This window comes from Proteus hauseri ATCC 700826 (assembly GCF_001654965.1).
Classification (GTDB): Bacteria; Pseudomonadota; Gammaproteobacteria; order Enterobacterales; family Enterobacteriaceae; genus Proteus; species Proteus hauseri.
On sequence record NZ_LXEV01000021.1, the window covers coordinates 115,344 to 173,014 of the forward strand.

Consider the following 57,671-nt stretch of genomic DNA (forward strand, 5'->3'; position numbering starts at 1 on the left):
AAATACTGCAGCAATGGGGTTCTTGGATGGTAAGTAATAATGAGGAAATTCAATGTGATATTGAAAAATATAAATATATTATTCCTGAGCGTATAAAGTCGAGGGCTAGCTCTAGTGGAGAACAAGTTCTATTAGTAACTGAACTTATGAGTAATTTATTGAAAAATAATAAAGAAGACTATGAATTACTGATTAATTATTATATTTTTGGTAAAACATTTATTCAGTTAGCAAAAATTCATCAGTGTTCAGATACCTATATTGGGAAAAAACTTAAGAAAGCAGAAGGGATAGTAGAAGGTATGTTAATTATGAGTCAAATTTAATTGAAAATAAATTTTAGATAATGCTTTACGATCTTAAATTATAGGATAGTCTAGCATTGCTAATAGCAAACATTGAATGAAGAAGAGATCTATTATTTTTTGTAATTTCATTCGATATAAATTGTTGTTAGTTATTGCTAACAGGAAGTTTAGCAATATAAACAATTTATGTTAAACCCAAGGAGTGGAAATTATGTCAACACAATACCCTATTATTTTAGTTCATGGCTTATCTGGTTTCGATGATATTGTCGGTTATCCCTATTTTTATGGTATCGCAGATGCATTGAAAAAAGAGGGGCATCAAGTATTTACTGCCTCACTGTCAGCATTTAATTCTAATGAAATTCGCGGAGAACAACTTTGGGAATTTGTTCAAAAAATTCTTAAAGAGACTAAGGCCAAAAAAGTGAATTTAATTGGCCATAGCCAAGGGCCGTTAGCTTGTCGCTATGTCGCCGCTATGCATTCGAATAAAATAGCCTCTGTAACCTCGGTGAATGGTGTAAACCATGGCTCAGAAATTGCGGATTTGGTACGACGTATTGTTAGAAAAGACAGTGTTCCCGAATATATTGCAGATGCTGTAATGAAAGCGATTGGCGTTATTATTTCTGTATTTTCAGGTAATAAAGGAAATCCGCAAAATGCAATTGCGGCACTAGAAGCATTAACTACTGAAAGTGTCAGTGAATTTAATAAAAAATATCCTCAAGGCTTACCTAAGAAATGGGGCGGAGAAGGTCGGGAGGTTGTAAATGGTGTTCACTATTATTCATTTGGTAGCTATATTCAGGGGAGAATTATAGGTGAAAAAGATAATCTACGGGATCTTACTCATGCACCAATGAGAGTACTTAGTGCCTTTTTTACTGAAAAAGAAAATGATGGTTTAGTTAGTCGTAAAAGTATGCGATTAGGTAAATTGATTAAAGATGATTACCCTGAGGATCATCTTGATATGGTGAATCAAGTTGCTGGTTTAGTTGGACGCAAAGAAGATATTATTGCAATTTATACTAATCATGCAAAATTCTTAGCTAATAAAAAACTTTAGTCTTAATAAAATTAATTCTTATTACTATAAAAGTGAGATAAAGAAATAAAATAAGTAGCTTTAATATTTATTAGAGCTACTTTTATTTATTAGTATAAGAGTACTTAAAAATAAAAATATTATTTTTCTTTATTAACAGATAAAGAAATACCATAGCCAAGTAAGTAAAGTGCTTGTTCTAAACTATCTGCTTTTGACGTTTGGTTAATATCAATTAAGCGCTCAATTTGAGCACTTGTTAAATTCATTTTTCTTGCTAAATCTGATTTTTTTGTATTAGTTTCTAAAATGGCATTATGTAGTGCAATTTTTAAACAGCTTAAAAGTGGTAAGTAAACAATAAAATCACCAGGCTCAGCTTCTGATGGTTCAGGTATGGGCATTTTTGCAGAAATAAACTCTTCAAGACCAACATGCAAAATATCCGAAGCTTCAAGTTCGACATCGTCCTTTGTATAGGCCACCGCGTGTATATTCTCAAAATCACGATAGGTAATTTCATAAGTTTCACTTTCTTCATCAAAACTTGCTACTGCTGGATACTTAAACATAAATCGCCTTTTATTTTTGAACAGTAATTGAGCATAAGTTATCTTATTGATGCTAAATATTATGTTTATGATTAAAGCATACTTTGGCAGTTTTATCCTTACTTCTCTATTTTATCTTATTGTTTGATTATCAATGTAAATTAAGTATTAGATAAAAAAGAACAAATAACGGCTGTTATAATTTTAAACAAGTGTTATCTGGTTAAGAAAAAGGCTATCTTATAACTTGTTATTAAGGTTTTTAGAAAGGGGTTATTATGTATCCAGTTGATTTACATGCGCATACCATTGCTAGCACTCATGCTTATAGTACGGTGAGTGAATATTTCCAACAAGCTAAAAAGAAGGGAATAAAGCTATTTGCTATTACTGATCATGGCCCTGATATGGCAGATGCTCCTCACGAATGGCATTTTTCTAATTTACCAGTGATCCCAAGGATTATTGATGGTGTTGGTATTTTATATGGGATAGAAGCAAACATTAAAAATATTAAAGGTGAAATAGATTGCAGTGAGAAAATGAGTAAAAAACTGGATATTGTTTTAGCCGGTTTCCATGATCCTGTTATGGCATCTTTAGGATTGGTTGATAACACCAAAGCGTTAATTGCAACGATAACTAGTGGCGCTGTTCAGATGATAACCCATCCTGGAAATCCTAAATATCCTATAGATATTATGGAAGTGGCAAAAGCAGCGGCATCTAGCAATGTTGCATTAGAAATGAATAACTCATCGTTTATACATTCGCGAGTTGGTAGTGAAAAAAATTGTATTGCAATTGCAAAAGCGGTACGTGATGCAGGCGGATTAATAGCGCTTGGCTCAGATTCTCATATTGCATTGTCACTGGGTAATTTTGATCAAGTATTAAGTATATTAGCGCAAATTGATTTTCCAGAAGAGCGCATATTAAATACAACACCTAGAAAAGTTCTCGACTTTTTGCAATCTCACGGTAAAAAAGAGATCCCCGAATTTAAAGATTTTTAATCATCACTCATTTTAAAATAAGAAGCTATCATGATAATTTGATAGCTTCTTATTTATTTCAATTCTTGCCTTAATCTATAACAGTAAAGAAGGGTGATTTTAAAGTAAATCAGATTGTGTTTAGTTTATTATCATTGATGAAATATAGTGAGTTCATTTTTTAATCTATTGGATTGTGTTTGAAGTAAGTCTAATGAATTAACCAAATCTCTTGTCATTACGGAGTTAGCTTGCGTTGTTTGGTCTAGCTGATTAATAGCATCTTCTATTTGCGCTATGCCATTGCTTTGTTCATCGGTTGATATTGATATATCATGAATCATTTCATTAACATTCGCTGTGTGTTTTGATATATCGACCATGTTATCGTTTGCATCTGCAGCAAGCTGAAAACATTGATTAATTTTTTTGCTAGAATTGGCTACTAATACTTTTATTTCTTTTGAAGCCAAATTACAGCTGTTCGACAGCTCTCTTACTTCTTTGGCTACAACAGCAAAGCCTCTGCCGTATTCTCCCACTCTAGCTGCTTCAACAGCAGCATTTAGCGCTAATAAGTTTGTTTGAAAGGCGATATTATCAATAGTCGTTGTTATATCATTGATTTGCTCTGAAAAGGTGACAACTTCATTCATATTCTCAACCACATTTGCAAGCATCTCATTACTTTGGTTGATCATGGAATCAGCCTTCATTACTAATTCGCAAGAAGTGTGTGTATTTTCTGAATGTTGTTTAGCGGTCACACTTAATTGTCTTATTCCCGCTGAGGTTTCTAATACCGCGGCTGATTGCTGTTCTACACGAATAGCAAGATTATTGTTCATTACTGTAATATCATTTAATTCTAAATTTATGCTATTAGCACTCTGGTTGATATTATTGATTATTTTTTTTATTTGCTCTTTCATTTTTTCAATATGAAATGTGAGATTATTAATTTCAAAAAGTCCTTTAGTTGTCAGTGATGAGGTTAATTCTCCATTACTAATGTCTTCTATGCTATGCATAATTTTATTTAGTGGAGAAATAAAGTATTTTTTCAAGGTAATTTGTACTAAGAATGAAAAAATTATAATCAGAACTGAAATAACGATGAGGCTATAAATAATCTTATCATAGAGTAACTCGCCTTCATTTAAGGCTGTAGTGTAATGATTCTGTAATTGTTGATGATAAGTATTATATTCTTTTTCAAAATTATCTTGATATGTTTGAGTTGGCTGATTTAGGTATTCATATGTCTTTCCTTGCTCTAAGAAACCAAGAAATTCAATTAAAGCCGCATGAAGTTCAACATACTTATTTTCTAATTTTGTCAAGTATTCTTCATTTTCTACTTGGTGTTGCTTATTTTTAAATATATTCCAATTATTTTCTACTTGGACCAATTTCTCTTTTGTTTGTTGAAAAAGTGATGAAATATCGGTATTTGCTGTCGCCATTTTGTTAATAATTAATAAGTGGCGAGAGCTGGCTCTATTTAGAGTATTACGTGTTTGAAGTAAACTTTCCCATGTGTTGTTTAAAATAGATTGTTCATCATAGATACTATCTAGTTTGTTTAAATTTCTTTTGTAATCATTTACTGATGAAAGGAATAGTAAGCAAGCTAAAGAGAATAATAAAATAAGAGAACCTGTTATTAGCCAAACTAAGGTTGTTGTTTTTAAACTAGATACATTCAGAGAAATGCTTGGCAAATAACGTTGTTTGAAGATCTTAAACATAAATAGTTATTTCCTTTTATGATAAAAATATAACTGTGTAATTTATTGATTTTTGAGTTTTATTTTTACTTCCTGTAATAAGGAGTGAAGCAAAGAAAAGAGAAATGAATGAGTGTGATTTTTTGCTCCGTTCTTTGATTTAACGCCACAGATCCTTTTGAAAATAGTTAAATACTAAAAATAGTATCGGCATTTTATAAATATTCTTTATGGTTATTTCTTGTTCATATTGATTAAATTTATGAATAGATTAAATATTGAAATAACCAATTGATTTAAAATGGTTTTATTTTTCTCTGTCTATTGATTAAATTTAATCAATTGTTAAAAAAATAATATTAAATTTCAAAAAAAATTAATGTGTTGATAAATAAAAAGTAAATTGTTTAATTGTTATTATTATTATGTAAATGAATACCTTTATAAAAATAAAACAGCTTTTTATGGCGAGGGAGCATTGTAAAGTGAAATTAAAAATTATAAATAAATTGGAGTGTAGTATATTAATTTGTCTTTATTTGAAAAGTTAGATTGTTTTAAATTTATTTTAGATTGATAACTACTGTGATTGATGAAAATTACAATATTAGATTATATGGTATTTAAATCAATATTATTGAAGTTAGCGGTAAGCAAAATTTAAAACGGAAGAGATAAATCTTCCGTTTAATTTTGCATTTATTATTCGTAGAGATAACAGGTTTTATTTCTGACTAGAAAAATATTATTAAAATAAAGCTAAAAAATAGTTATTTTTAAAGTGAAATACCAGAAAATGACATGAATCCAAGTGACATTAAGCCAACAGTCACAAACGTAATACCTAGGCCTCTTAATCCTCTCGGGATATCAGAATACTTCATTCTTTCTCGTAAGCCGGATAAAGCGACAATAGCTAATAACCAACCAATACCACAGCCTGCACCATAAGTAATCGACTCTGTAAACGTATAATCCCGTTCTACCATAAATATGGTGGCACCAAAGATAGCACAATGAATAGTCAATAAAGGTAAAAAAATTCCTAATGAATGGTAAAGCGAAGGAATAAATTTATCTAAAAACATTTCTAGTATTTGAACTAATGCAGCTAAAACACCAATAAAGGTAATATATCTTAAAAAACCAAGATCAATACCTTCAACAATGACATTTTTCTTTAATATAAAATGATAAATTAAGTTATTGATTGGTGTAGCAATAATAAGTAATGCTGTTACGGTCAAACCTAGTTTTAATGAGGTTTTTACTTCTTTAGATACAGCAAGAAAAGTACACATTCCTAGAAAAAAACTAAGTGCCATATTCTCAATAAAAGTTGCCCTAATAAAAATATTAAGGTGATTTTCAAGCATAAAACCTCCTATTAGTATGTTTTCTTTATTTATTCTAATAAAAACATTGCGTTAATATAAGGGGTATTTAAAAAATATCTTTGCTTTTAGGTGTAAATGGCATTTTTAGCATAATAAAAAGTAACAATAAGTAGAAATTTAAAGAATTATCTTAGTTAGCTCATATAAATGTAGCTTTTGTCTTATATTGTTTTTTAGAATGAAATTTTTAAATTTATCTTTTAATTTTATAAAATAATCCAAATACTTAGTTTATATTGATATATTTAACCAGTTTTAATCTCAATGGTGGTTTTTAATTTCGTGATAAGTCTTAATTAAGTGAAATGGTTAAACTATAAAATAATAGAACCATTTATTTTTATAATAAAAATAGGTTTATAAGGGAATTAACTGAGAAAGTGAGCTTTTATAGCACTTTTAAAAAGTACGTATAGATAGAAAAACTTTTATAAATATGCTTTCTACTCTCTTAATATTGATAGAAATTGATCTTCTTTATACAATAATCCTGTTGGTAAGTTTTATGATTATGGGTGTAGCTCAAGCATAAGTGTTTTATAATTTTTATTTTCTCGCATTGTTTCATTAAAGCCAAATTTAGCTGCTAATTTCTGTAGTTGAGCAGTATAGAAGGGGAGTTTAGTCTGATCATCAGTCATAATAGCAAACTCAGCATAAGAACCCAGTTCATCTATTTTATCGATGGTGAGATGAAACTCGTTTAGAAAATAGATCTGTCTTGATTTTGTGTAGTTTAAATAACAGTCATAACCGAGAGTTTTAAACATAGAAACTGTTTTTTCAGCATCCTCAATACGTACGGCTTCACATTGTGATGAATCTGGTCCTTTTACAATAAGTAGATTTATTCCTGATGGCGACATTTTTCGTACACATAAGCTTATTGTAGAAGCCGAGGGAGCAATTCTATGATGCTCCATATACCAGTCTGTTTCTTGATTATCTTGGGCAAACACAGTTGCACCAGCATTTTTTAGTGCTGTAGCAAATTGAAGTGGGTTTTTTAGGTGATATTTTAGTTCAGCTTCAAATTTACCTTGGAAATGGTCAGACATTTAATGTTTCCTTTTTTAAAAGTAAAGTGAGTATATCATCAATAAAGAGAGTAAATACTAAAGTATCTAAATTGGGAAATAAATAATAATTCTTTAATTTAATTGCATATTTCATTGAAAGATAAGTTATAACTTTAAATAGAAACTAAAGTGTAAACATTAGTTTCTAATTCTGTTGTTTATAATAAATAAGAATAAAGAGAATGTGGAGTATATTGGAGATTAGATGCTGCTACTTATTTTTTGAATGGTTTTATTAAAATAGATAAGAAAGCATTATTAATTAAAGAAAATACTCACATTTGATGTGAGAGATTTAGATAAATAAAAAGGGGCTTAGCCCCTTTTTATTTGAAATCAGAAAATGCCAGCAAATGGATTCCAACCTTGATCATTTTTCTTTTCTTTCAAGTAGTAAGCATAGTTAGCTGTTGCTGCCCACAAGAAGTTTAATGCAATACTTACTGCATTCATAAATGAAGGATTGATAGATAATGCATCAACAATAATGCTGATAACAATAATAATAGCAATGTTTACTGCTAATAAAGTCAATGCTTTACGCCATAAACCGAGGATTAGAAAATAAATAAAACCAAAGAAGAATGCCCAGATGTTCATCCCAATAAGAATACGTTTACCAAAGGCTAATCCTTTATAAGCGGCTTTGTATTCAGGTGATTTAGGCGAACCATATTGCTCGATAAATGCAAAACGCTCTTCCCATTTTGCAGAATATTCTTTATTCATGATAATTCCTTTTAAATAGATAAAAAGTTCTTGTCTAAATGTAAAGAAAAGTATTTTTACATAAATTCACATGGCAAACAATATAAATTTCTTAAGAAGTTATTAATATAGGTTTTAGCATAATATATATAAGTGGATAAAGTTTATGTTGATTTTTTCATAATAATCTTATTGCTAAAATATTCGATTTTAAATCGTTTCATAAAGTGAGAACTATAAAAGAAAATTTTACTTTATAAGCATCAGACAGACAAAAAGATAAGAAATCTGGTTTTTCTAGATGCCAGATTTCTTATATCAATACAAATAGGGTTGGGTTATCGAACAACTAGTACAGAAGATTCTGCATAGCTTACTACTGAAGAGGCTGTAGAACCGAGTAAGTATGTTTTCATACCAGGATTACGTGAGCCAATAACAATAAGATCAGCTTGGATTTTTTTTGCCGTTTCTAAAATTTTATCACGAGGATTACCAATAGAGACATAAAACTGAGTGGTGCTATTTGGTATATCGATATGCGATAAACTTTCTTTTAATGTTGATAATGCAATTTCGATGCGCTGTTTATCACTTGTAAGTCTATCTTGACCAGGGAATGCAAATCCGACAAAGGACTCATAGCTAGGAATAACAGATAAGAAGTGAATATTAAGTTTATCAGCAACAGCCAACGCTTTTAAATGAGAGGTGACTTTGTCTAATAAACCAAGTTCTGTAAAATCAACGGGTACTAGTACTGTTTTTGGCATGGTGGCTCCTAATTAACCTTTATTTTGATTAGGGCATTATCGTTAATTTGCTGCTCGTAAAAACGATAGTTACCTTTTAATCTTATCAGCCAAATAGCAAAATAGTGGAAAAAAAAGGAAAATTTTTATTTTTTGAGATGTTTGTATTTTTTATATGAAAAATAGTGAAACTGGGAACGGCTACTCATTAAAAATGAGTGGCACTATAAAAGAACGCTTATCGCTTCTATTTTTATATAATATCTGGAGTGTCATTTTTTAAGTGTTCTATTTATTTTTCGTGTGTATTAAAGATAGAACGTTAAATTAAAATTAAAGTGTAATTATATAATGTTGATTTTTTAAATTTAACGATTTTTAAAAATTTCTTCTGTATAAATTATAAATATATCTATTTATAATAAAATAAATTTATGTCTATGAATATAATGTATTTTTTTATAAATGAGAATCAATTTCACTATTCGGGTTTATAAAAACAGCTCTGTTACAAATGAGATTGGTTTTTATTTTTATTACGTTTGTAATTTTAAGGAAATAAATAAAAGTATCTTTAAAATTGCTATATTTTTATTTTTAAGTGTGCATAATATTCGTAATGTTAATTTTTATTGTTAGGGAAGTAAAATATGTTACATCAAGATATGATTAATAAACTGAATGAGCAGCTGAACCTTGAGTTTTATTCGGCCAATCTTTATCTGCAAATGAGTGCTTGGTGCGACGATAAAGGATTTGATGGTGCGGCTAAATTTTTAAAAGCACATTCCCGCGAAGAAATGGAACATATGCAGCGCTTATTTGATTATTTAAGCGATACAGGTGCTTTACCTCTACTTGGCGCTATTGATGCTCCTCCATCGGAGTTCTTATCTTTGTCTGATTTGTTTGCTAAAACATATGAGCATGAGCAGTATATTACTGCTGAAATTAATAAATTAGCGCATTTAGCAATGACAACTCAAGATTACTCAACATTTAATTTCTTACAGTGGTATGTTTCTGAACAACACGAAGAAGAAAAATTATTCAAATCTATTATTGATAAATTAGCAATGGTAGGAGAAAGCGGAAAAGCGCTGTTCTTGTTAGATAAAGATTTAAACGCTTTATCAACTTCTGCTCATATTTAATTATTAATAATGAAAGAGGGTAACGCTTTTAGTTAGCTTTATTCTTACTAGACAGTAAAGTTACTTGGCGCTCTGTTATTGTATAACAGGGCGTTTTTTTATACTTAAATCTAAAATGAAATAATTTTTTCTTCTAATTTATGTTCTCTCTTATATTTTTATTATTGCAATAATTAGGATATCTATTTTCGCCTGCAATGCTTTTTATGATGATTATTTGAACAGTAAATTATTTCACATTTATAACAGTTTGAGTGTGTATTGAACTGTTTAGTCTGTCAAAAATGGTATTAAATTTTTTCGAAATGTAAAAATGAGTGATATTTGAGACAGTTCCTGCTCTAAATAACATATATTTTGAGTGTTAGTTCACAACCTTTTATTTCAATGAGTAAGAAGCGAAGATCTTGAGATAAATTTATTATAAAATATTTCCATAAATAAAAAAATCACCTGTAATTTAAGAGGTTATTATGTCATTAAATACACTTAAAACATCTTGGGGCAAATTATCTGCCATCGCTGTTTTATTTTTAGGTATGTCATGCCAGCAAGCATTAGCTCATGCACATTTAAAATCACAACTTCCAGCTGAAGGTGCCGCGATAGAACAAGCACAAGCACCAAAAGTGATCACTCTTGATTTTTCAGAGGGTATTGAACTTGATTTTAGTAAAGTGAAAGTAACCCATGCTAATGGTAAAGAGATCACGGTCGGAAAATTGAGTTTGGATCCTGTTAATAATACAAAGTTGTTATTACCTTTAGAAGGTGAATTAGCTGCGGGTGATTATTCAGTAGATTGGAATGTGGTTTCTGTCGATGGGCACAAAACAAAAGGTTCTTATCAATTTAGTGTAAAATAATGACACCTGAAGACGTTTATATTTTATGCCGTTTTTCTCATTTTGTGGCAGTCATGTTTGTTTTTGGACTGAGTTTCTCGGCTGCCATTCTCGCAAGAGATAAATTTATCCCGCTTATTCAAGTTCGCTTGCGTCCTGCATTAGCTATCTGCACTATCACTCTGTTTATTACAACTTTTTTATGGTTGGTGGTGCTATCAGGTATTATGGGCGATGGCTGGGATGATGCGTGGTCTTTTAATATCTGGAAAGCAGTATTAAACACCACATTTGGCCAAGTGTGGCAATGGCAACTGGTTTTATCTACGCTAGCGCTATTCATGTTGTTTATCCACCAGCGTTATATTCGAAATATTGGTTTACTTATTATTGCAACATTGATGCTTACTTTTCATGCATTGATAGGGCACAGTGCTATGTTTACAGGCACAGAAGCAATTATTTATAAAGTTAACCAAATCGTTCATTTAATTAGCGCTGCATATTGGTTTGGTGGCTTGTGGCCTTTTGTTGTTTGCTTGCAGTTTTTACGAAATAAAGATGAACTGGCTGATGGAATGATCAAACCAATTATTGCGACAATGAAGAAATTCTCTTTATTTGGTCATATTGCGGTTTTTCTTGTTATCGTTAGTGGTGTTATTAGTGCGATTATGTTGATCCCTGGCTGGCCTATCACACAACTTTCTTCTGAATATCAAAGCATGTTGTGGCTTAAAATTGCATTTGTTGGTGTGATGTTAGGCCTCGCGATGATTAACCGTTATGTTTTGGTTCCTCACATTAGACGAAAAAATAATTTTCAGTGGTTACTGATTAATAGTTGGTTTGAACTATTGCTGGGTACCGTGGTTATTTTTACTGTTGCTATCTTTGCGATTAACTCACCAGTATAGATTGTTATATAATCGTAAAAATCTAATCTGTAAAACGAGATATAAATATGAGACGTTTTTTACTCGCGGGTATGTTAATGGTGTTCTCTTTCCAAGCTTTTTCTGCATCGCTCTCAACAGTTAGTAAACTTCAATTTGGAGATGAATGGCCTTTTACTCGTGAAGAAGTGATGCTTAATTGTCGTGCTGATGGAGCTTGGTTTGTGATTAATCCTGCAACATTAGTACAATATCCATTAAATGATATTGCAATGACACAGATGAAAAGCGGTAAAGTAAATGCTCAACTAATAGATGTGATTTTACTTGCTGATCCTAATGATCCTGAAAAGAAAAAGTCAGTAGAAGCGATACAAAGTGCTTTTAAATTGCTTTGTGATAAAAACTAATCAATTGTTTGATATTTCAAAAAAGAAATTTATCTACTTATTAGATTGATTTTATTGATTAAAATTTATCATGTAGAAAATATAGATAGAAAAGAGCGCGTGCGTTATTGGTTTACTGGATTTTTACATATTGTCTACTAATATTTAACAGTAGATAGTGAGATAAATAAAAGTCAGGTTCAACACCGAGTTTTATGTAGTAAACCTTTATGTCCTTTTTAGCGCACGGCTCGTAATGAGCCTTTTCCCTAAGCCAGGTAAATGATTTACCTGGCTTTTTTTATCTGTTTTAACATTATATTACGCCACTTTTAAGATCCAGTGATGGCTTTGCTTATCATAAGCATGGCGATAAAGTAGTATGTTTTTATCCTTCAATTGAGCAGGAATACTTGTATTTTCATCCCATCCATCTAGCTGCATACAAAATTCTTTATCATAATCACATGGAATATGGATATAAGTTAGCTGATTATCACCAGAGTGTTTTAAGGTAACGTCTTCTATTTCATAAGAAGCAATTTTTAAAGTTGTTTTATTCATTGTCATGCTCCGAGGCAGGTGGTTTGTATTGTGCTTTGTTTATATGGTTAGGAGCTAAAGCGATAAAGAAAGCTTTTGAACCAAACAGTTTTAAGCATAGTATAAATGGAATTCATTTCCAAAATATTTTTTGTGAATAAAAAAAGCGGATCATTTTTTGTGATCCGCTTTGAATAAATTGGTTGAAATAAGCCTGAGTTACCTAATTTTTATGGTTTGGGTATCGCAGTTCCCCATTCATCCCACTCTTTAGGTTCTTTTGCATTTAAAATGAAATTCTGTTCCTGTTTAGCTTTTGCTTGTAATGGTGTAGATGGCGGTGTTGCAAATGTAATTCCACCGCGTATAAATTGTTTAAATGTACCACTACGAATAACGCCACCAGTAAGTCCAAAGGAGAAGTTATAGCCTGAAGAGAGCCAAAATTCGGTATTATTTCTAACAAGATATTGATATTTTTTACTAATTCTAATATGAATTAATACTCTATCAGACATATTTCCTAGTTCTAATCCAGTTACCGCACCAACTTCAAGCCCGCGATAATAGATAGGTGTGCCAATTTGCACTGAACCTGCCTCTGTAGCGTTAAGTACTAAATTTAAGCCATCAAGGTAACGAGAGTCTGTAATATTAGCAGCTTGTAATTCAAACTGTCGATAAACGCCGCCATTACCAGGTTCTGCTTTAATATAAGGCTGAATAAGAGAGTCTAAATTATCTAACCCTGATGCTGTTAGTTCGGGTGTAACAACAGCAAAACGACTACCAGAACGAGCAAATGCTTTTACGTAATCAGGGTAGAGAACGGCAGAAACGTTCACTGCTTTTCTATCAAAAGAAAGAGCCAATGATTCAACTTGTCCAATATCAATACCCAAATAGCGAATAGGCATTCCTTCTGAAAGCTTGCTTGCATCATAGGTTTTGAACGTGATTTGAGCACCAATTGCACGGGCACTGGTTTCTGAAGGGTAAAGCTTATAACGTGAAGCATTATTATTAATATTTTCAAAGTTATCAAAGCTGATAGCACCCTTAAGGGCTCTATTCAATGGTGTTGCTTCAACAGTAAGTCCGCCACCATTTAATGAGACTTTTGCTGCACCTTCAGTCCAAAAAACACTTTTTTCAGTAAGAAGGTGGCGATATTGTTTAGAGATATAAACATCAATATCAAACTCATTTATTAAAGGTCGGACATCAGTAATTTCGCCGACTTGAAATTGGTGATAAAGCACGACAGAGCCTTTTTGGATACCCGGTAGGCTAGAGGCTTTTAACGTTAATGTAACGGGCAATTCATTACCATCAATACTTGCTTTAGCATAAAAATCATTACGGTATAGACGATATTGTTCGATAGGTTTGCCTTTATCACCTTGAATTAAATGTATACCACCTTCAAGCCATTCTTGTGGTGTTGCACCTTGAATATCAATGCCATTTAAGCCCATATTGACATTGATACGACTATTAGCAACAAATTTACTATTTTGATAAATATAGTGTTTATATTCGGGGGCTATAATGGCATCAAAAATAACACCATCATCACTTATATTGCGCTGAATTATTTGACCTATGGTTATGCCTCTAAAGAGAATAGGCTGTCCTGCATCAACACCCCAGCTTTCTTCACTGGTTAATGAAAGGATTAAACCATCTTCGCCATAAAGCGCCTTTCCTGCATCAATAGAAGTCGCTGACTGCAATACAAATTGCTGATTTTCTTGTGCTGGTGGGCTATTTTCGGGAGAGTCAAAAGCAATGGCGCCATTCACCAAAGCAGAAACGCTTTCCATTTTAACAGAAACACCACTTTTTAGATCAAAGCTTCCTTGAAAACCAGACACATTCCAAAAGTGACTATCTTGTCGAATAAGATGCGAGTATTGCTTATCGATACTTAATTCAATAAAAATACCTTGGTTATCGGGACGAATGGCATAGCTATAAACTTTACCTACAGGCACTTTACGATAATAAACTTGAGAATCTACATTTAACGATCCTAAGTTATCGGCGGTTAAGGTAATCAATTGTTGGTTTTTATCAATATTAGCTTGAGGACGCACTTCTTGGGCAACAAATGTGAGCTGTTTTTCGCCATCACCCGGTAGCATGCTAATGTAGTTACCCCCAACAAGGGCATCTAAACCAGAAACACCAGACAGGCTTGCTTTGGGTGTTACTAACCAAAATTGAGTATTTTTTCTCAAGGCTGTCGCAACGTCTTTGCGCACATTAGCGGTGACAATGACACGGCGCAAATCATCACTTAATGTCACATCCTTAACAATACCAACATCAACACCTTGGTAGCGAATCGGTGTTCTGCCTGAGACTATTCCTGAGGCAGATTGGAAATCAATTGTAATTTGTACGCCTTTATCTTGCCAGTGCTGAAAAAGCAACCAGCTCGCAATAAAAATGGCGATAACAGGGAGTAACCAAAAAGTCGAAATTTTACGCTTGCGGCGTATCTCGGCTTGTGCTTCCTGAGCATCGTTTTCTTCGTGTTGCATAAGTATCCCATAATAAACGGCTATCCAACCATTCAACGGCAAGGATAGTCAGAATAACAGCAGTACCAAAATAAAAAGCCGCAGGGCCCATTGTGAATGTCATAAGTTGATCACGATTAATCAATGACATCATCAAACCAATGACAAATAGATCTAGCATTGACCAACGCCCAATCCAAGAAACGAAGCGATACAACTTCATTCTAAGTAAAGGGTGAATTTTAGCGTTAAATTGAATAGTGAGAAGCAAACCTAGCAAGATAATAATCTTAAAAAATGGCACAAATACACTGGCGATAAAGACGATAATTGCTATTGGGGTATTGCCAGAATTAACTAGAGCAATAACACCGGAAAAAATAGTATCTTCGTTACGTTGGCCATTAAGATAAAAAATAGATATCGGTAATAGATTGGCGGGTAACAGTAAAATCATTGCTGCAATTAACGCAGCCCATGTTTTTTGTAAGCTCATAGGTTGGCGCGCTAAATAGCATGATTTGCAGCGCGGACAATGTGAGGAAGGCATCGTTTTAAAATGGTAATGACAGGCATGGCAGGTTGCAGGGCTATTTTTTACTTCTTTTTGGGGATAAAACTGCTGCCATAATTGATCCATATTGATGTTAATGAGCATTAGTAGGCTTAACAACATCAAGGCAATAAATGCGATTAGACCATCGCCAAGGTAAACCGTGGAGTAATCACCAAGTTTAATTGTTGCCACACCTAAACCGATTAGATAGACATCTAACATAACCCACTCTTTTAATTTGCCCAACATTAAGAGAATAGGGCGAAGATTAAAGCGTAAGCGAGCACCCAGATGAAGGTACAAAATAGCAATAGGAAGACTAAGAGGGGCAGCAACCGCGCAAAATGCGACCATTGCCGCAGTAAGTGGATCACCTTGTTCTGACATTAAACGTATGCCATCAAGCACATTTGTAGAGATCATTGTGCCTAATAGATGAATTTTGATTAAAGGTTGTGTGAATGCGATTGATGCAAGTATTAGCATCGTTATTGATAAAATTAATAGCCGCGTCAGTGACCAATCACGATAAGAGGCAAGTTTTGCTTGGCACTGTGGACAATATGCGTCTTCGCCGCGTTTAAGCGCAAGCGGAAGTGTGACTAAGTTATCACATTCCTGACAGCGAATAGATTTTGTCTCCATTTTGGATAGGGTGCTCATTAAATCGCCTATATTGTATTTATTCAGACTTATCGTTTGATTAAGCTAAAAAAAAGTATCTATACTCACAGCTTCACAACTTATCATTTTTATTATATTTACGCTTTTTATTTTACAATAATAAGTGTCTGATTTTTTTTGTGAGTCTTAAGCGTATTTTATCGTTTTTTTGCTCGATTCTTAAAAACAGTGTATTCAACCTCAGAGTGAAATAGGCTAAATTACGAGTTATGTTATCTATTTTAGTTATGCAAATAAGGTTTAATGATGCCAAAATCGCTTTTTTATCAGGAACTCACTGATAATTTGTCAGCCTTGTTGTCTGGTGAAAATGATCTCATCGCATCACTTGCTAATACCAGCGCGCTTCTTTACGAGAAATTAGACTCGATAAATTGGGTTGGGTTTTATCTTAATGATGGTGATTCATTAGTTCTTGGCCCCTTTCAAGGTAAAATCGCTTGTGTAAGAATTGGTTTTGGAAAAGGAGTATGTGGTAGTGCATACTCAGAAAACAAAATTTTGAGAGTGGGTGACGTACATCAATTTAGTGGACATATTGCATGTGATAGTGCAAGTCAGTCTGAAATTGTTCTACCTTTAGAAGTAAATGGACAAATTATCGGCGTTCTCGATATTGATAGTCCTATTTTTGATCGTTTTGATAAAAAAGATGAAAATGGGCTTAAAGCCTTGTGTGACGTGCTCTGCGAGCACTTAAAAACTTGTCATACAGCAAAATATTGTGAATTTTGTGTAAGTTAACAGGCGTTTGCCATAGAAATTGTTGGCAACACTATTATAATGTCGCTTGTTCATGCCTGCGCTGGTTGGCAAAACCGTTGTAATCAGGAAATTTCATGGAAAATCAACCTAAGTTGAACAGTAGTAAAGATATCATCGCTTTTTTAGCGGAACGTTTCCCTAAGTGTTTTATCGCTGAGGGTGAAGCTCGCCCTTTGAAAGTCGGCATTTTTCAAGATCTCGTTGAGCATCTAAAAGATGAGACTTCACTGAGTAAGACACAATTACGTTCGGCATTACGCTTATATACGTCAAGTTGGCGCTACCTTTATGGTGTTAAAGAAGGTGCAAAACGTGTCGATTTAGACGGTAATGACTGCGGCGAACTGGAAGCAGAGCATATAGAACATGCTCGTACACAATTAGCAGAAGCGAAAGCTCGCGTTCAAGCTCAACGAGCAGAGCAACGCGCTAAAAAACGCGAAGCTGAAGGTGATAAGGAGACCAGTAAGCGTCCGGCAGCGAAAAAGCCAAATCCTCGTCGTCAGCCACCTAAAGAAGGTGAAAAACGGCAGCCCCGCCCTCAAAGGCAAGCTTCTACAGCGCCTCGCAAGGCACCACGTGAAAATATCGAAAAGTTAATACCAGTGAAGGATACCTCAGTACTTACTGTGGGTCAGGCGCTGAAAGTTAACGTCGGCAGCAGCGTGATGGATGCGACAGTGCTAGAGATAGCGAAAGAGGGTGTACGTGTACAATTGCCTAACGGTTTGGCAATGAATGTACGCACGGAACATTTAAAGTTCTGATACGGAGGCCAACCAGAGCATGAACAAACTTTTAAATGTGGCTTTTGTTATTGGATTAACTTTAACAGGCACTTCTGTTGTGATGGCTGAGAAACCAGCCATCTCTGCAATAGCAACGATAGATCAGTTACCGATGCTAAAACAAGAGCCACAACACTCTACTGTGAGCGAACGAGTCACTTCTCGTTTTGAACGTTCTCATTATCGGCAGTTCTCGCTTGATGCGAGTTTTTCAGAAAAGATTTTTAATCGTTATCTTAATTTATTAGATTATAGCCATAACGTGTTATTAGCGTCAGATATTGCCCAATTTGATAAAGATAAAGCCAAAGTAGGGGAATATTTAAAATCGGGCGAGCTTGAACCGTTATTTAACTTGTTCAATCTTGCTCAAAAAAGACGTTTTGAACGTTTTCAATATGCTTTAAATCGTTTAGATAAACCAATAGATTTAGTTGGACAAGATAAATTTGAATTAGACAGAACCAAAGCGCCTTGGCCTCAAACCCAAGATGAACTAGATAAGCTTTGGGATGCAAAAGTAAAATATGATTGGTTAACGTTGAAACTGTCAGGCAAAAGTGACAGTGAAATCAAAGAAACCCTGACTAAACGTTATAAAGCAGCGATGCGTCGTCAGACACAAAGCCAAAGTGAAGACGTTTTTCAGCTTATCATGACAGCATTTGCCCGTGAAATAGACCCTCACACCAGTTATTTGTCACCAAGAAATACAGAAGCCTTTGATTCTGAAATGAGCCTCTCATTAGAAGGGATCGGTGCTGTATTGCAGATGGATGATGACTACCCAATGATCAATTCAATGGTTACTGGTGGCCCCGCAGCGAAAAGTAAAGAGCTGAAAGTCGGTGATAAAATTATTGCTGTTGGACAAAGTAATAAACCGATGGTCGATGTTGTTGGCTGGCGCCTTGATGATATTGTCGCGTTAATTAAAGGACCAAAAGGTAGCCAAGTTAAACTGGAAGTCCTCTCTGATGAAAAAGGTGCTAAACCAAGAACGATCACCTTAGTAAGAGAGCAAATCCGTTTAGAAGACAGAGCGGTTAAATTGACTGAAAAAGTCATTAATGGTGAAAAAGTTGCTATTTTGGATATTCCTAGTTTTTATGTTGGATTAACCAACGATGTAAAAACGCAATTACAAAAAGTGGCTAAAGATAATGTTTCATCATTAGTTATTGATTTACGTGGTAATGGTGGTGGTGCGTTAACAGAGGCAATCTCACTTTCAGGATTATTTATTCCTAGTGGTCCTGTCGTACAAGTGCGAGATAACAATGGCCGAGTTCGCCAAGATTTCGACCGTGACGATGTTGTTTATTATAAAGGGCCGCTGGTGGTTATCGTTAACCGCTTTAGTGCTTCCGCTTCTGAAATTTTTGCAGCTGCAATGCAAGATTATGGTCGTGCATTAATTGTGGGTGAACAAACCTTTGGTAAAGGAACGGTTCAACAATATCGCCCATTAACTCGTGTTTACGATCAAATGTTAAGCCCTGATTGGCCTGGTTTAGGTTCAGTACAATATACTATTCAAAAATTCTATCGAATTAATGGTGGTAGTACTCAACTTAAAGGGGTGACACCTGATCTATTGCTGCCAAGTTTTGATAGCTCGGAAATGGGTGAGAGCTTTGAAGATAATGCAATGCCGTGGGATAGTATTTCTCCTGCAAGCTATCAGTTATCTGATTATTCAGAAAAGATAAAATCATCTTTAGCTTCGCTGACAGAACAACACGCTAAGCGTATTGCGGGTGACAGAGAGTTCTCTTATATCTTTGATGATATTAAGCGCTACAACGAAGCTAAGGCGAAGAACGAAGATAAATATGTTGTTCTTAACTTTGCAGAAAGAGAGAAAGAAAACAAAGAGCTAGAGGATACCAAGTTAAATCGCCTTAATGAGCGTTTTAAAGAAGAAGGTAAGCCACTACTTAAATCGCTTGATGATCTGCCTAAGGATTATGAAGGCCCAGATCCTTATTTAGATGAAACCGCTAAAATAGCGGTGGATCTCTCTCAAATGATCAAGCCTAAAAAGCTATTAAATTAAATTATTTAGTCGTAAAAACAAGTACTTCATAAAAATGGGTACTTGAAGCAACCCCCAATAGTTGGATAACCAATTACTGGGGGTTTTTTATATCCGAATACAATTGAGATATAAAAATTATTATTGTTAATCCATATCTTTCAGGTGAGTAATCTTAAGAATGTAGGTATATCGTCTCGACATATAGTTGTTACATTATTTTTTAATAGATTTTAGCTATCCACAATGTCAAATCATCAGGAAGAACAATGACTATTCATACATATCGTTATTTTTTATAATATCGAGATAGTTAAATTCAATGTTATATCACTTAATTTTTAACCCGAAATATATTTTGAATTAAATTTAAAAGTCTACTTTTAAAAATATTGATTTAAATACTTTTTTTATATTGAAAACCTATATGAATTTGAAATGAGATAACTAACTGTGTATTTTCAGTTGAATACACTATAAATATTTGAATGGATAGAGCTATCTATTAATGTTTAAGGTATATATCTGACTGTATATCATAATCGCATCAATATGTAATAAGTGAGGAACATTGTTATATTTGATAATTAAATGAAACTAAAGATTTAATACCAATATTAGAATAATAAATAAACACGAGTATAAATATTGGCTGATGTTCAGGCTAAGTTTTGTGAGCTATAAAAAAGAGACTAAGTTGATTTCTTCGTTGATGAATTCTTCAAGTGGTGAGGAAAAAGTAGGTTTATCTGGTAAACAGAATAAAAAATCAACCAGCCTTTATTGTGTTGTAAGTCACATTTTAAGATTTCTTTATTGTAATAAGTGTAATATGTTGTGACAATGATCGCTTAAATTGACATAAAATTACTATAGCATACAGATTATGAAAATTTGTGACACTTTGACAGGCCATCGCAACAACTAAAAAGCTAACCTAGATAATGAATATTTTTTATTCGATGATTCTAAAAATGTATTATCAAAGCAGTATGTAATAGCTAAGATATTATATTTCTAGGATCAGCTTTTCCTCGTAAGAAATAACGAATAAATAGCAAGTAATCTACAATTTGCTTAAAAGATTTCTATGGCGAAAAAATAAGTAAATATAAATGTGGCGAGATAGTCACATTGGGTTTTTTATGCCCAAAAAATGATTTTATTGTTTGAGATTGATGTAACTAAAGATTTAAGTACAGGTTACTTTTTAGCTAAATATAAAAATGGTGCTTTATTGAGCTCGCTGAATATAAGCCAATATAAATTAATTCAAATATTTATTAACCAGGCTGAATTAAAATGAAAGTAAAAAGAATAGTATTGCTTATGTTTTCTCCTTGTTTCCTAGCCGTAAGTGCTGCCAATGCAGGAAATTGGGAAAATACAATCAAAGAAAACTCATTTATTTCCGATTCTGAACTTGAGCTTTCTACAATTAATATGTGGAAATATCTCAAGACAGAAAACCGTTTTGATAAAGAAGCGCAACGCTACAAAAAGCAAGTTGCTAATGCATGGGGGCAAAACTTCCAAGTAGATTTCAAATCAGGTTATTTTGGTGACATTATCGGTTTTGATGCTTCTTATTACGGTGCTATCAAATTAGGGGCAAGTAAAGACTTCGCCTCTCGTGCAATATTATTTAATGATGATGGTGAAGCAAAAGGTTATAACAAAATTGGTCAACGCTTCGCAAAAATTAAATTAGATTTAGATCCTGTTTTAATTAACGGTAAAGCAGGTTGGTTTACCCTGAAAAATACTGGTATTTTTTCTAACTCACAGCGCCTCTCATTAAACAGTTATAACGGTTATGCTACTACAACTACAATGGGTGATTGGAGCCTAGATTTACTGTATCTTGATGGTAAAGTGATGCGTCGTGATAGCCCAAATACCGACAGAATGTATTTCAGTGATGGAAATGGCGTTAGACACAATGTTGACCATGTCATTACGGGTGGTATTAATTACAACTCCAAACCGCTAAAAGTATTTTATTTCTACGGTCAAGCGGATGATCTATTCCGTCAACAAGGTTTAGAAACAAAATATAAATTAACTTCAGACGTTACTATTGGTGGTGTTGTTTATTATCACGATTATGGTAGTGATGGAAAACGTACATTAAGTAATGCCAATGCGGGTAAACGTAACTTTGATAATGATGCATGGCACTTTGCGGGTACTATGGAATGGCGTATTCCAGAATCACCGTGGACACTACGTTCAGGTGTGACTTATACCGATGCTGAAAAAGCAAATGGTGTTGGCCAATTTGCACGTAACCCAATTGGTAATACCCGTGGGCGTTTTAATTCACCAGCTTATGCAGATATTGACTATGTGCGCGATGGTGAAGTTATGGGGGCATTAGAAGCAGAGTATAGAGTGAATAAAGCGTTTTCTGTTGGTGCGCGTACTAACTACAGTGAATTTAGCTATTCAGGTGAGAGATTAAAGCAAGGTCAGTTTGGTTTATTTAGTTATTGGAAACCGACAACTAATCTTTCTATTTCTTTAAGTGGTGGTATTGGTTGGCATCACCAGCAAGAAAATGATTACTCCACACCGAAACTTTATGATGGTCACTCACAACGTGCACACTCATTATCAGGTTCTATGACAACGACATATCGTTTCAAAATGTAGTTTATAGCGTCAGTACGTTTTATTTTTTGTATCAAGTGCATGACTTGCATTACTTGTAAGTTGTGCACAAAAATACAGAGATACATTAGATTAGAGATACATTAGATTATAGGAAGTCATAATATTCACAACGCTAGTCGATAACAGCCTTTTTATGACGAGCCAACTATCGAAGTATTAAACGATGTTACCAGAAATCTTCTTGAATTAATCTCTTGAGCTTAATAACACAAAAAAGTTGCATTACCTATTGCGCAATAAGTTGTGGGTAAGTTAGGCACTTCAGCAAATAAAACAAGCGGTTGAATATCAATGAGAACTCGCTTGCCCTCAAATCATACCTGTTTGGTAATGATGCATTGATATAATATTATTAAAATAATTCATCAGCATTATGATAAACATGTACTTGAATCAAAAATTAAATAATATTTATTTTAGTTACACTTTGAGCTTAAGTTTGAAGTACTTCCCTATAGTTAGGCAACCAATTACTGGTTTTTTTTATGAAAATGTAAAGTTATAATGTTTTTAGTCATAAATAAGTTAAAAGACTTGATAAAATTAAAAAAAGCCTTATTTATAGGGTAATTTGTAATGTGGCAATTAGATAAAATAGGAACAGTATCAATATGATGAGAATTGCATTATTCCTTTTAACAAACTTAGCCGTTATGTTTGTTTTTGGGATTATCTTATCTTTAACTGGAATTCAAGGTCGCAGTGTTCAAGGTTTAATGATCATGGCGGGCTTGTTTGGTTTTGGTGGTGCATTTATTTCGCTGCTGATGTCAAAATGGATGGCATTACGTTCAGTTGGCGGTCAAGTTATTGAAAATCCGACTTCTGAAGTTGAACGTTGGTTATTAAACACCGTGAAACGTCAGTCTGAGCAAGTTGGTATCAAAATGCCTCAGGTTGCGATTTATGATGCACCGGATATTAATGCGTTTGCAACAGGTGCTCGCCGAGATGCGTCGCTGGTAGCCGTAAGTACGGGTTTGCTTGCTAGCATGAGTCGCGATGAAGCCGAAGCAGTTATTGCTCACGAAATTAGCCATGTCGCTAATGGTGATATGATAACGATGACTTTGCTACAAGGTGTGGTGAATACTTTCGTTATCTTTATTTCTCGGATCATTGCGCAATTTGTTGCTAACTTTATCTCTAACGATGACGAGAGTGAAAGTAGCAATGGTAACCCTTGGGTTTATATGGGCGTATCAATGGTACTGGAGATTGTCTTCGGTATTTTAGCAAGTATCATCACAATGTGGTTTTCTCGTTACCGTGAATTCCATGCTGATGCTGGCTCGGCAAAACTTGTTGGCCGTGAAAAAATGATTGCAGCATTGCAACGTTTAAAAACCAGCTATGAGCCACAAGAAGAGAGCAGTATGATGGCATTTTGCATCAATGGCCGTAATAAATCATTTAGCGAATTATTTCTTTCACATCCACCACTAGATAAACGCATCGAAGCATTACGTAGCGGTGAGTATCTGAAGTAAGATAAATGATAACGTTAGAGATAAAACATCTCTAATGCTTAGCTAAAATAAAAGCGCCAGATACTGAGATATATCTGGCGCTTTTACTTATAATATATTAATTAATATGATGCATTAGATATATGAAAACGCTTCTATGTGAAAATAGTCGGTTGATGGTAATGGAAAACCAAGTATACTAAGAGAGAATATTGGAGGAAAAATAAATGGCTACATTCGATTTGCTTAAAGCTGCAAATGAGATGATTCTTACAGAAGATAAAATTACTCAGCTGAAAGAACATCTTAAAATAGAAGAAAATAAATTCAAGTTGGAATCAAAGAAACGATTGGTTGATGAACAACTACTTTCTAAAGCTTATGAAGCATAAATAACTCCAAACCTTTTTGAAGAGCAATTTTATAGTTGCTCTTTTTATTTTATATGTTAGGGAAAACTCTTTACTATGACTCCTTATCTTATTTGTAGATTTGAAAAACAGACACTAAGTAATCTAATTAAGGAATGTTTTAATTCAAAGTTTCCTGACATATATAAAAAAATACAAATTGATTATATCTATAGATACCTTACAGAAATAAAGTGTAAATCTGTTTTGCTTGAACCTGTATATATTGATAAAGATTACTTAGAAGATTATAAACAATATTATGTGAAAGGGTTTAATAATAAAGGATACAAAACGTCACGACTTCATTTCTTCTCTTCTGAGCTAGATCATAAGACAATAGATGATTATTTGGAAAATGGAATGGAGAGTGAAAAACATAATCTTCTACAACAAAGTTATCTTGGGTTTATGATAATTAAACCATTACCAAAAACTTTTATTGGTAAAACATGTTTAATACCTTATCCAAGTTTAATAAAAAATAATGATAAAAAATGTATTCTTCGTGAATATAGTATTGATCTCTTTGGTATTCCATTAAAAGTAAAATCGATTGCATTTCAAGAACAAGATATGGTAGTTGCCGCCTATGCAACAACAGCTATTTGGTCTTCTTTACATGCTTTAAACTATTGTGATATACGTTCTATTCCTTCTTGTAGTGAAATTACTATAAATGCAATTAATCATATAAATAATTCGAATAATAGTTTTCCTAACACTTCATTGACAACAAAACAAATGTTAAGGTCTATTGATATTGAAAAAATCAAGCATCACCTTTTTAAGGCTAATAGATTAAAAATTGATGAATTTCATGAAATAGTAAAGACTCATATTGATAGTAAGATCCCATTGCTATTAAGGGGAACAATATATGATATTACTAATGGGAATTATGTTAGAAAAAATGATTATACAGTAACTATTTTAGGATACAAAGAAAGAGGTCGGAGTAGAGCAATCTATATTCATGATGACCGTTTAGGTCCTTTTGTTAGAGCAATATATAGGAAAAAAATAACAGGTGATGAAGAATGGGGATTTATCGTTCAGGAAAAAAATGATGAAATACATTGGGAAGAGGCACATGAAATTTTCATACCAGATATACTTATCTCTATAACACCTAAAAAAGTAAGACTATCAAGTGAGTTAGCAATTAATACTTGTCGTCTTATTAAATCTATCTATACTAAATTATTAGAAATAGAATTAGATACAAATTCATCAGAAAAATTTCTGCCAATAATTAAATTTTCAGTAAAATTAAAAGAAATATCTGAAATAAGAAATGAGTTATTATGTTATGATTTTAATAAAAGTAATCATAAAGAAGCAATCAATTATTGTAAAAAAAAGAGATTGGAATTTTTGACTCAATCTTATGCTTGCTATCATTGGGTCGCATCTTTTTCATTAAATAATGAAGATTCTTTTGATATCCTTTTCGATGCAACTGACATTCCTCAAGGCGATGTAGTATCGGAAATTATATATAAAGATTATTATAATTCTAAAGTTATATTAGATGTGATGAAAAAATTAGCATCTAGACAAGATATACTCCATTCAAGCCCATTATTTAGAGAAAATAGCTTCATAGTATCATTTTTTTCATTTTTAATGACCATGGATTATAATTATACAAACTACCTTGATGAAACATATGGACGATTAAGAGCTCCCAGTTATTTAAAACCAGAAGAATATTTAGGTGGTAAAATAACAGGAAATAAAACTTCTAAAATATATTATGGGCGTACAAATAAGACACTTAAAGAAATAACCGCAGATTTAAAAAATAATATTGAAAATTCCTTTATGATTTGGGCGATTACTGACGAAGGTGCCTTGGTTATTGGGGAGGAGATAAATAATAATGGTCACCCATCCCTGACAGGGTTTAAGCCCGCAAGGATTGCTGGTGAATTATTTATTAAAGATGAGGTTTACTATATTAACTCAAAATCGGGTCGTTATAGTAGGGATTATTCAAACCCTAATAATTTGCTTAAAAATGCGATAAACAGATTTAAAGAAATATTCCCAGATGATGATTTAGTTATTGAGATAATGGAATTTAGTGGTGTGTAATTACAGGCGAGAAGAATATAACTAAAGTCAAATGGCTAATTTTTATTAGATATAAAATTAGCCATTAATTTTAGAGTAAGCAAAAAAACTAGTCTATATAATCGCCAAAGTATACAATCACTTTCTCTTCATTAATTTTAAGTGCACCGTTCCAACCCGCCCAAGGCATTTCCATATCAGAACGGCCTTTTGTATTTTTTAGTTGTTGTTCCATGATGGTGATATCACCAAAGTTATTCCATGTATCAAGTGATAATGAAATAAACTGATTTGGTATCACACCAATTAATGCTAGAGACTGTAATATGCCGCGTTTAGTGTATTTATCCCCAGAAATAATTTTGGCTTCATTTAAACGTTTTTCAAAACACCCCGGCGTTTCGTCTTCTGGTGCTATACGCAGTAAATCTAGTAATTGATTGAATACCTTTTTATCATTATCTGTTGGTATAACGGGGTCTGTTGTTAGCAGATGTTTTAGGTTTAAGTAAGCATATAGAGTATTGCCTGTATAGGAATTGCCATAATATAAACAATACTGAAAATAACTATCATTAATATATTGAGGTTTATTGTAATCGCTACAGATCCAGCAACAGGCATATTGTGATTTTTCTAAATAATCATGTAAGGGTAATGTTTGTAATTTATGATAGGCGCCTAATACAGATCGTCCCCGAGGATAACTCCCTCCAACACCAGCAATAAAAGCATCTAGACAGCGTTGAAATATTAATGTTGGTTCGTTTTTTAAACTGTGCAATTTAGTGATGATATCTGCGTGATCATGAAAAGACGCAATATTATTTGGCTGCCAATTAAATTCGGATAAAGTGTTCTGTTCCTTTTCTGACAATGTACTGATGTCATAAGTAGATACAGCACGTTGAGCATCATATTGACTGTTCTCATATTTATATAATTTCCGTAAAACCCGCATAAATTTTTGCACAGATAGAGACCTATTATAATTAGTAAGAGTGCGAATTGTTTTGTATCAATGTAACTCTGTGTATTAAGTTAATTTAAATACAAAAAAAAGCCAGTTCATTTTGTGAACTGGCTTTTATCTTTTTATTACAATAAGGAGCTAATGCATTATTTAATACTTAATTCAGCTTCTTCTTCCTGATTGAAAACGTCTTTATTTGTTTGTCCCATAATTTGGCTGGTAATTGTACCAGCAGTCATAGAGCCACTTACATTTAATGCAGTACGTCCCATATCAATTAATGGTTCAACCGAAATCAGTAGCGCAACTAAGGTGACAGGTAAACCCATTGCTGGTAATACGATAAGCGCTGCAAATGTAGCACCACCACCGACACCTGCAACACCTGCTGAGCTGATAGTGACAATACCAACTAAAGTTGCAATCCATAGAGGATCAAATGGGTTAATGCCCACTGTTGGTGCTACCATTACTGCTAACATCGCAGGATAAATACCCGCACAACCATTTTGACCAATAGTTGCCCCAAATGATGATGAGAAGCTGGCGATTGACTCAGGAATACCGATGCGTCGAGTTTGAGTTTCGATATTTAGCGGAATACTTGCTGCACTAGAGCGGCTAGTGAAAGCAAAGGCTAATAACGGACCTGCTTTTTTAAAGAACTTAATTGGGCTCAAACCCGTTAAGCCAACAAGCAATCCGTGAACAATAAACATAAGAGCAATGGCGACATAAGAGGCAACAACGAAGCTACCTAACTGGATGATGTCATGCATATTGGAGCTTGCAACAACTTTAGTCATCAGTGCCATTACACCATAAGGTGTTAATGCCATAACGATGCGAACTAGCTTCATTATCCATACTTGTAAGCAATCAATTGCAGCTAAAACTTTTTCGCCACGAGGTTGGTCGTCTTTTAATAGTTTTATTGCAGCCATACCTAAGAAAACAGCGAAAATAACAACACTAATAATTGATGTTGAGCTTGCGCCAGTTAAATCAGCAAATGGATTTTTAGGGATAAAAGATAAAATCAGCTGTGGCACTGTTAAATCAGAGACTTTGCCAATATAGTTCTGTTCAATGGCAATTAAGCGTTTAGCTTCTTGTTCACCTTGAATTAAGCCTTCAGCAGATAAACCGAATAAATTGGCAATAACAATACCAATTAATGCTGAGATTGCAGTAGTGAATAAGAGTGTACCTATAGTTAATCCACTAATTTTTCCTAGTGATGATGCTTGGTGTAAGCGCGACACAGCACTAAGAATAGAAGCAAAAACTAATGGCATAATGACCATTTGTAATAGTTGAACATAGCCATTACCCACGATATTGAACCAAAGAATAGATTCTTTGATTATAGGGTCGTGTGAGTCATAGAATGCGTGTAGTGCTAATCCAAATGCCACCCCGAAGACTAAGCCAACGATAACTTTCTTTGACAGGCTCCACTGACGTTGGCTTAATTTAGCCAAGATGAGTAATAGCACCACAAAGACAAGTACGTTAATGATTAACGGAAAATTCATCTTAACTCTCCAACGAGATTTCTATTTATTTATATGATTTCAGCGATTGTATGCGATATGAGTTCTTAGAATATAAGAAAGGATATAACGGCATCAATTCGCTATATGGTAACAGGATTGTTAATAACTTTTTATAATTAATTATTATTTTATATAGTCATTTGGTTATAAAGACAAGAAAACTGGGCATAAAAAGATGTCAGTAATTATAAATAGATAGATAAACGTAGGGTTTTGTCAGGGTATGTTAAAATAACGTGCGCTTGTCGTGGTATATCTGTAACCAGTTATTGACTTGTGAAGGTAGACTAATAGTGAAATGTGGCGGTAGAAAAAGAGCGCCCACAAGGATAAGCACAGAAATAAATCGTTCACCTTTTTTACTGTTTTTCTTTCCTAAAATAGGCAGTGCAAAACGTATTTTTAGCGGCCATAAAAAAGGAACACCTGCTGGAGTAAGCATATCGGCAATTAAATGACTTAAATAGCCAAGTAATAGTGCATGAAAAACATCTGCCGAAATATCCAAGCGAGGAGAAATCTGTATTTCCCATAAAATGGCTAAACCACAAAAGGCTAACAGGCTATGTGTAAAACCTCGGTGGCCACAAAGCTTTGAAAGTGGAATTGAAATAATACGCAATAATCGGCCAAGAATAGAACCAGGGTGATCTAAATCAGGTAATAGCGAGCCCAATAAGACAGCAGGGATCATGTGAAACCAATCACCATGAGCGAGAACGGGAGTAATTTCAAGTTTCTGAGCTAATACCAGTGTAGCAACAGAAAAAAGTAAGTGTCCTTCAGCTGTCATTCTATTTCTGTTCGTTTGCTGTTCATTTATACAGTGATTAAGTATAAAAGGTTTCGACAACAACTAACAGACATAAAAGATAAAAATTGTCTTAATTATTAAGCAATAACAGCAATATTTTATTTGATTGATTCAAAAGTGATCAAATTTAGGATAAAGAACTGAATGTAAAAAAATTGGTATAAAAAAATCAGAGATAAAAGGGAAAGCTATCGCTAGAGATCCCTTTCTATATTTGAAATGTTAGCCTAATAGATCAGCTTTAGTAAGGTCATTGAGTGATGCTATTTTCGCATCAGCTAAACCCCACCACTTTTCATTAAATTGCTGCTTTGCAGGAACAACGATAGAGCGCATTCTTGCTCCTTTACATGCAATCATGCCATTACGTGAATCTTCTAATGACACACAGTGAATAGGATCAAGATTAAGTGCTTTAGCTGCGTTTAGATAAACTTCAGGATGTGGTTTGCTATGTGGTAATGCATCAGCAGAGATAACAGCCGAAAAGTAATGGCGAATATTAAATAATTCAAGGACTCGTTCAAGCATAAAGTCAGGTGATGCTGACGCTAATGCAATTTTTAACCCTGATGATTTACAAAGAGATAACGCATGCTCAACACCGGGCAAAAGTGGTTTTGTTTCTTCAATTAATTGAACAACACGAGAAACCATTTTTTGTTTTGCTTCTTGTTTTGAAACACCTTGCCATGGTGATGCTTTATACCATATATCAATAACTTCGTTTATTCTTAAGCCAACCATATCGGGCATGTGTTGTGCTAACGTTAAATCGACACCTAACTCAGCAAAGACCTCATGTTCAGCTTGCTGCCAAAATGGTTCAGAGTCGATTAATAAACCATCCATATCAAAAATAGCAGCTTCAATAGGGAATTTAAAAGACATGTTACTCTCCAAAATAAGGTCTATGTTGATGAAACGCGATTGTATCAAGAGTTACTAGGAAAATCTTTTTAATCAGTTTCTTATTTATTTTTGAAAATAAATAGTAAGAATAGGTACTATTAATTTATTGCGTTATTAGCCGTTAATTAGACTACGATAAATAGATAAATATTGACCAATTCTACTAGTGAGGGTGTGATGAGTTATCAATATGCAGGGTTATATGCCATTTTAAAACGAGTGTTTGGTTGGCTTATTTTTATTCCTGCTTTTATTTCTACCGCGATATCTTTGATTGGATTAGCTGCGATGCCGCGTGCTACTGGTGAAGGTGTTAATGCGGTTATTAATGATTTTTTTCGTGTATTAGCAGAAATGGTGCAATTTAATACGCCATTTCTTAATTTTTTTTGGCATAACTCGCCAATTCCTGATACACAAATGGGCTTTAGCTCAGCCAATATCACTTTTTTTGTTATTTTTGCTTTAATGTTTGTTGGATTGGCATTCAGTGCTTCAGGGATCAGAATGTATCGACAAGTAAAGTATTTAAAAGAAAATATACAAGATCAACTTATTCTTGAGCGGGCGATGAAAAGTGGTGTAACCGCAGAGGAATTACAACAGAACATTAAACTGCCTCGGCATACAATATTTACACAAATTATGGTGCTTTATCTTTCACCTATTATTGTTATCGCGATAGGTTATTTTTTACTGAAATTCTTAGGTTGGTAACACGCTGTTGTTTTATTGCGGTAGAAAAATATCTTTTTTTGGGTTAGGAAGGCCCATATTTTAATAAATAGATGGAAAAATAAACCTCGCATACGGTTAATTGGCGAGGTTATATTTTTTAAGGAAAACGCTATTAAGCTAACAAATCATCAATGATTTTTCTGGCTTCAATATAATTATCATCACCGCCAAATAGGTTACAACGATTGAGGAAGAAATAAAGCTGATAAATTGGCTGACGTAATAAAAATTTATCAGATAATGGCCAGATACTCTGATAACCATCGAAAATATTTCCAGGTACCTGAGTACAAAGCGGAAGCATCGCAATATCACATTCACGATCTCCCCAATAACAGGCAGGATCAAACACGGTGCCTTCAGATTGATCAATCGCAGCGCAATTTTTGGGCCATAGATTTCCATGAAGTAACGAGGGTTGTGGATTGTGATCAGCAAGGCGATGATTAACAACTTGAATAATTTCATCTATCTCACCAAAAATCATGCCTTTTTCTGATGCCAGTTGTAATTGAAAACCTATACGCTTTTCAGAATAAAAATGATTCCAGCGTTTTTCCCAGCTATTAATTTGAGGTGTTGTATCTATTTGAGTATCAAAATCAAACCCATAACTGGGTTGATCTTCCCATTGGTGTAAACGAGCTAGTTGTTGACCAAAACAGTATGCACTATGAGCGGTAAAAGGTTGAACGGGTAGATATTCAAGTAGTAAGAAACTGGCATCTTTACTGTTACCTATGCCTAAAATGCGAGGAGTGCGGATGGTTTGGCTTTTTGCCAGCATTTCAAGTTGCTCTGCTTCATTTTTAAAATTAGGCAGAAATTCACGTAAGTTAGATTTAACAAAAACGGGAGTATTACCATAAAGAATTTTCCATGTATGGTGAATATCTCCACTAGAAAGGTGAATTTTTTCAGTTATCTTTGCTGAAAATCCTAAATTTGATTCCAGTAAACGGCCGACATTCTGCCACATAGATTACACCTCGCAAAGTTGTTTACTTAGTAGACCCAAATAGTAACGAGCGATGTTTTATATTATGACAATAACACTTTAATTAAACCAATAAAGAATAAAGCTAAAAAACGGGATGATTATCCCGTTTTTTAATAGATAAAGAATTTTATCAGGCATTAGCGGGTTTTGTTTGCCGTTTTATTTTTGCTAGCTTAATCTGATTACACAATAACGCAATAATAAAGAATACAGCTTGCGTTAGCACAATAGACGGGCCTGTTGCACCATTAATATGAAAACTGACAAAAGTACCAATAATACTGGAAGCAACAGAAAAACTAACAGCTAGCATAATCATCCGTGAAAAACTGCGTGTTAATAAATAAGCCGTAATTCCTGGAGAAATAAGCATTGCAACAACCAGAATAATCCCCACTGCTTGCATTGATGCAACGATAGTAAGGGCTAAAATAGACAGTAAGCCATAATGCAATAGTGTTACAGGTAAGCCAATAATTCTTGCTTGATTAGGATCGAAACAGTAAAGCATAAAATCTTTTTGTTTCGCGATCATAATAGTAATGGTAATTAAACAAATAACACTAATTTGAAGTAAAACATCAGGCGTAATTCCTAAAATATTACCAAACAGAATATGCATTAAATGTTGATCGGTATCGACACTGGCAAAAATAACTAAACCAACTGCAAACATTCCCGAAAATACAATACCCATTACAGTATCTTCTTTAATTCGGCTATGTTCTTTTAAATATCCTGTCGCGAATGAGCAAAATAATCCAGAAAGAAATGCGCCCACAATTAATGGGATAGCCGTTACATAAGCTAATACCACACCGGGAAGAACGGCGTGAGAAATAGCATCTCCCATTAACGACCAGCCTTTTAACACCATATAGCAAGATAAAATAGCACAAGCGATACCGATAACAATGGCTGCAATTATTGCTCGTTGCATAAATGGGTATTGAAAAGGCTCGATAAAAAACTCGACTAATTCGTTCATTATTGCACCTCATTGCTCTGATTAGATTGAGAGATCAGCGCTTGTGAACTTTGACGAGCACGACGGCGTGCAGCCAACATGCCGTGTTTAGGTGCAAATAAAAAGGCTAATAAAAAGAGGGCTGTTTGCATCGTCACAATAACACCGCCCGTTGCACCATTAAAGAAATAGCTAATATAGGCACCAAAAGCACTGGTAAATGTGCCAATACATATTGCAATTATTGCCAGTCGTTTAAATTGATCTGTTAGTAAATAAGCGGTAGCACCAGGTGTAACAACCATTGCAATAACAAGAATGGCACCAACAGTTTGAAGTGCAGCAACGGTACAAGCACTTAATAAGGTAAAGAAGATTATTTTTAATTTTAATGGTGATAATCCAATAGAACGAGCATGAACTTCATCAAAGAAAACCACTAATAAATCTTTCCAAATACAAAATAGAACTAAAAATGAGACACCAGTGATAATGGCAACTTGCCATACATCTTCATCTGCGATACCTAAAATATTTCCGAGTATAATGGTCTGAACGTTGACTGACGTCGGATTGAGCGAAACCAGCAACAGACCAAAGGCAAAAAAAGTAGAAAAAATAAACCCAATCACCGCGTCTTCACGTAATCGTGTGATATGGCGAATAAATGTCATGGATAATGCAGCCAGTAAACCAGTAAAAAAAGCACCAACCGCATAAGGCAAACCCAGAATATAGGCACCTGCAACACCAGGAACAACAGAATGGGAAAGGGCATCTCCCATTAACGACCAGCCTTTTAAAATAAGATACGATGACAGAAAGGCACAAACAGCGCCAACTAACGCACTTACCCAAATGGCTTTCACCATATAGTTATATTCAAATGGCTGTAGGAGTAATTCTAGCATGGCTAATCTCCTTGCTTGCGCTGACTTTGATGTGCTGGCGTATGCTTTTCTTTATGTCCATAGAAAACGGCAGCGCGTTCATCATCAGTAATGACGGTAAGAGAACGCGGATCATCATCGTCATGCAAATCAGGCCCAGATAAGCTGATATGACGTAACACACCACCGAAGGCATGTTCCAGATTTTTTTGTGTAAATGTAGTTTCTGTTGGTCCGCTATCAAGTACTGTTCTATTAATAAGAATAACGTGATCGCAAAACTCTGGTACGCTACCTAAATTATGGGTTGAAACCAACACTAAATGGCCTTCTTCACGTAAATTACGTAATAGCTCAATAATGGCGTTTTCTGTTTTAACATCAACACCTGTAAAGGGCTCATCTAAAAGTAAAACGGTGCCTTCTTGTGCCATTGCTCGAGCTAAGAAAACACGTTTTTTCTGGCCACCAGAAAGCTCACCAATTTGACGATGACCTAAACCCGATAAGCCAACTCGTTCTAATGAGGCTTCAACAACTTCATGGTCATGTTTTGACGGAATGCGAAAAAAGCCCATTTTCCCGTAACGTCCCATCATAACGACATCTGAAACGAGCACTGGAAAATTCCAGTCTACTTCTTCAGTTTGTGGAACATAAGCGATCATATTTTGTTTTAACGCTTGTTGTATAGGGCTATCGTTTAGTGTGACTTTCCCTTTAGAGGGTTTAACTAATCCCATAATGGTTTTAAAAAGCGTTGATTTACCACTTCCGTTAATACCCACTAGGGCACAAATTGTGCCGCCAGTGATAGAAAAGCTTGCGTCAAAAATTGCAGTATGTCCGTTGTTATAGGTTACTGTTGCGTTATCAACAGTCAGTGTTGGATTAGTTTTTTTTTGATTCATTGTCCAAATCCTTTAGCAATTGTATCGACAGTGATATTCAGTAAATCGATATAAGTAGGAACATCACCACCTTCGGCAGAAAGGGAATCGACATAAAGAATACCACCGTATTTTGCTCCAGTTTCTTTACTCACTTGTTTTGCCGGCTTATCTGAAATAGTACTTTCACTGAAAACAACGGGAATATTATGTTTTCTTACAGTATCAATAACATATTTAACTTGTTGTGGTGTACCTTGTTCTTCCGCATTGATTGGCCATAAATAGATTTCTTTAAAACCATAATCATTAGCTAAATAACTAAAGGCACCTTCACTGGTGACTAGCCAACGATCTTCTTGTGGGATACGGGATAATCTTTCTCTTAATGGAGCGTCAAGTTGTTTTATTTGTTCAGCATAACGTGCCGCATTTTGATTATAGATTGCGGCATTTTCAGGGTCATGTTCAACTAATGCTTTACGTATATTCTCAATATAAATTAATGCATTATTTGGCGACATCCAAGCGTGTGGATTTGGGTTGTTTTTGTAAGCACCTTCACGAATAGCCATTGGTGTAATACCTTCGGTTACAACAACAGCGGGTACATTACGCAATTCATTAAAAAAGCGCTCAAACCAACGTTCAAGATTTAAACCATTCCATAAAATAAGATCAGCTTTTTGTGCTTTTACAATATCTTTGGGTGTTGGTTGGTAATCATGAATTTCCGCACCAGGTTTGGTAATAGACTCAACAATTGCAGCATCACCCGCTACATTTTGAGCAATATCTTGAATTATCGTAAATGTAGTGACAACTTTAAGCTTATCTTTTGCTTGTGCAGGTGTGAGTAAAAAAACGGATGCTAAGAGACATACAGCCGTAAGTGAAAATTTATTAACAGAGCGGAATATATCCATATTATTATTGCCTTATCATTGCAGTGGAATTTCTCAATTGATAATGATTATCAATATCATTTCAAGAAAGTCAAGTTATCTCTGTATGAAAATATTCATCCGATAACAGCATGAAGTAAGATAACATCATGTATTTCAATAAATGTTAAGTAAATTGTCGTCTTTTGTCGCAAAAATTAACAATAGATCATAACTATTTGTGTAAAAGGCTATTTAAATCATTGAAACTATAAATTGATAAGCTATTTCACTTGGCTTATTAATCCTTCAATATTAGCGAGTTATGAAAAATACCTAAGTAATCTCGCAATGGTGAAATTATCATATTAATGAACAGAATCTCAGGAAATAAGATAATGATTGATGTTGAAAGTATTTATAAAAATGAAAGCGTAGAAGATGTGCTTCTATATTTTGCCCCAAAAACGACGTACCCAAGCATTGATCGTTGTTATGTGAGATATAAATTTGAAGTTGTTGAAAAAGCTATACTTATAAAAACAATGGGTAAGCTTTTACAGGAAGGTAAATTAGCTAAAGATAATAAGGGGCTAACAATTAAAGGCCCTAATTGGAGAGAGCCAGATTTTGTTACTCAAAAAAAATATGGCATTAAATAACCATAAAACTCGTATTTTTGTGAATTTTTTATGACGAAGAGTTGTGAGCAATAAAATTATCTGAATTTAATGAGATAAAACTATTTGAGCATATTGTAAAAATATTCCTAATATTCGATGCATTTTTGTTTGTATAGAAATGCTAGAGCATTCTCTATCTATAAGAAAAAAATAAGAGTAATAGAAATGTGCCCCTAGAATATTTGAGGGCATCTAGAATATTTGAGGGCATATAGCAGAGTGGGAATGTGAATGCGCGTTCATATTGATTTATTTGTTATGGTTTGTCATATTCTAGCCTGTGTTGATATGTGAAAATAAAACCCGTAACTTGTAATTTATTGATATTTAATGTGAAGGTGTTTTTCATATCATTATTTATGGAAAGGATAAAGCGTGAAAAGAAAAATCGTAATTTCTCTGTGTATTTTACTTTTGACTGGTTGTGCTAATGACAATAAACAGTCCGTTCAAAATAGCTCAACACGATTTTTAAAGGCAAAACCCATTGAAAACCGGGTAAATAATGCGTCTATTTCTACGGCTCAATGGAAAGCAACACCATTTGATTCACATATTCAGCAAGCATCTGCTCGCTATGATGTTGATGAAACATTAATTAAAGCCATTATACAAGTTGAATCAAACTTTAGACCTGAAGTGATTAGTAAATCGAATGCTGTTGGATTAATGCAAATTAAAGCATCAACAGCAGGAAGAGATATTTATCAAAATAGAGGCAAATCCGGTCAGCCAACAACAGCGCAGTTAAAAGACCCTGCCACTAATATTGATTTGGGTACGGCTTATATCCAATTACTGCGAGAGCGTCACCTTTCAGGTATTAATAACCCAGAAACGCTTTATTATGCAACTATCCTTGCTTATGTGAATGGTGCTGGGGCGTTACTAAGAACATTTGATAATAATAGAGACAACGCAATAGCTAAGATTAATGCTATGAGTGCAGATGATTTTTATCGTTATGTAGAAAAAAATCATCCAGCAGCTCAAGCACCTCGCTATTTAGCGAAAGTTAAAGCAGCGTATCACTCTACAGATAATTATTCTGGCAAATTAGCTGTAGATTGAACTTGTTGTAATAAAGTAGGCAGATCAGCAATGATTTCTAAAACGCCATTAATTACAAATTGAACACCCATACAAATTAATAAAAATCCCATAACGCGGGAAATAGCATCGATACCACTATGGCCAAGGTATTTCATGATCTTTGTAGAGCCTCTTAGTGATAACCAAACGAGTAAGCTAATTAAAAAGAAAGTGGTGATAGGGGCGACATATAATACCCAGTGTGCAAGATCTGTACGCGAAGGAATTGATGCGGCAGTACTAATGATCATTGCGATAGTACCAGGCCCTGCTGTACTTGGCATTGCTAAGGGCACAAAAGAAATATTTGGTGCTTGTGGGTTTCTATGAGGATTTTTATCATCATCTATAGGGTCATCAACATTCGGCGTATTTGGAAATAACATACTAAAGCCAATAAAAGCAACAATCATTCCGCCAGCAATACGAAGACCTGGAATAGAAATACCAAAAGTAGTCATTATTACTCGACCAGCGTAGAACGCAATGGTCATAATAATGAAAATATAAACACATGCCATTAACGATTGCTGATTACGCTGTTCTTTGGTCATACTTCCTGAAAGACCAAGCCAAAGAGCAACTGTTGTTAATGGATTGGTTAAAGGAAGAAGTAAAATAAGACCAAGGCCAATAGCTTGAAAAAACTGGTAAACAGAGTGCATGGAATATAAAAGCTCCCAATAATAGATAATTAAGGAATGATAATTATAACAAATTAAAGTCAATAAAAGTTACTTTGATGATAATAATCTTTGTATTTATTTATATTTATTCATTAGCCACTCCAGGTGTATTTTAACTGCAGGCCAATCATAATCTGTAATACTGTATATACAGGTATCTCTGCGTTGTCCCCCTGTCGTTAATCGATGATTACGTAATATTCCATCAAGCTTTGCACCTAAGCGTTCTATCGCTTTTCGGCTCGTTTGATTTAATATATGAGTACGAAATTCAACAGCAATACATTGTAAATATTCAAAAGCATAAGTGAGTAATAGATATTTAGCCTCAGTATTAATACCTGTTCTTTGAACTTTTTTTGCATACCATGTAGATCCAATTTCTAAGCGGGGTGTCTGGTTATCTACATTCATAAATGTTGTTATTCCTATCACACTGTTATCTGCTGTAGAAATAATTGCAAATGGCAGCATTAATCCCTGCTCTTGTAACTGAATTTTATATTCAATATCTTGTTTTAATGTTGTGACTGATGGCACTGTGGTATACCAAAGCTCATCGGGTTTATCTTTTTCAATTAGCTCAAGTAATTCTGAGTAGTGCTCCATGTTTAATGGTACTAAACGGACCAGTTTTCCTTCTAATATTGTCCAATCAGTCATTTTTTTCATCATGTATTCTCTTTGCTGTTGTAAGTTCAATTCTTATTGAACTGAGAATACTTTTTATACATAACAATTTTATGAATTGATATTGCTATTTGGGGATTAGATAAAAATATTTTGTATAAAAATAAAAATTACAGAGCAAAACTAGCGTGCATTTTTAGCAACAGATTATGACTATTTGGATACAGATGAATAACAGAGAAGCATGATAATCTGTACCAATAAATTTAACAATTTGGTAGCGAAAATGTCAGATACAATCGAATGGGATGATTTTTTACGAGTTGAAATGCGAGTTGGTACAATTATTAGTGCTGAGATAAATAAAAAAGCGAATAAGCCGGCATATGTAATGGATGTTGATTTAGGTGAGCTTGGTATAAAGCGCTCTAGTGCTCAAATTACAGTAAACTATGCACCAGAAGAGTTAATTGGTCGTCGTATTTTATGCGTCTGTAATTTCCCAGTTAAACGTATTGCAGGCATAAAGTCTGAGGTGTTAATTACCGGCGCACCTGATGCATCAGGTGCTATTGTACTGGCAGAGTTTAATTTGCCAGTACCTAATGGCTCTCGGTTAGCCTAACTATTATTTGTATTTGCTCTTATCTTATATAGCGATTATTGGCTAAGATTTGCTATAGTGTAAGCTAAGTCGCAAGATTGATATGTAGGAGCGTCTTTTGCTATTGCCTGAATTACATTTTCGATGTTATACACAAGATACGGTGTCACATCAGCACGATAATATTTGGCAGATTATTTTTGGTCTATCTGGCTCGATGGAAGTAAATTTTAATCGAGAAGATTTTCTGATCTCACATCAGCAGTGTCTTATTATTCCGCCTACTGTAAATCATGCCTTTTCTGGCTGTATTGATAATAAAAATCTTATATTAGAGCTTCCTACTACATCACAATGGCAATTTAGTGAAAAAGGTGGGCAGTTTAGTTTATCTCCCGCAGCCATTGGATTATTAGACTGGTTACGCCAATATCCTCAAGCACCAGAGCAATATCCAACAATAACACGTTTATTATTAGCTCAAATGAAGCCCCAAAAAAGTTGGCAAGATCATCTAGATTTATGGTTAGAAAATAAATTGCATATGCCATTAACTACAAAAGATATTGCTATCACATTTAATATTTCAGTGAGTACTTTGCAACGAAGAATGAAATCTGAATTAGATGTATCAGTAATGCAGTATGTGACGCAAAAACGATTAATTAAAGCTGCAGAATTATTAAGGCACACGCCTTGTAATATTGAGAATATAGCTTTAGCTGTGGGGTATGAATCTCATTCTGCATTTAGCCAAGCGTTCCGACAGTATTTTAGTAAAAGTCCTAATGAATATCGAGGGTTATAACGTTAATAGTTATAATAAAATTATAGCAATTTAATCTTTAAGGTAGGCTAAAAAGTATTTAGCTTGTTGTATATATTCTTGGAAAGAACTTATCAAATACTAATGTAAACATATAGGTATAGATAAAAAAGAACACTAAAATAGTTAATTCCATCCCCATCGCTTTTATAAAATCTACATTGTACCACCACATATAGAGTGGAATTGTGAAGAGAAATAATCCTAATTCAAAACTAACAGCATGTATAAGGCGTGTGAGCACATTTCGTTTTTGAATTTTTAGCTTAAATTCCACAAATTCAAATAATGAATTGAAAAAGTAATTCCAAATAAGTGCAATAACAGAGACGGCAATGGCAACGGGTAGTGAATTGTGAGATTGGCTTTGGCTAAGAATTGCCAGCAACAGGGCGCTTAATAAAATAGCAATAGATTCAAAAGTGATTGCATAAACAAGTTTTCGAGGGCGAGGTTTGAGATAAAACACACTATATACCTTTATTTTTAACTGGACCGCCCCAGTGAATATTGTTTTAAAGCCACGGTTTCCGCTTAATACAATAATAATAAAATCAATAATAGATTGCAAAATTACTCATTTATAAAATTTATTTTTAATAAAAAGAATAATTTTTATAAATTAATTATTCTTTTTTGAAATTTTTTTGTCACTCTTGGATTTTTTAGATGCAACTAAATTAATAACTTAATTTTTCTTAGAATGAAAAGAGTCTGCAATTACACAGGAATGGGGATCTTCAAAGACTGTTGAAACTAAATCTTTTTTTGTTTCATTCTTGCTGATAAACCTATTTTTATGTGTTTTTCAGAAGGGGTTCTTTTTTATAAGTTTTCAAGAAATTTTCACTGTATAAAAACACAGCTTAAGGTGCTAAAGAGATAAAAAAGAGCTTTAAATGTTATAAAGTACTCAGCTATATCTTTACTTTGTATCACTTAAATAAATGTAGACAGATAAATGTATAAATCCTTATGGTCTGTGATAATATTCACACTGAGTTGCGATAAGGCTCGGTTATGTTATGGGTATTTACTTAGTAAATAGAGAGGCATAATTGTGTACATACCTCGCGAGGTAAAGTGAGAAGTTATCGTAACGTACTGAAAATTTATAAAATAAAAAGCTTGCAAGTGATCTTGCGTATGGGTCACCACTGTAATTAAGGATTTTAAATGCCAATTATTACTCTTCCTGATGGAAGCCAACGTCAATTTGAAAATGCAGTATCTGTCATGGATGTTGCTGCAGATATCGGCCCCGGTCTCGCAAAAGCCTGTATTGCAGGTCGTATTAATGGTGAGTTGGTGGATGCCTGTGAATTAATCGAAAACGATGCCAATCTAGCAATTATTACCGCCAAAGATGATGAAGGTCTTGAGATTATTCGTCACTCTTGTGCCCACTTATTGGGACATGCAATTAAACAACTTTGGCCTCAAACCAAAATGGCGATTGGTCCTGTTATCGAAAACGGCTTCTACTATGACGTCGATTTAGACCGCTCTTTGACGCAGGAAGACTTAGAAACTCTAGAAAAACGTATGCTAGAGTTGGCGAAAACAGATTATGACGTTATTAAAAAACGCGTAAGCTGGCGCGAAGCCCGCGACACTTTTGTTGCGCGAGGCGAAGATTATAAAGTGGCTATTCTTGACGAAAATATCAGTCAAGACTCGCAGCCAGGACTTTATCATCACCAAGAATATGTTGATATGTGCCGTGGTCCTCATGTACCAAACATGCGTTTCTGTCATAATTTTAAATTACAGAAAATTTCTGGCGCATACTGGCGTGGTAATAGCGATAACAAAATGCTACAGCGCATTTATGGTACCGCTTGGGCTGATAAGAAACAGTTAAAAGCCTATTTGCAACGTTTGGAAGAAGCAGCAAAACGCGACCACCGTAAAATTGGTAAACAGCTTGATTTGTATCATATGCAAGAAGAAGCGCCGGGTATGGCATTCTGGCATAATGATGGCTGGACAATTTTCCGTGAGTTAGAAACATTTGTGCGTTGTAAATTAAAAGAATATGATTATCAGGAAGTAAAAGGTCCATTTATGATGGATCGCGTTCTTTGGGAAAAAACAGGTCACTGGGAAAACTACAAAGAACATATGTTTACAACGTCTTCAGAAAATCGTGAATATTGCATCAAACCAATGAATTGCCCGGGCCATGTACAAATATTTAAACAAGGCCTGCGTTCTTACCGTGATTTGCCATTACGTATGGCTGAATTTGGTAGTTGTCATCGTAATGAACCATCAGGTGCATTGCACGGTTTAATGCGTGTTCGTGGCTTTACACAAGACGATGCACACATCTTCTGCACAGAAGAACAAATATTAAGTGAAGTAAATGACTGCATCAAATTGATTTATGATGTATATTCTACTTTCGGATTTGAAAAAATCGTTGTTAAGCTGTCAACTCGCCCAGAAAAACGCATCGGTGAAGATGCTTTATGGGATGTCGCAGAAGCAGACTTAGCAAAAGCGCTGACTGATAATAATATTGAATTTGAATATCAGCCAGGCGAAGGGGCGTTTTATGGCCCTAAAATTGAATTTACACTTTACGACTGTTTAGATCGTGCGTGGCAGTGTGGTACAGTACAGCTGGACTTCTCACTCCCAGGTCGATTAAATGCATCTTACGTTGCTGAAAATAATGAGCGTAAAGTACCTGTAATGCTTCACCGAGCGGTATTAGGTTCGTTAGAACGTTTTATTGGTATTCTGACAGAAGAATACGCAGGGTTCTTCCCGACTTGGTTAGCACCACAGCAGGTTGTCGTGATGAACATTACGGATGGACAGGCTGATTATGTACAAAAACTCGTCAAAGAATTGCAAGATGCCGGAATTCGTGCAAAAGCAGACTTGAGAAATGAGAAGATTGGCTTTAAAATTCGTGAACATACTTTACGTCGTGTTCCGTACATGCTTGTTTGCGGTGATAAAGAAGTCGAATCAGGCAAAGTAGCGGTTCGTACTCGCCGAGGAAAAGACCTTGGCAGTGTCGACGTTAACGAATTTAAAGAAAAGCTTCTGCAAGAAATTAGAAGCAGAAGTCTTCATCAGTTGGAGGAATAAGGTATTAAAGGCGGAAAAAGAATTCAATCAACGCGTCAGAATCGTATCAACAGTGAGATTCGCGCTCATGAAGTTCGTTTAACAGGTTTAGATGGCGAACAGATTGGTGTTGTTAGTCTGAAAGAGGCTCTTGAGAAAGCCGAGGAAGCAGGTGCTGATTTAGTAGAAATTAGTCCTAATGCCGAGCCGCCGGTTTGTCGTATTATGGACTACGGCAAATTCCTCTATGAGAAAAGTAAGACTCTCAAAGAACAGAAAAAGAAACAAAAAGTTATTCAGGTCAAGGAAGTTAAATTCCGTCCTGGTACAGATGAAGGCGACTATCAGGTCAAACTACGCAACCTGATTCGTTTTCTTGAAGATGGCGATAAAGCTAAAGTAACACTACGTTTTCGTGGTCGTGAAATGGCGCACCAACAAATCGGTATGGAAGTGCTTAACCGTATCCGTCAAGATTTGGATGAACTGGCAACTGTTGAATCTTTCCCTAATAAGATTGAAGGTCGTCAGATGATCATGGTGCTCGCACCGAAGAAGAAATAGTCGGGCAACTCAAGTAATAGCGCCAACTCTTCGGAGTTGGTAGTTATTCGCCTAATTATTTTATGTTATTAACAATGCGAAGTGGATTATAGAAATGCCAAAGATTAAAACAGTACGCGGTGCAGCTAAACGCTTTAAAAAAACTGCAGGTGGTGGCTTTAAGCGCAAACATGCTAACCTCCGTCACATTCTGACTAAAAAATCAACTAAGCGTAAACGTCATTTACGTCCAAAAGGCATGGTCTCTAAAGGAGATTTAGGCCTGGTCGTAGCTTGCTTACCATACGCATAAGTATCATTTTTTAACAGAATTCAAGACATTAGGAGATTAATATGGCTCGTGCTAAACGCGGCGTTGTCGCCCGTGCTCGTCACAAAAAGATTTTAAAGCAAGCTAAAGGTTATTACGGTGCACGTTCACGTGTATATCGTGTTGCTTTTCAGGCTGTTATCAAAGCTGGTCAATATGCGTACCGTGACCGTCGTCAGAAAAAACGTCAGTTCCGTCAACTGTGGATTGCGCGTATCAACGCAGCAGCTCGTCAGAACGGTATGTCTTATAGCCGTTTCATCAATGGTCTGAAAAAAGCATCCATTGAAATCGACCGTAAGATTCTGGCTGACATCGCTGTATTCGACAAAGTAGCATTTGCTGCACTTGTTGAAAAAGCGAAAGGTGCACTGGCTTAATGAGTCAGTAAGTAGAAGAGGGAGTTTTCTCCCTCTTTTATTTTGTTTGAATTTATGGCTTAATGATATAAATTCAATAAGTTAATACTCGACGAGATACAAATAATGTTAAGTTTTGCTTTTTTTCGCTTCTTTTTTTACTTTAGCGCCTGATTTAGGGGGCTTTGCGCGTAAGAAAAGAAACGAAAAGTAGCGCCTGAAGCCTCCAATATGGAGGCTTTTTTGTTTTCAACTCTCATATTGAGAGAGAAACCAAAAAGGGCAATTTTTTAATCGTCATCATTGATAACAACTAATAGACCTCATCAGGTCAAAGGAAGAGGAAACGATGCCACATCTCGCTGAACTCGTTGCTCAAGCTAAAGCAGCTATCGAAGAGGCACAGGATGTTGCTGCGCTGGATTCGGTTCGTGTTGAATACTTGGGGAAAAAAGGTCATTTAACGCTTCAGATGTCCACGCTGCGCGACTTACCCGCTGAAGATCGTCCAGCTGCAGGGGCTGTCATTAATCAGGCTAAACAAGAGGTTCAGCAAGCGCTGAATGCTCGTAAAGAACAGATGGAATCAGCAATATTAAATGAACGTCTATCTGCTGAGAAAATTGATGTCTCTTTACCTGGTCGTCGCATTGAAAATGGTGGCCTTCACCCAGTCACTCGTACTATTGAACGTATTGAAACTTTCTTTGGCGAATTAGGCTTTTCTGTTGAGAATGGCCCTGAAATTGAAGATGATTATCATAACTTTGATGCGTTAAATATCCCTGCTCATCATCCAGCAAGAGCAGACCATGATACATTCTGGTTTGATGCAAAACGTTTGTTACGTACGCAAACTTCAGGTGTGCAAATTCGTACCATGCAAGACAAACAGCCACCTATCCGTATTATTGCACCTGGTCGCGTATATCGTAATGATTACGACCAAACGCATACCCCAATGTTCCATCAAACTGAAGGTCTGATTGTTGATAAAGATATTAGCTTTACCAACTTAAAAGGCACATTGCACGATTTTCTAAAAAACTTCTTTGAAGAAGATATGGAAATTCGCTTCCGTCCTTCTTATTTCCCATTCACAGAGCCTTCTGCAGAGGTTGATGTTATGGGTAAAAATGGTAAATGGCTGGAAGTATTAGGCTGCGGTATGGTTCACCCGAATGTATTGCGTAATGTTGGTATTGATCCTGAAGTATACTCAGGTTTTGCGTTCGGTATGGGTATGGAACGCCTAACAATGTTACGTTACGGTGTAACTGATTTGCGTTCATTCTTCGAAAATGATCTTCGTTTCCTCAAACAGTTTAAATAAGGTGGGATTATCTCATGAAATTCAGTGAACTTTGGTTACGTGAGTGGGTAAACCCAGCGATTACTAGCGAAGAACTTTCTGAACAGCTGACAATGGCGGGTTTAGAAGTTGATGGCGTAGAAAAAGTTGCCGGTGATTTCCACGGTGTTTATGTGGGGGAAGTTGTTGAGTGCGGACAACACCCTAATGCTGATAAACTGCGGGTGACAAAAGTCAACGTCGGCGGTGATAGATTATTAGATATCGTTTGTGGTGCACCTAATTGCCGTTTAGGTTTAAAAGTTGCTGTCGCAACTGTTGGCGCTGTATTACCTGGCGATTTCAAAATTAAGGCAGCCAAATTACGTGGTGAACCATCAGAAGGCATGTTGTGTTCATTTTCTGAATTAGCTATTTCAGAAAGCCATGACGGTATTATTGAATTGCCTGCTGATGCGCCTATTGGCATGGATATTCGTGAATACTTAAAACTTAATGATAATGCAATTGAAATTAGCATCACACCTAACCGTGCTGATTGCTTAAGTATTATGGGTGTTGCTCGTGATATCGCAGTTGTCAATAAAATGGAGTGTCAAGTGCCAGATATGGCACCAGTAGAAGCGACCTCTGTGGCAACATTCCCAGTCCGAGTTGAAGCGCCACAAGCATGTCCTCGTTATTTAGGTCGTGTTTTCACTAATATGAATGTGAAGGCCAAAACACCTTTATGGATGCAAGAAAAACTGCGCCGTGGTGGGATCCGTTCTATTGATCCAATTGTTGATATTACCAATCTGATTTTATTGGAAATGGGGCAGCCTCTACATGCGTTTGATCTTGATCGTATTGAGGGAGCTGTTGTTGTCCGTATGGGTAAAGATGGTGAGAAACTGACTTTACTTGATGGCAATGAAATTACATTAAAAGACGATGTATTAGTTATTGCTGATGAAAAACAAGCTTTAGGAATGGCGGGTATTTTTGGTGGTGAATCTTCAGGTGTGAATGCGGAAACCAAAAATGTCTTCTTAGAGTGTGCATTCTTCTCTCCATTATCAATCACAGGTCGCGCCCGCCGTTATGGCTTACATACCGATGCATCTCATCGTTATGAGCGTGGCGTTGATTCAGCGCTTCAATATAAAGCAATAGAACGTGCGACTAAACTTTTATTAGAAGTGTGTGGTGGTGAAGTTGGTAAAGTGATTGATGTCACAAATGAAGAATTTTTACCCAATATTGCTCCAGTTAAATTAACTCGTGCAAAACTAGACCGCTTATTAGGTCATAAAATTGATGATGCACAAGTTCTCGATTCATTAACTCGATTAGGTTTTGGTGTTACTGTCGAGAATGATGGTTGGTTAGCAACCGTGCCAACATGGCGCTTTGATGTGCAAATCGAAGAAGATTTGATTGAAGAAGTTGCCCGTATTTACGGTTATAACAATATTCCTGATGTACCACTACGCGCTGATTTAATTATGACCAATCATCGTGAAGCGAACTTGCCATTAAAACGTGTAAAAACGATGCTGGTAGATAATGGATTTCAAGAAGCGATTACTTATAGCTTTGTTGATCCTAAGGTACAAAGTTTATTGCATCCTAACGAAGAAGCGTTAATTTTACCTAATCCAATATCATCAGATATGTCTGCAATGAGATTGTCATTATTGACAGGATTATTAACAACTGTGGTTTACAATCAGAACCGACAACAAACCAGAGTTAGGTTATTTGAAGCAGGTCTGCGTTTTGTTCCTGATAATCAAGCAGAATATGGAATACGTCAGGAACTTATGCTTGCTGGTGTGATTGCGGGCAACCGTTATGAAGAACATTGGTCTTTAGATAAGCAAACTGTTGATTTCTTTGATTTGAAAGGTAATATTGAATCGATTCTGGAATTGACAGGCCAGTTAGATGAAATTACATTTAAATCAGCCGAGCATCCAGCCCTTCATCCGGGACAAAGTGCTGGGATTTATCTGAGAAATGAATATATTGGCTGTATTGGTGTTGTTCATCCAGAGCTTGAACGTAAACTTGATTTAAACGGCCGCACGGTTGTATTTGAAGTACGTTGGGACGCTATTGCAAACCGCAATTTACCGCAAGCAAAAGCTGTTTCACGTTTCCCTTCAAATCGTAGAGATATTGCTGTAGTTGTTCCGAATGATGTAGCTGCAGAGGATATTTTAGCCGAATGTAAGAAAGTTGGCGGAAATCAAATAGTTGGCATAAACTTATTTGATGTGTATTGTGGTAAAGGAGTAGCAGAGGGTTATAAAAGCCTCGCTATTAGCTTAATCTTGCAGGATATCGAGCATACTCTGGAAGAAGATGAGATTGCTGCAACAGTCAATACCTGTGTAGCAGCATTGAAACAGCGATTCCAAGCATCCTTGAGGGACTAGACCTATGGCGCTTACAAAAGCTGAAATGGCAGAAAATCTGTTTGAAAAACTTGGTGTTAGCAAACGCGATGCAAAAGACCTTGTAGAAGCCTTTTTTGAGGAAGTGCGTCGTTCTCTGGAAAATGGAGAACAGGTGAAGCTGTCTGGATTCGGAAACTTTGACCTGCGTGATAAAAATCAGCGCCCTGGTCGTAACCCGAAAACAGGGGAAGATATTCCTATCACAGCTCGCCGTGTTGTAACTTTCCGCCCTGGACAAAAATTAAAGAGCCGGGTTGAGAGCGCGACACCGAAAGAGTAATATTTAGAGCACCCAAAACGGCCTTCTTTGAAGGTCGTTTTTTTTACTTATGATTTTTACAAGGCGATTTATTATTTTGTGATGTTATTAACGTAATAAAAATATTTTGCTTCATTTATAAACAGTTTTTTGATGTGCAATAGATTGGTCACTACACACTCATTATTATTCAACAAATCAAAACCTTCTTATTTTGATGGTTCTTTTTACATTCAGATTTCTTTCATACTACTCTATCTTTTATAAATACTATAATTAGTCAAATTATTAACCTATGTTGGGTATGAAAAATAAAAGCGAAAATAGATAAAGTTAAGGGAAATAAAAACAGATATGAAATTATAACTATTATGGATAACGAAAAAGATAATCTTCTTTATCAACTTAAAAAGAAGCAGCAAAAAAGCGATAATAAAAAATTATTTTTTATGACGATAGTAGTATCTCTTCTGGTTGTTTTTTCGCTCTCGGCTGGAGAGTTGTGGTTGTTTCCTAATCAATGGTTTTCCGCCGAGGCTAAATTATTTGTTTGGCAGATCCGGCTTCCTAGAATACTGGCTGTAATTATTGTTGGTGCAAGTTTAGCTATTGCTGGTGCTGTTATGCAGGCATTATTTGAAAATCCATTAGCAGAGCCGGGATTATTAGGTGTAAGTAGTGGGGCGGGTGTTTGTGTCGTGTTATTAATTACTCTACAAATAGGAACAACCTATTGGTTAATAAGTAGTGCTGCGATATTAGGCGCTCTGGGTATCACTCTTTTATTGATGTTTTTTACGCAAATTAAAAAACTTTCCAATGCACAGCTATTATTAATTGGAGTGGCGCTGGGTGTAATGGCAAGTGCGATAATGACATGGCTTGTCTATTTCAGCTCTGCTTTAGACTTAAGACAGCTTATGTACTGGTTGATGGGCAGTTTTAGCGGAATTGATTGGCGTCATCAGCTATTATTTTGGGCATTACTTCCCATTATTTTACTTTTATTTTGGCAAGCTGATATGCTGAATTATCTTTCTTTAGGAACTTTCAGAGCAAAACAATTAGGTATTTCAGTTCAACAATGGCGCAATAGATTTATTTTAGCTGTTGGGTTACTTGTTGGGTTAAGTGTGGCGTTAGCCGGTGCTATAAGCTTTGTAGGGTTAATTGTTCCACATTTATTAAGATTATGTGGCATTACTCATTACAAAACGTTATTGCCAGCATGTGCAATTACAGGAGGGGGATTATTGGTTTTAGCAGATCTTTTATCCCGACTGATACTAAATGGTGCAGAAGTTCCTATTGGCGTTGTTACAGCAACTATTGGTGCACCTCTATTTATTTGGTTATTAGCAACAAGGAAAATGGGGCGTTAATCTAATGGCACTGCTCAAAATAGATAAAATTAGTGTCCCAAATAGACTAAAACAGATTACGGCAAGTGTTGATTTTGGCGAAAGAATTCATCTTATTGGTGCTAATGGAGCAGGAAAAAGTAGTTTATTAAATGTAATTGCAGCAGAACTTTCATTTAGTGGGGACGTATTTCTAAACGAAACCTCAATAAGACATTATAAATATAATGATCTTTCTAGAATACAAGGCTTTGTTATACAACAATCGGAAGCTTTACCATTTATGCCAGTTTTCCACTATCTTTCGTTATTTCATCAACTATCAGAAATGAATAGTAAACAGTTGAATATATTATTTTATGATTTTCAAATAGATAAGTTATTGTCAAAAAATATTCAGCATTTATCTGGTGGTGAATGGCAACGCGTGAGAATTGTTGCGGTGTTTATACAACTATGGGCGGGTGACGATTTGAAAGGAAAACTAATGTTACTTGATGAGCCTATGAATAATTTAGATATTGTGCAATTAACAATATTAGATAAGTGGCTAGATAAATTTTGCCAATTAGGTGGTTCTATAATGATGAGCACTCATGATTTAAGACACAGCTATTTAAAAGCGAGCAAAGTGTGGCTAATTTCTGAGGGTATTTTAATCGGTTCAGGTACAGCAGAGATACTATTAGATGAAAACTTGTTATCTACTACTTTTAATACGGAAATCAAATGTCAGAATATAACAAATAAGGTCGATTGGCAGGTTATTTAACTTAATAGCATATCCAAAACATACTCAGCGGAAATTATTAAGCTTTCTTTAAGACTTTTTAATAAGAACTAATGCTGAGAAACTACAATTTGTATATAATTGTTTTTTATTCATTCATTAACTAGGCTACATTTTTATGAGTCATTTTCTTCCATTCTCCCGTCCAGCTATCGGGGATGAAGAGATCAAAGCCGTTGAAGGTGTTCTGCGTTCAGGTTGGATCACCACCGGCCCTCAAAACCATCAGCTTGAACAAGACTTCTGTAAGAAATTTGGTAGCAAACATGCTATCGCAATTTGCTCTGCGACAGCGGGAATGCATGTTGTTCTGATGGCTATGGGAATTGGCCCTGGTGATGAAGTTATTACTCCGTCGCAAACATGGGTTTCAACGATTAATATTATTACTTTACTCGGTGCTGAGCCTGTAATGGTTGATGTTGATCGCGACACATTAATGGTAAGCGCTGACGACATTAAAAAAGCAATAACACCAAAAACTAAAGCGATTATTCCTGTTCATTATGCAGGTGCTCCTTGTGATCTTGATGCCCTAAGGGGCGTTGCTGAAGAGGCAGGTATTCCTCTTATTGAAGATGCTGCACACGCAATAGGGACACGCTATAAGAATGAATGGATTGGTGAAAAAGGAACCTCTATTTTTTCTTTTCATGCAATTAAAAACGTGACTTGTGCCGAAGGTGGACTTGTTGTCACCGATAATGATGAATTAGCCAATAGAGTGCGTTGCTTAAAATTCCACGGTTTAGCGGTTGATGCCTTTGATAGACAAATTCAAGGCCGCAAACCACAGGCTGAAGTTGTGGAACCTGGCTATAAATATAACTTGTCTGATATTCATGCTGCGATAGCCGTCGTTCAATTAAACCGACTCGATGAAATGAATGCAAAACGTGCAGAATTAGTCGAGCTGTATCGCGAAAAATTAAAAAATTCACCATTATCAATGCTAAATATTCCACAATACCCACATTTACATGCTAATCATCTCTTTATGGTTCGAGTTGATAAACAAGTGTGTGGGATTGATCGTGATACTTTTATGGAAAAACTTAAGCAAAAAGATATTGGTACAGGGCTGCATTTCCGTGCTGCTCATACTCAAAAATATTATCGTGAGCGTTATCCTTCCTTATCCCTTCCTCAATCGGAGTGGAACTCTGCGACGTTATGCTCGTTGCCATTGTTCCCTGATATGAGTAATGAAGATGTTATTCGCGTTACAGATGCGATCAATGAAATCCTTTCGGAGCATATCTAGTGTCAACATTTGATAAAATCAATAAAGTTTCAGTTGTTATTCCTGTTTATAACGAAGAAGAAAGTCTGCCTGTTCTTTTAGAACGCACGATTAAAAGTTGTAAGCAACTTACCCAAGAGTACGAATTGATCCTTGTTGATGATGGTAGTAGTGATAATTCTGCAAAAATGCTGGTGGAAGCCGCTGAAATTGAAGATAACCATGTTATTGCTATTATTTTGAACCGTAATTACGGTCAACACTCCGCTATTATGGCGGGCTTTAATCAAGCTAAAGGTGACTTAGTTATCACATTAGATGCGGATTTACAAAACCCGCCAGAAGAGATCCCGCATTTAGTTACTACAGCTGAAGAAGGCTATGATGTTGTTGGAACTCGCCGTCGTAATCGCCAAGATTCATGGTTTCGTAAAACAGCTTCTAAAATGATCAATGCCATGATAACCAAGGCAACGGGGCGTTCAATGGGGGACTACGGCTGCATGTTAAGAGCCTATCGTCGTCACATTGTTGAAGCAATGTTACAGTGTCACGAACGCAGTACATTTATTCCTATTTTAGCGAATACTTTCGCTCGTCGTACTATCGAAATTGAAGTGGGTCATGCTGAGCGCGAATATGGTGATTCAAAGTACAGTTTTTTAAAACTCATTAATTTGATGTATGACTTATTAACTTGCCTAACAACCGCACCATTGCGCTTATTAAGTGTCGTAGGAAGTGTGATTGCTGTCGCTGGATTTTTACTCGCCGTACTTCTAATTGTACTACGACTTATTTTCGGTGCGATGTGGGCTGCTGAAGGTGTGTTTACACTCTTCGCTATCTTATTCATGTTTATCGGTGCGCAGTTCGTTGCAATGGGTCTATTAGGTGAATATATAGGCCGAATTTATAATGATGTAAGAGCGCGTCCTCGGTATTTTATCCAAAAAGTGGTTGGTGTTAAACAAACCAACGAAAATCAGGAAGAAGACTAATGAAAGCAATCGTATTTGCCTATCATGATATTGGCTGTGTCGGTTTAAAAGCACTTGAAAAAGCAGGTTTCGATATTCAAGCTGTATTTACTCATACTGACGATCCTAACGAAAATCATTTCTTCTCATCAGTTGCTCGTGTGAGTGCTGATATGGGCTTGACCGTATTTGCGCCAGAAAATGTCAATCACCCTTTGTGGATTGAGCGTATTCGTGAAATGAAGCCTGATGTCATTTTCTCTTTCTATTATCGTCATATGCTAAGTGAAGAGATCCTGAATCTAGCACCTAAAGGTGCGTTCAATTTACATGGTTCTTTATTACCCAAATATCGTGGTCGTGCACCAATTAACTGGGCAATTGTTAATGGCGAAACACAAACGGGTGTTACTCTGCATAAAATGACAGCAAAAGCAGATGCAGGTGACATTGTTGCTCAAGAAACAGTGACTATTGGTGAAAACGACACATCTCTTATTTTGCACGAAAAAGTTAAAGAAGCAGCTGAAAAACTAATGTTGAGTGTTTTACCACATATTTCTTCAGGTGATTATTCAACAACTAAGCAAGATGAAAGCCAAGCAACCTATTTCGGTCGCCGTAGCGCAGAAGATGGGTTAATTGACTGGAATGCAGATGCTAACGCTGTTCATAATTTAGTTCGTGCTGTAACAGAACCTTACCCTGGTGCATTCACCTTTTTAGGTGAGCGTAAAATGATCATTTGGCGTTCACGCCCTATTAATGATAATCAAGGTAAACGCCCTGGTACGGTTATTTCTACTGAACCTTTAGTGATTGCTTGTGCTAAAGGCGCGATAGAAGTTGTGACGGGTCAAAGCGAGAATGGCTTATATGTTCAAGGTAGTCGTTTAGCTTCTGAAATGGGTATCGTTACTGATGTACGTGTTGGGCCAAAAGCAACAGCACAAGTTAAACGTCGTAAACGTGTTCTGATTTTAGGTGTAAATGGTTTTATCGGTAACCATTTAACCGAGCGCCTGTTAAAAGATGATAATTATGATATCTATGGTATGGATATCGGATCTTCTGCTATCGAGCGTTTTATTGGTAACCCACGTTTCCACTTTATTGAAGGCGATGTAAGCATCCATACAGAATGGATTGAATATCACATTAAAAAATGTGACGTTATTCTGCCTTTAGTCGCGATAGCTACACCAATTGAATATACCCGTAATCCATTACGTGTATTTGAATTAGACTTTGAAGAAAACTTAAAAATTGTACGTTATTGCGTTAAATATAATAAACGTATTATTTTCCCATCCACTTCAGAAGTTTACGGAATGTGTGATGACAAAGAATTCGATGAAGATAATTCTCGTTTAATTGTTGGCCCAATCAATAAACAGCGTTGGATTTACTCAGTTTCTAAACAACTGTTAGACCGCGTTATTTGGGCATATGGTGCAAAGGAAGGTCTGAAATTTACTTTATTCCGCCCATTTAACTGGATGGGGCCGCGCCTTGATAACTTAAACTCTGCTCGCATTGGTAGTTCGCGTGCAATTACTCAGTTAATTTTGAACTTAGTTGAAGGCTCACCAATTAAATTGGTTGATGGCGGTGAACAAAAACGTTGTTTCACAGATATTAATGATGGTATCGAAGCATTATTCCGCATCATTGAAAATCGTGATAATAAATGTGATGGCCAAATTATTAATATTGGTAATCCAATTAACGAAGCAAGTATCCGTGAATTAGCCGAAATGCTGTTAGATTGCTTTGAAAAACATGAGTTACGTGGACATTTCCCTCCATTTGCCGGCTTTAAGAAAATCGAAAGTAGCAGCTATTATGGTAAAGGCTACCAAGATGTTGAACACCGTAAGCCAAGCATTAAAAATGCAGAACGTTTATTGGATTGGAAACCAACGATAGAAACACGCCAAACAGTTGAAGAAACATTAGATTTCTTCTTACGTGGCGCAGTTGAAGAGTTAGGTAACAAATAATGAAGAAAGTTGGCTTGAGAGTCGATGTGGATACTTATCGAGGAACTAAAGAAGGTATTCCGCAGTTGCTGGAAGTATTTGCCAGACATAACATTCAGGCCAGCTTTTTCTTCAGTGTCGGTCCAGACAATATGGGGCGCCATTTATGGCGCCTTTTGCGACCGAAATTTCTGTGGAAAATGCTAAGGTCAAATGCCGCGTCGTTATATGGGCTTGATATTTTGCTGGCAGGAACAGCGTGGCCAGGTAAAAAAATTGCTCAAAATTTAGGTTATTTGATGAAACAAACCCAAGATGCAGGTCATGAAGTAGGTTTGCACTCGTGGGATCATCAAGGTTGGCAAGCAAAAGTAGGGCGTTGGACGACGGAAGAATTAACGCAACAAGTGCATTTAGGTGTCGAAGCACTAGAAAAAGCACTTGAGGGTCCTGTTAAATGTTCGGCTGTTGCTGGATGGCGAGCAGATGAGCGTGTATTAACAGTTAAAGAAAACTTTCAATTCGATTACAATAGTGATTGTCGTGGAACGCATCCTTTTAGACCTATTTTAGCAAATGGTTCTATCGGTACGGCGCAAATTCCAGTAACATTACCTACTTATGATGAAGTGGTTGGTACAAAGGTAAAGGATGAGGATTTTAATCAATTTATTATTGATGAAATCAAAAAAGACAAAGGAATACCTGTTTATACTATCCATACTGAAGTTGAAGGAATGTCAAAAGCAGCTCAATTCGAGCAGTTACTGGCAATGATTGCAAATGAAGGCATCGAATTCTGCCCACTAAGCGATTTATTACCGAAAGATAAAGAAACGCTTCCGATAGGCAAAGTTGTTCGATCTGACTTTCCGGGTCGAGAAGGCTGGTTAGGGTGCCAACAAGAGGTCTAACAAAACTATGTTGAATAACCGGGCGAGTAAAATCGGGGCCATCCTCTTGGCTCTTTTTTTTTGTTCTTACCTACTTATTTCCATTGAACAGCCGGTTATTATGGCAACCAGATGAAACTCGTTACGCGGAAATTAGCCGCGAAATGGTGGTGAGCGGGAACTGGATTGTTCCCCATATGCTGGATATTCGCTATTTTGAAAAGCCTGTTGCAGGATATTGGATCAACAATATCAGCCAAGTTATTTTTGGTCATACTAATTTTGCTGTACGCTTTGGTTCCGTTATTTCTATTCTTTTAAGCACATTACTTGTTTATTTATTAGCTAGAATGATGTGGCGTAATCGCCAAGTTGCCTTTGTTTCTAGTTTAATTTATTTATCAATGTTCCTTGTGTTTAGTGTTGGTACATATAGCGTACTTGATCCTATGCTTGCCCTTTGGGTAACAGCAAGTATGGTTTGTTGTTTTTGGGCATTGAAAGCAACTACAGTTAAAACACGAATACTGGCATGGATAACCCTTGGTTTAGCTTGTGGTATGGCATTTATGACTAAAGGCTTTTTGGCATTAGCCATACCCGTTATCGTTATGGTTCCTATTACGCTTTATCAACGGCGCTTTGTGCAAATGCTTTTGTATGGCCTACTTGCAGTATTAGGTGCTGCATTAATTAGTTTGCCGTGGGTTTTGGCAATAGCTAAGGCTGAACCTGATTATTGGAATTATTTCTTCTGGGTTGAGCACATTCAGCGTTTTTCTGGCGACGATGCTCAACACAAAGCACCAATTTGGTACTATATACCAGTGGTCATATTAGGCGTTATTCCTTGGCTTGGGTTGTTACCAGGTGCACTTATTAGCGCATGGAAGAAAAAACGTAAGCGTCCTGAGTTATTCTTTTTACTCTGTTGGTTTGTTGTTCCATTCCTATTTTTTAGTATTGCAAAGGGTAAGTTACCAACGTACATGTTGCCTTTTATGGCACCCCTTGCGATGTTAATGGCAAAATATGGTGTTGATTGCGCGAGAAAGTTCAGAATGAAAGCGCTGAGAGTCAATGGCTATATTAATATCTTTATTGGTGTTGCTGTCGTTATTGCTATTTTGGTGATTCAATTAATATCTTCTAAACCTATTTATATGCCTTATGAGTGGTCTAAATGGGTATTAGCAATAGTGGCTTTCTCTTTATGGGGCATTATTGGGTATTTATGTTCAACTCTTAATGGTAAACACTGGTTGTGGGCAGCATCTTGCTCATTAGGCGTCAGTTTATGTATTGGACAAGCGATTCCTAATAGCAGCGTAGATGGTAAATTACCGCAAGAATTTATTCGCCAAAATATTAATACACTAAAATCTAGCCAATATGTTGTAAGCAGCAGTGTGGGTGTTGGTGCTGGTTTGGCATGGGAATTACAACGTAGTGATATTTATCTATATGAAAGAACAGGTGAATTAACCTATGGTGTTAAGTACCCCGATTCACAACATCGTCTGATTAAACCAGATAATTTTGCTCAAT

At 35.4% G+C, this 57,671-nt stretch carries 53 protein-coding genes, 1 pseudogene and 1 other annotated feature (2 of these 55 cut by a window edge); of the genes and pseudogenes, 33 read left to right on the forward strand and 21 right to left on the reverse strand.

Translation table 11 applies throughout. The features are described from left to right. Positions 1 to 326, forward strand: partial view of an antiterminator Q family protein gene (locus M997_RS08410; protein ID WP_064719665.1) — the 3' portion only. It extends 16 nt beyond the left edge of the window; the window shows 326 of its 342 coding nt (coding positions 17-342); its start codon lies off the left edge, out of view; it ends in the stop codon at positions 324 to 326. Positions 327 to 519: 193 nt separating this feature from the next. Then, positions 520 to 1,383: a lipase family alpha/beta hydrolase gene (locus M997_RS08415; RefSeq protein WP_064719666.1), complete on the forward strand. Its 864-nt coding sequence runs from the start codon at positions 520 to 522 to the stop codon at positions 1,381 to 1,383. A 119-nt stretch (positions 1,384 to 1,502) separates the two neighbouring features. Here the strand turns inward: M997_RS08415 and M997_RS08420 are convergent, their stop codons facing one another. Next, complete coding sequence (locus M997_RS08420; protein ID WP_064719667.1) at positions 1,503 to 1,934, reverse strand: type II toxin-antitoxin system HicB family antitoxin; 432 nt, start codon at positions 1,932 to 1,934, stop codon at positions 1,503 to 1,505. A 257-nt stretch (positions 1,935 to 2,191) separates the two neighbouring features. Here M997_RS08420 and M997_RS08425 point away from each other — a divergent pair, with 257 nt between their 5' ends. Next, positions 2,192 to 2,929, forward strand: coding sequence for a phosphatase (locus M997_RS08425; RefSeq protein WP_064719668.1), 738 nt, complete (start codon positions 2,192 to 2,194; stop codon positions 2,927 to 2,929). A gap of 131 nt (positions 2,930 to 3,060) precedes the next feature. Here the strand turns inward: M997_RS08425 and M997_RS08430 are convergent, their stop codons facing one another. From M997_RS08430 to M997_RS08450, 5 genes are all read right to left on the reverse strand, one after another. Next, positions 3,061 to 4,659 (reverse strand): methyl-accepting chemotaxis protein, encoded by a 1,599-nt coding sequence (locus M997_RS08430; protein ID WP_064719669.1) that lies wholly within the window; start codon positions 4,657 to 4,659, stop codon positions 3,061 to 3,063. A 755-nt stretch (positions 4,660 to 5,414) separates the two neighbouring features. Further along, a complete protein-coding gene (gene nqrE / locus M997_RS08435) occupies positions 5,415 to 6,014 on the reverse strand; it encodes an NADH:ubiquinone reductase (Na(+)-transporting) subunit E (protein ID WP_064719670.1) in 600 nt (199 codons plus the stop codon). A gap of 530 nt (positions 6,015 to 6,544) precedes the next feature. Then, entirely contained in the window at positions 6,545 to 7,093 is a 549-nt protein-coding gene (locus M997_RS08440; RefSeq protein ID WP_064719671.1) for a class IV adenylate cyclase, read from the reverse strand. A 357-nt stretch (positions 7,094 to 7,450) separates the two neighbouring features. Further along, positions 7,451 to 7,843 (reverse strand): DUF2628 domain-containing protein, encoded by a 393-nt coding sequence (locus tag M997_RS08445; RefSeq protein WP_064719672.1) that lies wholly within the window; start codon positions 7,841 to 7,843, stop codon positions 7,451 to 7,453. Between the two features lie 317 nt (positions 7,844 to 8,160). Beyond that, positions 8,161 to 8,595 (reverse strand): universal stress protein, encoded by a 435-nt coding sequence (locus tag M997_RS08450; RefSeq protein ID WP_064719673.1) that lies wholly within the window; start codon positions 8,593 to 8,595, stop codon positions 8,161 to 8,163. A gap of 629 nt (positions 8,596 to 9,224) precedes the next feature. Between M997_RS08450 and ftnA the strand changes: the two genes are divergently transcribed. The 4 genes from ftnA (at position 9,225) to M997_RS08470 (ending at position 11,879) form a co-directional block, all read left to right on the forward strand. After that, positions 9,225 to 9,728, forward strand: coding sequence for a non-heme ferritin (gene ftnA, locus M997_RS08455; protein ID WP_064719674.1), 504 nt, complete (start codon positions 9,225 to 9,227; stop codon positions 9,726 to 9,728). Positions 9,729 to 10,201: 473 nt separating this feature from the next. After that, the gene (gene copC / locus M997_RS08460) at positions 10,202 to 10,594 is read left to right on the forward strand and encodes a copper homeostasis periplasmic binding protein CopC (RefSeq protein WP_064719675.1); all 393 of its coding nucleotides are present in this window, start codon (positions 10,202 to 10,204) and stop codon (positions 10,592 to 10,594) included. Continuing rightward, positions 10,594 to 11,490, forward strand: a complete 897-nt coding sequence (gene copD / locus M997_RS08465; protein ID WP_064719676.1) for a copper homeostasis membrane protein CopD — start codon at positions 10,594 to 10,596, stop codon at positions 11,488 to 11,490. The genes copC and copD overlap by 1 nt, the downstream gene beginning before the upstream one ends. A gap of 47 nt (positions 11,491 to 11,537) precedes the next feature. Next, on the forward strand, positions 11,538 to 11,879 hold the full coding sequence (locus M997_RS08470; RefSeq protein WP_064719677.1) for a YebY family protein: 342 nt from the start codon (positions 11,538 to 11,540) through the stop codon (positions 11,877 to 11,879). A gap of 300 nt (positions 11,880 to 12,179) precedes the next feature. Here the strand turns inward: M997_RS08470 and M997_RS08475 are convergent, their stop codons facing one another. From M997_RS08475 to yebS, 3 genes are all read right to left on the reverse strand, one after another. Next, a complete protein-coding gene (locus tag M997_RS08475) occupies positions 12,180 to 12,422 on the reverse strand; it encodes a DUF1480 family protein (protein ID WP_064719678.1) in 243 nt (80 codons plus the stop codon). Positions 12,423 to 12,631: 209 nt separating this feature from the next. Then, positions 12,632 to 14,950 (reverse strand): PqiB family protein, encoded by a 2,319-nt coding sequence (locus M997_RS08480; protein WP_064719679.1) that lies wholly within the window; start codon positions 14,948 to 14,950, stop codon positions 12,632 to 12,634. Next, positions 14,892 to 16,148 (reverse strand): membrane integrity lipid transport subunit YebS, encoded by a 1,257-nt coding sequence (gene yebS, locus M997_RS08485; protein ID WP_064719680.1) that lies wholly within the window; start codon positions 16,146 to 16,148, stop codon positions 14,892 to 14,894. Before yebS ends, M997_RS08480 begins: the two co-directional genes overlap by 59 nt. Positions 16,149 to 16,415: 267 nt before the next feature. Here yebS and M997_RS08490 point away from each other — a divergent pair, with 267 nt between their 5' ends. The 7 genes from M997_RS08490 (at position 16,416) to M997_RS08515 (ending at position 26,415) form a co-directional block, all read left to right on the forward strand. After that, the gene (locus M997_RS08490; protein WP_064719681.1) at positions 16,416 to 16,913 is read left to right on the forward strand and encodes a GAF domain-containing protein; all 498 of its coding nucleotides are present in this window, start codon (positions 16,416 to 16,418) and stop codon (positions 16,911 to 16,913) included. Positions 16,914 to 17,008: 95 nt separating this feature from the next. Next, positions 17,009 to 17,701, forward strand: a complete 693-nt coding sequence (gene proQ, locus M997_RS08495; protein WP_064719682.1) for an RNA chaperone ProQ — start codon at positions 17,009 to 17,011, stop codon at positions 17,699 to 17,701. A gap of 19 nt (positions 17,702 to 17,720) precedes the next feature. Continuing rightward, complete coding sequence (gene prc, locus M997_RS08500; RefSeq protein WP_064719683.1) at positions 17,721 to 19,781, forward strand: carboxy terminal-processing peptidase; 2,061 nt, start codon at positions 17,721 to 17,723, stop codon at positions 19,779 to 19,781. Between the two features lie 1,281 nt (positions 19,782 to 21,062). Continuing rightward, positions 21,063 to 22,415: an OprD family outer membrane porin gene (locus M997_RS08505; RefSeq protein ID WP_064719684.1), complete on the forward strand. Its 1,353-nt coding sequence runs from the start codon at positions 21,063 to 21,065 to the stop codon at positions 22,413 to 22,415. Between the two features lie 632 nt (positions 22,416 to 23,047). Further along, a complete protein-coding gene (gene htpX, locus M997_RS08510) occupies positions 23,048 to 23,926 on the forward strand; it encodes a protease HtpX (RefSeq protein ID WP_064719685.1) in 879 nt (292 codons plus the stop codon). A gap of 206 nt (positions 23,927 to 24,132) precedes the next feature. Beyond that, on the forward strand, positions 24,133 to 24,297 hold the full coding sequence (locus tag M997_RS17460; RefSeq protein WP_156510816.1) for a hypothetical protein: 165 nt from the start codon (positions 24,133 to 24,135) through the stop codon (positions 24,295 to 24,297). 75 nt (positions 24,298 to 24,372) lie between these two features. Next, complete coding sequence (locus M997_RS08515) at positions 24,373 to 26,415, forward strand: hypothetical protein (protein ID WP_064719686.1); 2,043 nt, start codon at positions 24,373 to 24,375, stop codon at positions 26,413 to 26,415. Positions 26,416 to 26,503: 88 nt separating this feature from the next. On the opposite strand, the gene M997_RS08520 is transcribed toward M997_RS08515, so the two are convergent. The 4 genes from M997_RS08520 to hxpB form a co-directional block, all read right to left on the reverse strand. Continuing rightward, positions 26,504 to 27,355: a hypothetical protein gene (locus M997_RS08520; protein ID WP_064719807.1), complete on the reverse strand. Its 852-nt coding sequence runs from the start codon at positions 27,353 to 27,355 to the stop codon at positions 26,504 to 26,506. Positions 27,356 to 27,513: 158 nt separating this feature from the next. Next, positions 27,514 to 28,905, reverse strand: a complete 1,392-nt coding sequence (locus M997_RS08525) for an L-cystine transporter (RefSeq protein WP_064719687.1) — start codon at positions 28,903 to 28,905, stop codon at positions 27,514 to 27,516. Positions 28,906 to 29,152: 247 nt separating this feature from the next. After that, positions 29,153 to 29,719: a metal-dependent hydrolase gene (locus M997_RS08530; RefSeq protein ID WP_064719689.1), complete on the reverse strand. Its 567-nt coding sequence runs from the start codon at positions 29,717 to 29,719 to the stop codon at positions 29,153 to 29,155. A 243-nt stretch (positions 29,720 to 29,962) separates the two neighbouring features. Then, positions 29,963 to 30,631, reverse strand: coding sequence for a hexitol phosphatase HxpB (gene hxpB / locus M997_RS08535; RefSeq protein WP_064719691.1), 669 nt, complete (start codon positions 30,629 to 30,631; stop codon positions 29,963 to 29,965). Between the two features lie 198 nt (positions 30,632 to 30,829). Here hxpB and M997_RS08540 point away from each other — a divergent pair, with 198 nt between their 5' ends. Beyond that, positions 30,830 to 31,369 (forward strand): YniB family protein, encoded by a 540-nt coding sequence (locus M997_RS08540; RefSeq protein ID WP_064719693.1) that lies wholly within the window; start codon positions 30,830 to 30,832, stop codon positions 31,367 to 31,369. A gap of 133 nt (positions 31,370 to 31,502) precedes the next feature. Here the strand turns inward: M997_RS08540 and M997_RS08545 are convergent, their stop codons facing one another. The 5 genes from M997_RS08545 to M997_RS08565 all read right to left on the reverse strand — a co-directional run bounded on the left by M997_RS08545 (position 31,503) and on the right by M997_RS08565 (position 36,063). Continuing rightward, complete coding sequence (locus M997_RS08545) at positions 31,503 to 32,369, reverse strand: fructosamine kinase family protein (RefSeq protein WP_064719695.1); 867 nt, start codon at positions 32,367 to 32,369, stop codon at positions 31,503 to 31,505. Positions 32,370 to 32,520: 151 nt separating this feature from the next. Next, positions 32,521 to 33,378 (reverse strand): metal ABC transporter permease, encoded by an 858-nt coding sequence (locus M997_RS08550; RefSeq protein ID WP_064719697.1) that lies wholly within the window; start codon positions 33,376 to 33,378, stop codon positions 32,521 to 32,523. After that, complete coding sequence (locus M997_RS08555; protein ID WP_064719699.1) at positions 33,378 to 34,268, reverse strand: metal ABC transporter permease; 891 nt, start codon at positions 34,266 to 34,268, stop codon at positions 33,378 to 33,380. The genes M997_RS08550 and M997_RS08555 overlap by 1 nt, the downstream gene beginning before the upstream one ends. A gap of 2 nt (positions 34,269 to 34,270) precedes the next feature. Next, a complete protein-coding gene (locus M997_RS08560; protein ID WP_064719701.1) occupies positions 34,271 to 35,158 on the reverse strand; it encodes a manganese/iron ABC transporter ATP-binding protein in 888 nt (295 codons plus the stop codon). Next, the gene (locus tag M997_RS08565; protein ID WP_064719702.1) at positions 35,155 to 36,063 is read right to left on the reverse strand and encodes a metal ABC transporter substrate-binding protein; all 909 of its coding nucleotides are present in this window, start codon (positions 36,061 to 36,063) and stop codon (positions 35,155 to 35,157) included. The genes M997_RS08560 and M997_RS08565 overlap by 4 nt, the downstream gene beginning before the upstream one ends. Before the next feature lie 356 nt (positions 36,064 to 36,419). Here M997_RS08565 and M997_RS08570 point away from each other — a divergent pair, with 356 nt between their 5' ends. Together M997_RS08570 and M997_RS08575 are read left to right on the forward strand one after the other, a co-directional pair. Then, positions 36,420 to 36,683, forward strand: coding sequence for a hypothetical protein (locus tag M997_RS08570; RefSeq protein WP_064719703.1), 264 nt, complete (start codon positions 36,420 to 36,422; stop codon positions 36,681 to 36,683). 396 nt (positions 36,684 to 37,079) lie between these two features. Next, entirely contained in the window at positions 37,080 to 37,775 is a 696-nt protein-coding gene (locus M997_RS08575) for a transglycosylase SLT domain-containing protein (protein WP_064719704.1), read from the forward strand. On the opposite strand, the gene M997_RS08580 is transcribed toward M997_RS08575, so the two are convergent. Continuing rightward, a complete protein-coding gene (locus tag M997_RS08580; protein WP_064719705.1) occupies positions 37,748 to 38,461 on the reverse strand; it encodes a MarC family NAAT transporter in 714 nt (237 codons plus the stop codon). The two genes, M997_RS08575 and M997_RS08580, sit on opposite strands and share 28 nt — an antisense overlap. 96 nt (positions 38,462 to 38,557) lie before the next feature. Further along, on the reverse strand, positions 38,558 to 39,154 hold the full coding sequence (locus M997_RS08585; RefSeq protein ID WP_064719808.1) for a GNAT family N-acetyltransferase: 597 nt from the start codon (positions 39,152 to 39,154) through the stop codon (positions 38,558 to 38,560). Between the two features lie 244 nt (positions 39,155 to 39,398). On the opposite strand from M997_RS08585, the gene M997_RS08590 reads away from it, so the two are divergent. Continuing rightward, complete coding sequence (locus tag M997_RS08590) at positions 39,399 to 39,737, forward strand: tRNA-binding protein (protein WP_064719706.1); 339 nt, start codon at positions 39,399 to 39,401, stop codon at positions 39,735 to 39,737. A gap of 97 nt (positions 39,738 to 39,834) precedes the next feature. Further along, a complete protein-coding gene (locus M997_RS08595; RefSeq protein WP_064719707.1) occupies positions 39,835 to 40,524 on the forward strand; it encodes a helix-turn-helix domain-containing protein in 690 nt (229 codons plus the stop codon). A gap of 58 nt (positions 40,525 to 40,582) precedes the next feature. Here the strand turns inward: M997_RS08595 and M997_RS08600 are convergent, their stop codons facing one another. Then, positions 40,583 to 41,011: a PACE efflux transporter gene (locus M997_RS08600; protein ID WP_064719809.1), complete on the reverse strand. Its 429-nt coding sequence runs from the start codon at positions 41,009 to 41,011 to the stop codon at positions 40,583 to 40,585. Positions 41,012 to 41,718: 707 nt separating this feature from the next. On the opposite strand from M997_RS08600, the gene thrS reads away from it, so the two are divergent. The 14 genes and pseudogenes from thrS to arnT form a co-directional block, all read left to right on the forward strand. After that, positions 41,719 to 43,647 (forward strand): threonine--tRNA ligase, encoded by a 1,929-nt coding sequence (thrS, locus tag M997_RS08605; protein WP_064719708.1) that lies wholly within the window; start codon positions 41,719 to 41,721, stop codon positions 43,645 to 43,647. 3 nt (positions 43,648 to 43,650) lie between these two features. After that, positions 43,651 to 44,190 (forward strand): translation initiation factor IF-3, encoded by a 540-nt coding sequence (gene infC / locus M997_RS17200; RefSeq protein ID WP_074379346.1) that lies wholly within the window; start codon positions 43,651 to 43,653, stop codon positions 44,188 to 44,190. A 94-nt stretch (positions 44,191 to 44,284) separates the two neighbouring features. Next, positions 44,285 to 44,482 (forward strand): 50S ribosomal protein L35, encoded by a 198-nt coding sequence (rpmI, locus tag M997_RS08615; RefSeq protein ID WP_004263702.1) that lies wholly within the window; start codon positions 44,285 to 44,287, stop codon positions 44,480 to 44,482. A gap of 41 nt (positions 44,483 to 44,523) precedes the next feature. Continuing rightward, positions 44,524 to 44,880: a 50S ribosomal protein L20 gene (gene rplT / locus M997_RS08620; RefSeq protein ID WP_036937406.1), complete on the forward strand. Its 357-nt coding sequence runs from the start codon at positions 44,524 to 44,526 to the stop codon at positions 44,878 to 44,880. A gap of 104 nt (positions 44,881 to 44,984) precedes the next feature. Further along, positions 44,985 to 45,107 (forward strand) — a sequence feature (Phe leader region). A gap of 101 nt (positions 45,108 to 45,208) precedes the next feature. After that, entirely contained in the window at positions 45,209 to 46,192 is a 984-nt protein-coding gene (gene pheS / locus M997_RS08625; protein ID WP_064719710.1) for a phenylalanine--tRNA ligase subunit alpha, read from the forward strand. Between the two features lie 14 nt (positions 46,193 to 46,206). After that, a complete protein-coding gene (pheT, locus tag M997_RS08630; protein WP_064719711.1) occupies positions 46,207 to 48,594 on the forward strand; it encodes a phenylalanine--tRNA ligase subunit beta in 2,388 nt (795 codons plus the stop codon). A gap of 4 nt (positions 48,595 to 48,598) precedes the next feature. Further along, on the forward strand, positions 48,599 to 48,895 hold the full coding sequence (gene ihfA / locus M997_RS08635) for an integration host factor subunit alpha (RefSeq protein ID WP_036937394.1): 297 nt from the start codon (positions 48,599 to 48,601) through the stop codon (positions 48,893 to 48,895). 350 nt (positions 48,896 to 49,245) lie between these two features. Beyond that, entirely contained in the window at positions 49,246 to 50,256 is a 1,011-nt protein-coding gene (gene btuC / locus M997_RS08640) for a vitamin B12 ABC transporter permease BtuC (protein ID WP_064719712.1), read from the forward strand. Between the two features lie 4 nt (positions 50,257 to 50,260). After that, positions 50,261 to 51,007 (forward strand): vitamin B12 ABC transporter ATP-binding protein BtuD, encoded by a 747-nt coding sequence (locus M997_RS08645; RefSeq protein WP_064719713.1) that lies wholly within the window; start codon positions 50,261 to 50,263, stop codon positions 51,005 to 51,007. 136 nt (positions 51,008 to 51,143) lie between these two features. After that, positions 51,144 to 52,289: a UDP-4-amino-4-deoxy-L-arabinose aminotransferase gene (gene arnB / locus M997_RS08650; protein WP_064719714.1), complete on the forward strand. Its 1,146-nt coding sequence runs from the start codon at positions 51,144 to 51,146 to the stop codon at positions 52,287 to 52,289. Then, positions 52,289 to 53,269 (forward strand): undecaprenyl-phosphate 4-deoxy-4-formamido-L-arabinose transferase, encoded by a 981-nt coding sequence (gene arnC / locus M997_RS08655; protein ID WP_064719715.1) that lies wholly within the window; start codon positions 52,289 to 52,291, stop codon positions 53,267 to 53,269. Before arnB ends, arnC begins: the two co-directional genes overlap by 1 nt. Next, positions 53,269 to 55,251: a bifunctional UDP-4-amino-4-deoxy-L-arabinose formyltransferase/UDP-glucuronic acid oxidase ArnA gene (arnA, locus tag M997_RS08660; RefSeq protein WP_064719716.1), complete on the forward strand. Its 1,983-nt coding sequence runs from the start codon at positions 53,269 to 53,271 to the stop codon at positions 55,249 to 55,251. Before arnC ends, arnA begins: the two co-directional genes overlap by 1 nt. Continuing rightward, the gene (arnD, locus tag M997_RS08665) at positions 55,251 to 56,144 is read left to right on the forward strand and encodes a 4-deoxy-4-formamido-L-arabinose-phosphoundecaprenol deformylase (RefSeq protein WP_064719717.1); all 894 of its coding nucleotides are present in this window, start codon (positions 55,251 to 55,253) and stop codon (positions 56,142 to 56,144) included. Before arnA ends, arnD begins: the two co-directional genes overlap by 1 nt. A gap of 7 nt (positions 56,145 to 56,151) precedes the next feature. Beyond that, positions 56,152 to 57,671 (forward strand): annotated as a pseudogene (gene arnT / locus M997_RS08670) (lipid IV(A) 4-amino-4-deoxy-L-arabinosyltransferase); it runs 143 nt beyond the window's last position.

Coding starts and splice junctions, on each gene's coding strand:
- M997_RS08425 (WP_064719668.1), top strand. CDS start 2,192: ATGTATCCAGTTGATTTACATGCGCATACCATTGCTAGCACTCATGCT.
- M997_RS08415 (WP_064719666.1), top strand. CDS start 520: ATGTCAACACAATACCCTATTATTTTAGTTCATGGCTTATCTGGTTTC.
- M997_RS08420 (WP_064719667.1), bottom strand. CDS start 1,934: ATGTTTAAGTATCCAGCAGTAGCAAGTTTTGATGAAGAAAGTGAAACT.
- M997_RS08450 (WP_064719673.1), bottom strand. CDS start 8,595: ATGCCAAAAACAGTACTAGTACCCGTTGATTTTACAGAACTTGGTTTA.
- arnA (WP_064719716.1), top strand. CDS start 53,269: ATGAAAGCAATCGTATTTGCCTATCATGATATTGGCTGTGTCGGTTTA.
- ihfA (WP_036937394.1), top strand. CDS start 48,599: ATGGCGCTTACAAAAGCTGAAATGGCAGAAAATCTGTTTGAAAAACTT.
- yebS (WP_064719680.1), bottom strand. CDS start 16,148: ATGAGCACCCTATCCAAAATGGAGACAAAATCTATTCGCTGTCAGGAA.
- M997_RS08530 (WP_064719689.1), bottom strand. CDS start 29,719: ATGACAGCTGAAGGACACTTACTTTTTTCTGTTGCTACACTGGTATTA.
- M997_RS08430 (WP_064719669.1), bottom strand. CDS start 4,659: ATGTTTAAGATCTTCAAACAACGTTATTTGCCAAGCATTTCTCTGAAT.
- arnB (WP_064719714.1), top strand. CDS start 51,144: ATGAGTCATTTTCTTCCATTCTCCCGTCCAGCTATCGGGGATGAAGAG.
- M997_RS08590 (WP_064719706.1), top strand. CDS start 39,399: ATGTCAGATACAATCGAATGGGATGATTTTTTACGAGTTGAAATGCGA.
- rplT (WP_036937406.1), top strand. CDS start 44,524: ATGGCTCGTGCTAAACGCGGCGTTGTCGCCCGTGCTCGTCACAAAAAG.
- prc (WP_064719683.1), top strand. CDS start 17,721: ATGAACAAACTTTTAAATGTGGCTTTTGTTATTGGATTAACTTTAACA.
- nqrE (WP_064719670.1), bottom strand. CDS start 6,014: ATGCTTGAAAATCACCTTAATATTTTTATTAGGGCAACTTTTATTGAG.
- M997_RS08525 (WP_064719687.1), bottom strand. CDS start 28,905: ATGAATTTTCCGTTAATCATTAACGTACTTGTCTTTGTGGTGCTATTA.
- arnD (WP_064719717.1), top strand. CDS start 55,251: ATGAAGAAAGTTGGCTTGAGAGTCGATGTGGATACTTATCGAGGAACT.
- M997_RS08580 (WP_064719705.1), bottom strand. CDS start 38,461: ATGCACTCTGTTTACCAGTTTTTTCAAGCTATTGGCCTTGGTCTTATT.
- M997_RS08490 (WP_064719681.1), top strand. CDS start 16,416: ATGCCAAAATCGCTTTTTTATCAGGAACTCACTGATAATTTGTCAGCC.
- M997_RS08505 (WP_064719684.1), top strand. CDS start 21,063: ATGAAAGTAAAAAGAATAGTATTGCTTATGTTTTCTCCTTGTTTCCTA.
- M997_RS08545 (WP_064719695.1), bottom strand. CDS start 32,369: ATGTGGCAGAATGTCGGCCGTTTACTGGAATCAAATTTAGGATTTTCA.
- M997_RS08570 (WP_064719703.1), top strand. CDS start 36,420: ATGATTGATGTTGAAAGTATTTATAAAAATGAAAGCGTAGAAGATGTG.
- M997_RS08515 (WP_064719686.1), top strand. CDS start 24,373: ATGACTCCTTATCTTATTTGTAGATTTGAAAAACAGACACTAAGTAAT.
- ftnA (WP_064719674.1), top strand. CDS start 9,225: ATGTTACATCAAGATATGATTAATAAACTGAATGAGCAGCTGAACCTT.
- M997_RS08480 (WP_064719679.1), bottom strand. CDS start 14,950: ATGCAACACGAAGAAAACGATGCTCAGGAAGCACAAGCCGAGATACGC.
- M997_RS17460 (WP_156510816.1), top strand. CDS start 24,133: ATGGCTACATTCGATTTGCTTAAAGCTGCAAATGAGATGATTCTTACA.
- M997_RS08475 (WP_064719678.1), bottom strand. CDS start 12,422: ATGAATAAAACAACTTTAAAAATTGCTTCTTATGAAATAGAAGACGTT.
- btuC (WP_064719712.1), top strand. CDS start 49,246: ATGGATAACGAAAAAGATAATCTTCTTTATCAACTTAAAAAGAAGCAG.
- hxpB (WP_064719691.1), bottom strand. CDS start 30,631: ATGTCTTTTAAATTCCCTATTGAAGCTGCTATTTTTGATATGGATGGT.
- M997_RS08540 (WP_064719693.1), top strand. CDS start 30,830: ATGAGTTATCAATATGCAGGGTTATATGCCATTTTAAAACGAGTGTTT.
- M997_RS08470 (WP_064719677.1), top strand. CDS start 11,538: ATGAGACGTTTTTTACTCGCGGGTATGTTAATGGTGTTCTCTTTCCAA.
- thrS (WP_064719708.1), top strand. CDS start 41,719: ATGCCAATTATTACTCTTCCTGATGGAAGCCAACGTCAATTTGAAAAT.
- copD (WP_064719676.1), top strand. CDS start 10,594: ATGACACCTGAAGACGTTTATATTTTATGCCGTTTTTCTCATTTTGTG.
- pheT (WP_064719711.1), top strand. CDS start 46,207: ATGAAATTCAGTGAACTTTGGTTACGTGAGTGGGTAAACCCAGCGATT.
- copC (WP_064719675.1), top strand. CDS start 10,202: ATGTCATTAAATACACTTAAAACATCTTGGGGCAAATTATCTGCCATC.
- M997_RS08585 (WP_064719808.1), bottom strand. CDS start 39,154: ATGAAAAAAATGACTGATTGGACAATATTAGAAGGAAAACTGGTCCGT.
- M997_RS08565 (WP_064719702.1), bottom strand. CDS start 36,063: ATGGATATATTCCGCTCTGTTAATAAATTTTCACTTACGGCTGTATGT.
- htpX (WP_064719685.1), top strand. CDS start 23,048: ATGATGAGAATTGCATTATTCCTTTTAACAAACTTAGCCGTTATGTTT.
- M997_RS08555 (WP_064719699.1), bottom strand. CDS start 34,268: ATGCTAGAATTACTCCTACAGCCATTTGAATATAACTATATGGTGAAA.
- M997_RS08520 (WP_064719807.1), bottom strand. CDS start 27,355: ATGCGGGTTTTACGGAAATTATATAAATATGAGAACAGTCAATATGAT.
- M997_RS08445 (WP_064719672.1), bottom strand. CDS start 7,843: ATGAATAAAGAATATTCTGCAAAATGGGAAGAGCGTTTTGCATTTATC.
- M997_RS08440 (WP_064719671.1), bottom strand. CDS start 7,093: ATGTCTGACCATTTCCAAGGTAAATTTGAAGCTGAACTAAAATATCAC.
- M997_RS08560 (WP_064719701.1), bottom strand. CDS start 35,158: ATGAATCAAAAAAAAACTAATCCAACACTGACTGTTGATAACGCAACA.
- rpmI (WP_004263702.1), top strand. CDS start 44,285: ATGCCAAAGATTAAAACAGTACGCGGTGCAGCTAAACGCTTTAAAAAA.
- proQ (WP_064719682.1), top strand. CDS start 17,009: ATGGAAAATCAACCTAAGTTGAACAGTAGTAAAGATATCATCGCTTTT.
- M997_RS08645 (WP_064719713.1), top strand. CDS start 50,261: ATGGCACTGCTCAAAATAGATAAAATTAGTGTCCCAAATAGACTAAAA.
- pheS (WP_064719710.1), top strand. CDS start 45,209: ATGCCACATCTCGCTGAACTCGTTGCTCAAGCTAAAGCAGCTATCGAA.
- M997_RS08550 (WP_064719697.1), bottom strand. CDS start 33,378: ATGAACGAATTAGTCGAGTTTTTTATCGAGCCTTTTCAATACCCATTT.